57 protein-coding genes and 2 tRNA genes are annotated in these 47,233 nt (G+C 61.4%); 18 read left to right on the top strand and 41 right to left on the bottom strand.

All coding sequences use genetic code 11. The annotated features are described in order from the left end of the window. Window positions 1-2: 2 nt before the first annotated feature. Window positions 3-78 (bottom strand) — tRNA-Arg (locus tag H7225_RS16065). A 132-nt stretch (window positions 79-210) separates the two neighbouring features. On the opposite strand from H7225_RS16065, the gene H7225_RS16060 reads away from it, so the two are divergent. After that, complete coding sequence (locus H7225_RS16060) at window positions 211-768, top strand: c-type cytochrome (RefSeq protein WP_290663629.1); 558 nt, start codon at window positions 211-213, stop codon at window positions 766-768. Between the two features lie 46 nt (window positions 769-814). On the opposite strand, the gene H7225_RS16055 is transcribed toward H7225_RS16060, so the two are convergent. From H7225_RS16055 to purU, 4 genes are read right to left on the bottom strand one after another with little or no spacing between them, the layout of a single operon-like run. Beyond that, window positions 815-1,360 (bottom strand): DUF2946 family protein, encoded by a 546-nt coding sequence (locus H7225_RS16055; RefSeq protein WP_290663627.1) that lies wholly within the window; start codon window positions 1,358-1,360, stop codon window positions 815-817. Between the two features lie 19 nt (window positions 1,361-1,379). Next, window positions 1,380-2,384 (bottom strand): alpha/beta fold hydrolase, encoded by a 1,005-nt coding sequence (locus H7225_RS16050; RefSeq protein WP_290663625.1) that lies wholly within the window; start codon window positions 2,382-2,384, stop codon window positions 1,380-1,382. A 15-nt stretch (window positions 2,385-2,399) separates the two neighbouring features. After that, the gene (locus H7225_RS16045) at window positions 2,400-2,858 is read right to left on the bottom strand and encodes a nuclear transport factor 2 family protein (RefSeq protein ID WP_290663623.1); all 459 of its coding nucleotides are present in this window, start codon (window positions 2,856-2,858) and stop codon (window positions 2,400-2,402) included. A 47-nt stretch (window positions 2,859-2,905) separates the two neighbouring features. Beyond that, a complete protein-coding gene (purU, locus tag H7225_RS16040) occupies window positions 2,906-3,790 on the bottom strand; it encodes a formyltetrahydrofolate deformylase (protein WP_290663621.1) in 885 nt (294 codons plus the stop codon). A gap of 84 nt (window positions 3,791-3,874) precedes the next feature. On the opposite strand from purU, the gene H7225_RS16035 reads away from it, so the two are divergent. Next, window positions 3,875-4,522: a sigma-70 family RNA polymerase sigma factor gene (locus H7225_RS16035; protein ID WP_290663619.1), complete on the top strand. Its 648-nt coding sequence runs from the start codon at window positions 3,875-3,877 to the stop codon at window positions 4,520-4,522. Window position 4,523: 1 nt separating this feature from the next. After that, window positions 4,524-5,231: an anti-sigma factor gene (locus tag H7225_RS16030; protein WP_290663617.1), complete on the top strand. Its 708-nt coding sequence runs from the start codon at window positions 4,524-4,526 to the stop codon at window positions 5,229-5,231. A gap of 52 nt (window positions 5,232-5,283) precedes the next feature. Here H7225_RS16030 and H7225_RS16025 read toward each other — a convergent pair whose 3' ends face one another. The 11 genes from H7225_RS16025 to secY all read right to left on the bottom strand — a co-directional run bounded on the left by H7225_RS16025 (window position 5,284) and on the right by secY (window position 12,083). Then, window positions 5,284-5,502 carry a zinc-finger domain-containing protein gene (locus tag H7225_RS16025; RefSeq protein WP_290663615.1) on the bottom strand — a complete coding sequence of 73 codons (219 nt, stop codon included), beginning with the start codon at window positions 5,500-5,502 and terminating at the stop codon, window positions 5,284-5,286. A gap of 13 nt (window positions 5,503-5,515) precedes the next feature. Continuing rightward, on the bottom strand, window positions 5,516-6,439 hold the full coding sequence (locus tag H7225_RS16020) for a branched-chain amino acid transaminase (RefSeq protein ID WP_290663613.1): 924 nt from the start codon (window positions 6,437-6,439) through the stop codon (window positions 5,516-5,518). 229 nt (window positions 6,440-6,668) lie between these two features. Further along, window positions 6,669-6,745, bottom strand: a tRNA-Met gene (locus H7225_RS16015). A gap of 228 nt (window positions 6,746-6,973) precedes the next feature. After that, entirely contained in the window at window positions 6,974-7,372 is a 399-nt protein-coding gene (gene rplQ / locus H7225_RS16010; protein ID WP_290663611.1) for a 50S ribosomal protein L17, read from the bottom strand. Window positions 7,373-7,478: 106 nt separating this feature from the next. Next, window positions 7,479-8,465 (bottom strand): DNA-directed RNA polymerase subunit alpha, encoded by a 987-nt coding sequence (gene rpoA, locus H7225_RS16005; RefSeq protein ID WP_230180436.1) that lies wholly within the window; start codon window positions 8,463-8,465, stop codon window positions 7,479-7,481. Window positions 8,466-8,607: 142 nt separating this feature from the next. Then, a complete protein-coding gene (gene rpsD, locus H7225_RS16000; protein WP_290663608.1) occupies window positions 8,608-9,231 on the bottom strand; it encodes a 30S ribosomal protein S4 in 624 nt (207 codons plus the stop codon). 338 nt (window positions 9,232-9,569) lie between these two features. Then, window positions 9,570-9,974: a 30S ribosomal protein S11 gene (gene rpsK / locus H7225_RS15995; protein WP_290663606.1), complete on the bottom strand. Its 405-nt coding sequence runs from the start codon at window positions 9,972-9,974 to the stop codon at window positions 9,570-9,572. A gap of 42 nt (window positions 9,975-10,016) precedes the next feature. Beyond that, window positions 10,017-10,379, bottom strand: a complete 363-nt coding sequence (rpsM, locus tag H7225_RS15990; RefSeq protein ID WP_290663604.1) for a 30S ribosomal protein S13 — start codon at window positions 10,377-10,379, stop codon at window positions 10,017-10,019. A gap of 39 nt (window positions 10,380-10,418) precedes the next feature. Next, window positions 10,419-10,532 carry a 50S ribosomal protein L36 gene (gene rpmJ, locus H7225_RS15985; protein ID WP_058086633.1) on the bottom strand — a complete coding sequence of 38 codons (114 nt, stop codon included), beginning with the start codon at window positions 10,530-10,532 and terminating at the stop codon, window positions 10,419-10,421. Between the two features lie 67 nt (window positions 10,533-10,599). Then, window positions 10,600-10,818, bottom strand: a complete 219-nt coding sequence (gene infA, locus H7225_RS15980; protein ID WP_011830996.1) for a translation initiation factor IF-1 — start codon at window positions 10,816-10,818, stop codon at window positions 10,600-10,602. A 35-nt stretch (window positions 10,819-10,853) separates the two neighbouring features. After that, complete coding sequence (gene secY / locus H7225_RS15975) at window positions 10,854-12,083, bottom strand: preprotein translocase subunit SecY (protein WP_290663636.1); 1,230 nt, start codon at window positions 12,081-12,083, stop codon at window positions 10,854-10,856. On the opposite strand from secY, the gene H7225_RS15970 reads away from it, so the two are divergent. Continuing rightward, window positions 12,000-12,170 carry a hypothetical protein gene (locus H7225_RS15970; protein ID WP_290663638.1) on the top strand — a complete coding sequence of 57 codons (171 nt, stop codon included), beginning with the start codon at window positions 12,000-12,002 and terminating at the stop codon, window positions 12,168-12,170. The two genes, secY and H7225_RS15970, sit on opposite strands and share 84 nt — an antisense overlap. Window positions 12,171-12,187: 17 nt before the next feature. On the opposite strand, the gene rplO is transcribed toward H7225_RS15970, so the two are convergent. The 14 genes from rplO to rsmI form a co-directional block, all read right to left on the bottom strand. Continuing rightward, on the bottom strand, window positions 12,188-12,622 hold the full coding sequence (gene rplO / locus H7225_RS15965; RefSeq protein ID WP_290663597.1) for a 50S ribosomal protein L15: 435 nt from the start codon (window positions 12,620-12,622) through the stop codon (window positions 12,188-12,190). Then, entirely contained in the window at window positions 12,622-12,804 is a 183-nt protein-coding gene (gene rpmD / locus H7225_RS15960; protein ID WP_230180430.1) for a 50S ribosomal protein L30, read from the bottom strand. Before rpmD ends, rplO begins: the two co-directional genes overlap by 1 nt. 16 nt (window positions 12,805-12,820) lie before the next feature. After that, window positions 12,821-13,339 (bottom strand): 30S ribosomal protein S5, encoded by a 519-nt coding sequence (gene rpsE / locus H7225_RS15955; protein WP_290663594.1) that lies wholly within the window; start codon window positions 13,337-13,339, stop codon window positions 12,821-12,823. 29 nt (window positions 13,340-13,368) lie between these two features. Beyond that, entirely contained in the window at window positions 13,369-13,737 is a 369-nt protein-coding gene (gene rplR / locus H7225_RS15950; RefSeq protein ID WP_290663592.1) for a 50S ribosomal protein L18, read from the bottom strand. A gap of 14 nt (window positions 13,738-13,751) precedes the next feature. Further along, window positions 13,752-14,285: a 50S ribosomal protein L6 gene (rplF, locus tag H7225_RS15945; RefSeq protein ID WP_290663591.1), complete on the bottom strand. Its 534-nt coding sequence runs from the start codon at window positions 14,283-14,285 to the stop codon at window positions 13,752-13,754. Between the two features lie 17 nt (window positions 14,286-14,302). Beyond that, complete coding sequence (gene rpsH, locus H7225_RS15940; RefSeq protein ID WP_230180426.1) at window positions 14,303-14,698, bottom strand: 30S ribosomal protein S8; 396 nt, start codon at window positions 14,696-14,698, stop codon at window positions 14,303-14,305. A 29-nt stretch (window positions 14,699-14,727) separates the two neighbouring features. After that, window positions 14,728-15,033 carry a 30S ribosomal protein S14 gene (gene rpsN, locus H7225_RS15935; RefSeq protein ID WP_290663588.1) on the bottom strand — a complete coding sequence of 102 codons (306 nt, stop codon included), beginning with the start codon at window positions 15,031-15,033 and terminating at the stop codon, window positions 14,728-14,730. A 10-nt stretch (window positions 15,034-15,043) separates the two neighbouring features. Further along, on the bottom strand, window positions 15,044-15,595 hold the full coding sequence (gene rplE / locus H7225_RS15930) for a 50S ribosomal protein L5 (protein ID WP_290663586.1): 552 nt from the start codon (window positions 15,593-15,595) through the stop codon (window positions 15,044-15,046). 8 nt (window positions 15,596-15,603) lie between these two features. After that, entirely contained in the window at window positions 15,604-15,921 is a 318-nt protein-coding gene (gene rplX / locus H7225_RS15925; protein ID WP_290663584.1) for a 50S ribosomal protein L24, read from the bottom strand. 33 nt (window positions 15,922-15,954) lie between these two features. Then, complete coding sequence (rplN, locus tag H7225_RS15920) at window positions 15,955-16,323, bottom strand: 50S ribosomal protein L14 (protein WP_125241506.1); 369 nt, start codon at window positions 16,321-16,323, stop codon at window positions 15,955-15,957. Window positions 16,324-16,551: 228 nt separating this feature from the next. Beyond that, window positions 16,552-18,012, bottom strand: a complete 1,461-nt coding sequence (gene tldD, locus H7225_RS15915) for a metalloprotease TldD (RefSeq protein WP_290663581.1) — start codon at window positions 18,010-18,012, stop codon at window positions 16,552-16,554. 48 nt (window positions 18,013-18,060) lie between these two features. After that, entirely contained in the window at window positions 18,061-18,996 is a 936-nt protein-coding gene (locus tag H7225_RS15910) for a lipase secretion chaperone (protein ID WP_290663579.1), read from the bottom strand. A gap of 176 nt (window positions 18,997-19,172) precedes the next feature. Next, window positions 19,173-20,114, bottom strand: coding sequence for a triacylglycerol lipase (locus H7225_RS15905; RefSeq protein WP_290663577.1), 942 nt, complete (start codon window positions 20,112-20,114; stop codon window positions 19,173-19,175). A gap of 179 nt (window positions 20,115-20,293) precedes the next feature. Then, a complete protein-coding gene (gene rsmI, locus H7225_RS15900) occupies window positions 20,294-21,211 on the bottom strand; it encodes a 16S rRNA (cytidine(1402)-2'-O)-methyltransferase (RefSeq protein ID WP_290663576.1) in 918 nt (305 codons plus the stop codon). On the opposite strand from rsmI, the gene H7225_RS15895 reads away from it, so the two are divergent. From H7225_RS15895 to H7225_RS15885, 3 genes are read left to right on the top strand one after another with little or no spacing between them, the layout of a single operon-like run. Further along, the gene (locus tag H7225_RS15895) at window positions 21,195-21,575 is read left to right on the top strand and encodes a YraN family protein (RefSeq protein ID WP_290663574.1); all 381 of its coding nucleotides are present in this window, start codon (window positions 21,195-21,197) and stop codon (window positions 21,573-21,575) included. The genes rsmI and H7225_RS15895 overlap by 17 nt on opposite strands. An 18-nt stretch (window positions 21,576-21,593) precedes the next feature. Beyond that, window positions 21,594-22,160 carry an SIS domain-containing protein gene (locus H7225_RS15890; RefSeq protein ID WP_290663572.1) on the top strand — a complete coding sequence of 189 codons (567 nt, stop codon included), beginning with the start codon at window positions 21,594-21,596 and terminating at the stop codon, window positions 22,158-22,160. Beyond that, window positions 22,157-22,813, top strand: a complete 657-nt coding sequence (locus H7225_RS15885; RefSeq protein WP_366481646.1) for a BON domain-containing protein — start codon at window positions 22,157-22,159, stop codon at window positions 22,811-22,813. The genes H7225_RS15890 and H7225_RS15885 overlap by 4 nt, the downstream gene beginning before the upstream one ends. 13 nt (window positions 22,814-22,826) lie before the next feature. On the opposite strand, the gene H7225_RS15880 is transcribed toward H7225_RS15885, so the two are convergent. Genes H7225_RS15880 through H7225_RS15865 form a run of 4 tightly spaced genes read right to left on the bottom strand, consistent with a single transcriptional unit; the run spans window position 22,827 to window position 26,594 of the window. Continuing rightward, window positions 22,827-23,726 (bottom strand): NAD(P)-dependent oxidoreductase, encoded by a 900-nt coding sequence (locus tag H7225_RS15880; RefSeq protein ID WP_290663632.1) that lies wholly within the window; start codon window positions 23,724-23,726, stop codon window positions 22,827-22,829. Beyond that, entirely contained in the window at window positions 23,723-24,859 is a 1,137-nt protein-coding gene (locus H7225_RS15875; RefSeq protein WP_290663570.1) for a PilT/PilU family type 4a pilus ATPase, read from the bottom strand. Before H7225_RS15875 ends, H7225_RS15880 begins: the two co-directional genes overlap by 4 nt. 45 nt (window positions 24,860-24,904) lie before the next feature. Continuing rightward, window positions 24,905-25,549, bottom strand: a complete 645-nt coding sequence (locus H7225_RS15870; RefSeq protein ID WP_290663568.1) for a Crp/Fnr family transcriptional regulator — start codon at window positions 25,547-25,549, stop codon at window positions 24,905-24,907. A 1-nt stretch (window position 25,550) separates the two neighbouring features. Then, the gene (locus H7225_RS15865) at window positions 25,551-26,594 is read right to left on the bottom strand and encodes a type IV pilus twitching motility protein PilT (protein WP_290663565.1); all 1,044 of its coding nucleotides are present in this window, start codon (window positions 26,592-26,594) and stop codon (window positions 25,551-25,553) included. Between the two features lie 36 nt (window positions 26,595-26,630). On the opposite strand from H7225_RS15865, the gene H7225_RS15860 reads away from it, so the two are divergent. Genes H7225_RS15860 through proC form a run of 4 tightly spaced genes read left to right on the top strand, consistent with a single transcriptional unit; the run spans window position 26,631 to window position 30,654 of the window. Further along, window positions 26,631-27,317 carry a YggS family pyridoxal phosphate-dependent enzyme gene (locus tag H7225_RS15860; protein ID WP_290663563.1) on the top strand — a complete coding sequence of 229 codons (687 nt, stop codon included), beginning with the start codon at window positions 26,631-26,633 and terminating at the stop codon, window positions 27,315-27,317. A gap of 35 nt (window positions 27,318-27,352) precedes the next feature. Beyond that, a complete protein-coding gene (locus H7225_RS15855) occupies window positions 27,353-28,018 on the top strand; it encodes a response regulator transcription factor (RefSeq protein WP_290663561.1) in 666 nt (221 codons plus the stop codon). Continuing rightward, window positions 28,015-29,823 carry an ATP-binding protein gene (locus tag H7225_RS15850; protein ID WP_290663559.1) on the top strand — a complete coding sequence of 603 codons (1,809 nt, stop codon included), beginning with the start codon at window positions 28,015-28,017 and terminating at the stop codon, window positions 29,821-29,823. The genes H7225_RS15855 and H7225_RS15850 overlap by 4 nt, the downstream gene beginning before the upstream one ends. A 9-nt stretch (window positions 29,824-29,832) precedes the next feature. Next, window positions 29,833-30,654, top strand: a complete 822-nt coding sequence (gene proC, locus H7225_RS15845; RefSeq protein ID WP_290663557.1) for a pyrroline-5-carboxylate reductase — start codon at window positions 29,833-29,835, stop codon at window positions 30,652-30,654. A gap of 175 nt (window positions 30,655-30,829) precedes the next feature. Here proC and ubiA read toward each other — a convergent pair whose 3' ends face one another. Beyond that, a complete protein-coding gene (gene ubiA / locus H7225_RS15840; protein ID WP_290663555.1) occupies window positions 30,830-31,747 on the bottom strand; it encodes a 4-hydroxybenzoate octaprenyltransferase in 918 nt (305 codons plus the stop codon). A 57-nt stretch (window positions 31,748-31,804) separates the two neighbouring features. On the opposite strand from ubiA, the gene H7225_RS15835 reads away from it, so the two are divergent. After that, window positions 31,805-32,533, top strand: a complete 729-nt coding sequence (locus tag H7225_RS15835) for a SapC family protein (RefSeq protein WP_290663554.1) — start codon at window positions 31,805-31,807, stop codon at window positions 32,531-32,533. Here the strand turns inward: H7225_RS15835 and H7225_RS15830 are convergent. From H7225_RS15830 to H7225_RS15820, 3 genes are read right to left on the bottom strand one after another with little or no spacing between them, the layout of a single operon-like run. Beyond that, on the bottom strand, window positions 32,522-34,021 hold the full coding sequence (locus H7225_RS15830; protein ID WP_290663552.1) for an efflux transporter outer membrane subunit: 1,500 nt from the start codon (window positions 34,019-34,021) through the stop codon (window positions 32,522-32,524). The two genes, H7225_RS15835 and H7225_RS15830, sit on opposite strands and share 12 nt — an antisense overlap. Next, on the bottom strand, window positions 34,014-37,160 hold the full coding sequence (locus H7225_RS15825) for an efflux RND transporter permease subunit (protein ID WP_290663550.1): 3,147 nt from the start codon (window positions 37,158-37,160) through the stop codon (window positions 34,014-34,016). The genes H7225_RS15830 and H7225_RS15825 overlap by 8 nt, the downstream gene beginning before the upstream one ends. Before the next feature lie 11 nt (window positions 37,161-37,171). Next, window positions 37,172-38,395, bottom strand: coding sequence for an efflux RND transporter periplasmic adaptor subunit (locus H7225_RS15820; RefSeq protein WP_290663548.1), 1,224 nt, complete (start codon window positions 38,393-38,395; stop codon window positions 37,172-37,174). Window positions 38,396-38,551: 156 nt separating this feature from the next. On the opposite strand from H7225_RS15820, the gene H7225_RS15815 reads away from it, so the two are divergent. Beyond that, on the top strand, window positions 38,552-39,253 hold the full coding sequence (locus tag H7225_RS15815; RefSeq protein ID WP_290663546.1) for a TetR family transcriptional regulator: 702 nt from the start codon (window positions 38,552-38,554) through the stop codon (window positions 39,251-39,253). Here the strand turns inward: H7225_RS15815 and H7225_RS15810 are convergent. Genes H7225_RS15810 through H7225_RS15800 form a run of 3 tightly spaced genes read right to left on the bottom strand, consistent with a single transcriptional unit; the run spans window position 39,139 to window position 41,393 of the window. Next, the gene (locus H7225_RS15810) at window positions 39,139-39,813 is read right to left on the bottom strand and encodes a histidine phosphatase family protein (RefSeq protein WP_290663544.1); all 675 of its coding nucleotides are present in this window, start codon (window positions 39,811-39,813) and stop codon (window positions 39,139-39,141) included. The two genes, H7225_RS15815 and H7225_RS15810, sit on opposite strands and share 115 nt — an antisense overlap. 27 nt (window positions 39,814-39,840) lie before the next feature. After that, a complete protein-coding gene (locus H7225_RS15805) occupies window positions 39,841-40,158 on the bottom strand; it encodes a DUF1840 domain-containing protein (protein ID WP_290663542.1) in 318 nt (105 codons plus the stop codon). Then, window positions 40,155-41,393, bottom strand: a complete 1,239-nt coding sequence (locus tag H7225_RS15800; RefSeq protein WP_290663540.1) for a glycosyltransferase — start codon at window positions 41,391-41,393, stop codon at window positions 40,155-40,157. Before H7225_RS15800 ends, H7225_RS15805 begins: the two co-directional genes overlap by 4 nt. A 740-nt stretch (window positions 41,394-42,133) precedes the next feature. On the opposite strand from H7225_RS15800, the gene epsF reads away from it, so the two are divergent. The 5 genes from epsF to H7225_RS15775 are packed head-to-tail and all read left to right on the top strand — an operon-like array spanning window position 42,134 to window position 47,184. Further along, entirely contained in the window at window positions 42,134-43,552 is a 1,419-nt protein-coding gene (epsF, locus tag H7225_RS15795) for a chain length determinant protein EpsF (RefSeq protein ID WP_290663538.1), read from the top strand. A gap of 12 nt (window positions 43,553-43,564) precedes the next feature. Then, window positions 43,565-44,425, top strand: coding sequence for a polysaccharide biosynthesis tyrosine autokinase (locus H7225_RS15790; RefSeq protein WP_290663536.1), 861 nt, complete (start codon window positions 43,565-43,567; stop codon window positions 44,423-44,425). A gap of 12 nt (window positions 44,426-44,437) precedes the next feature. Beyond that, on the top strand, window positions 44,438-45,571 hold the full coding sequence (gene gmd / locus H7225_RS15785; protein WP_290663630.1) for a GDP-mannose 4,6-dehydratase: 1,134 nt from the start codon (window positions 44,438-44,440) through the stop codon (window positions 45,569-45,571). Between the two features lie 4 nt (window positions 45,572-45,575). Continuing rightward, a complete protein-coding gene (gene xrtB / locus H7225_RS15780; protein ID WP_290663534.1) occupies window positions 45,576-46,475 on the top strand; it encodes an exosortase B in 900 nt (299 codons plus the stop codon). Between the two features lie 4 nt (window positions 46,476-46,479). Further along, window positions 46,480-47,184: an exosortase C-terminal domain/associated protein EpsI gene (locus tag H7225_RS15775; protein ID WP_290663532.1), complete on the top strand. Its 705-nt coding sequence runs from the start codon at window positions 46,480-46,482 to the stop codon at window positions 47,182-47,184. Window positions 47,185-47,233: the final 49 nt, after the last annotated feature.

The following is a 47,233-nucleotide window of genomic DNA, read 5'->3' as shown; positions in this document are numbered from 1 at the left end:
CATGGTGCGCCCGGCTGGGATCGAACCAGCAACCCCTGCCTTCGGAGGGCAGTACTCTATCCATTGAGCTACGGGCGCAGCGCAGGGCCGGATTCTAACAGTGGGCCAGCGACAAGCCCCCCTATAATCCGGCCTTTGTGGCAGGATTTTCTGCCATGCCCAGCAGCCGCAAGGCCTGCGCCCACGATAACCAGTGCCCCTGAGGATCCCATGAGCCAAGCGCCCAATTCTCACGACGATGATCACGAAGGCCCGATCAAAACGCCCAAACAACTGGCCGTGGCCGTGGGGCTGGCATTCATCGTTCCCATCATTGTCATCATCATGTTGGTCATGTATGTGGTGTCCAGCAACACCGGCTCTTCGGGCAGCGATGCCTTGTCAGAGCAGGCCACAGCCCACCGCATCAGGCCGGTCGCCTCGGTAGAAGTCAAAGTGGTCTCGGCCAACGCCGGCCCCCGCTCCGGTGAAGAAGTGTTCAAGGCCCAGTGCGCCACCTGCCATGCCTCCGGCGCCTTGGGCGCCCCCAAGCTGGGCGATGCCGCGGCCTGGGGCCCACGCATCGGCGCAGGCCTGGAAGCCTTGATTCACTCCGCACTTAAGGGCAAGAACGCCATGCCACCGCAAGCTGGTGGCGAATTCAGCGACCTGGAAGTGGGGCGCGCCACCGCTTACATGGCCAATGCTGGTGGCGCCAAATTCACCGAGCCTGCAGCCCCCGCTGCGGCGGCATCGGCTGCCTCGGCACCCGCCAGCGACGCCAAATAAAACCACGTTTGGCGTGGATCAAAGCCGGCTCAAGAAGCCGGCTTTTTCATGCCTGAATGGCAGGGCTCGGCTGAGGGCTCAAACAGTACGCGAACCGCTGGGGCAACTCCGCAAACAGGATGTCCTGCGGATCCCACACCCCCGCCTCCACGGCACTGGCCGCAGCGTCCATGTCCATGGAGCGCACCACGCCCAGGCCCAGGTCGGTCTCCAGGAACAAGCGCCCCAACTCGTCCAGCCAAGCCCCGAGTACCTTGCTCACGGCCTGGCGGGTGTGCGTGTCAACCTTGAACGACTCGCCTTCGCGCTGCACGCCCAGCACCCAAGGCGCGGCCTCCAACGCCAGGTACACCCGCTGTGGGCCATTCTGAAAAAACCACGCGCCCCGCTCATCGGGTTCGTAATTGCGGTTGATGAAGTCGATCAACTTGTCGTGCGTGATGCGGCTGCCTTTGACCTGAGGGAAAGGCCCGGCGGCCTGGACCTGGTCATCCCGCATGTACCAATCACCCCGGGCATCCAGGGCCAACCACCCATAACAGTTCGGCACATTGGGCCACTTCTTCAAAGCAGACTTGACGATGTCATCCATGGAATCCCTTGTTGGTCGGTCAAAGATACTGCGCCAGCCAGGGCCCCACGGCCTCCGGCAAGGTGGTCACGTGGCCAGGCATGGGGCCCGACGGAAAGCCCACATGGCCGCCCTCATCAGGCTGCCACAAGGTCACCCAGCCTCCCACGTCGCCAAGACCAGGCAAACTGCCGCCGGGGATGAACGGATCATTGCGCGCATTGACCACCAAGGCCGGCATGCCAGTGATCAGGTTCAAGCGCGGCTGGGCCGAACAACGCGCCCAATAGTCGCGCGTCCCCGTGAACCCATGCAGGGGCGCGGTGAACACATTGTCGAACTCAAACAGATCCCGAGACGCGCGCAGTGCCTGCTCATCGAACAAACCTGGAAACTGCGCCAGCTTGGCCAAGGCCTTGGGCTTCATCGATTTCAGGAACATGCGGGTGTAGACCTGCCGGTTGAAGCCACGCCCGATGGCCTCGCCCGCTGCGGCCAGGTCCATCGGAGACGACACCGTGGCCACGGCCTTGGCCACCTTGGCCGCCCCCGTGCCTGACTCCTGGGCCCAGCGCAGCAAGGCATTGCCCCCCATCGAGATGCCCACGACCGCCATCGGACCACCATGCTCGGCCAGCAGGCGGCGCAAGATCCAGTCGATCTCCATGAAATCGCCCGAATGGTAGGAGCGCGGCCCCAGGTTCAACTCGCCGGAGCAACCCCTGAAATGCGGCACCGCGTACGACCAACCTTGCGCCCGGGCCCAGTGGGCAAACGCCAGCGCGTAGTGGCTGCGCGATGAGCCCTCCAGCCCATGGAACAGCACCAGCAAAGGCGTGAGCGCGGCGCCGACCTTGGGCGCCAGCAGCAAATCCACATCAACGAAATCCCCATCGGGCGTGTCCCAACGCTGCCGCTGGTACGGCACGTTGGCGGGGGCCGGACTGGTGTGCGGCCGAGAAAACAGCGCAGGCCAGATGGTCTGCGCATTGCCACCCCAACCGCCCCGCCCTGCCAGCCAACGTGGCGCTCTGTACGACTGCATGGTCATAGCCCAATGTCAATGCAAAGTGGCGGCCGGCTCGGCCAGCTCCTGAAGCTCATGAGCTTGGCCGGGGCTAGCATGGTGCAAAACCATGCGCCACCCCAAGGCCGTGCGCAAGTACACATTCGTGGCCAGCACAAACGCTGTCTGCAAGCCCTCCGGTGTCAGGGCCTGCACCTTCTCCAGCACATGGTGCACCTCGCAATGGTCGCTTTCAAGGCGCCGCACCTGCTGCAAACTCACCTGCACCGGACCATTCGCAAAGATGGCCTCAAAAGTGCCACGGATGGCCACCTCGCCCACCACCCTGACCCCGCCCGGGTGCACGCAAGCAATCCCTTCGTCATCAGACCAGACCGACATCAACCGCTCCAAGTCCCCTTGCTGCAAGGCCTCGTAGAAGGTGGCCTCAGTGTCATCCGCCGACGCCATGAGCGCGGCCTGAGAAGCTTTGCGGGCACGGGGATCACTCATGGTTGTCCATCAAGCGTCAAGCGGGTTTGAACACAACGATCCCGGGCTCATCGGAACACCACGGTCTTGTGACCGTTCATCAACACGCGGTGCTCGACATGCCACTTCACCGCACGCGCCAGCACCACGCATTCCACATCTCGCCCGACGGCGGTGAAGTCTTCCGGGCTCAAGGTGTGATCCACACGCTCCACATCCTGTTCGATGATTGGCCCCTCGTCCAGATCTGCTGTCACATAGTGCGCCGTCGCGCCAATCAGCTTCACACCACGATCGTGCGCCTGATAGTAAGGCTTGGCCCCCTTGAAGCTGGGCAAAAAACTGTGGTGGATGTTGATGGCCCGCCCTTTGAGGAAGGCACAGAACTCCGGACTCAGAATTTGCATGTAGCGTGCCAGCACCACCAGGTCGACGCCCTCCTGGTCAACCAGCGCCTCTACCTGCTGCTCCTGGGCCCGTTTCTCATCAGGGCCAGCACCTGTGGGCAGTGCTAAATGGTGAAACGCGACGCCATAGCTGGCCGCCAGCTCGGCATAGTCGGGGTGGTTGGACACGATGGCCGGGATCTCCACCGGCAACTGGCCTGACTGCCACCTGAACAGCAAATCGTTCAGGCAGTGTCCGTGTTTGCTGACCATGATCAGCACGCGCGGCTTGCGCGACTGCACTCGAATCGTGGCCGTCATGGCGAATTGCTCGCGCACGTGACCAAACAAATTGGCCAAAGTGGCCTCGTCCGCCAGGTGCTCGGGCGCCTCGAAATGCACGCGCATGAAGAACAAGCCAGTGCTGTCCTCGTTTTGCACATCGCCAAACTGCTGCGAGTCGATGATGTTGCACCCGGCTTGGTAAAGCAGGCCCGAGACGGCATGGACAATGCCTTTCGTGTCGCGGCACGACAGGGTCAGGACGAATTCGCGCTTGATCTTCATGATGGCCGGGATTGTAGGGGTCCGCTCGCAGGTCTTGGTGAAAGCTTCTTAGAATGCACCATCCGAACAAGAGGCACAGCCCCCATGGCGACTCAGCCCACCGACCGCCCAAGCACCCCGAGCGAAGGCCCCAACCAACGCCAGAAAATCTGGGCAGACCTCCTGTCACGGATCGCCCTGGGCGATCGTGTGGCTTTTGACACACTTTATCGCCAATCCAGCCCGCATCTCCTGGCCGTGATTCTGCGTATACAGAGTCATCGAGCCCAAGCCGAGGACATTTTGCAAGAGGTTTACATCAACATTTGGCGGTCAGCGCAAAGCTTCAACCCCGCCCTCAGCCAGGCCAGCACCTGGTTGGGCAGCGTGGCCCGCAACCGGGCCATTGACAGCCTGCGCCGGCGCCAAAGCGAGCCCCACACCATCAGCAGCAGCCGGGTGGGCCCGGATGACGAGGAGTCCGACATGATCAATGCCGCGCCCTCTGACATCCCCGGACCACAAGCCCTGCTGGAGCAGGCTGCCGAGGCACGCCAGATCCAGCACTGCCTGAAGAGCCTCAGCGGCGAGCAAAAGCACAGCCTGTCACTGGCTTTTTACCAAGGCCTGTCCCATGCGGAAGTAGCAGAACACCTGGGCCAGCCTCTGGGCACGGTCAAAAGCTGGGTGCGCCGTGGACTGCAGTCCCTGAAATCCTGCCTGGAGCGGGCCACCACACTGGCCCGGAGTTGAGATGGACTACAGCCGCCCCGAACGCGCCGATCGCTTGGCCTCAGAGTACGTGCTGGGCACCTTGCAGGGCCCTGCCCGCCGGCGCTTTGAAACACTGCTACCGGCCCACCCTCAATTGCGCCGCGCCGTGGCCGAATGGCAAGAACGCCTGGTGCCCATGAGCGAGGTCCTGCCAGAAGTCGCGCCCTCGCCCAAAGTTTGGGCTGCGGTACAGGCACGCCTGTTTTCAGCGCCCGCCGGCTCGTTCAATCATGGCAACGTGCAAGCTTGGTGGCAAAAACTGGCCCTGTGGCAAGGCCTGACCGCTTTCGCCACGGTGTCCGCCATCACCCTGGGCCTCTGGCTCGAACAGCCCCAGCCAGCGCAACCGCCCATCGTGGTCGTGATGAACGCCCAAGGCGATGCTGCTGGTGGGTTTCAAGCCGCTTCATTCGTGGCCAGCGTGGGTGGCGACGGCCGCAGCCTGGTCCTCAAGCCACTGGGCGCCGTGCCCATCAGCATGAACAAGGCGCTGGAACTGTGGGCTGTGCCCGGCCAGGGAGCGCCTCGCTCATTGGGCCTGGTGTCGGCTCGAGGTGCCACCACCGTGCTGCGCCAGCGCTTGCTGGACCGCACGGCCGCCTTCGCAGTCAGCATAGAACCCGCTGGTGGCTCGCGCACAGGCGCACCAACCGGGCCGATCATCTCCGTGGGACAACTGCAACTGTGATCACGCACCAGGGCCGGCCAGAGATCACCTCCGCGGTGATCTCTGTGATCAATCAGTGGCCGTGACCGACCTTCTCGCCCGCTTTGAGCTTGTAGGCCGTACCACAGTAGGGGCACAGGCCACCGTCAGGCGCCGTGACCACGTCAATGTAGACGCGCGGGTGATTGCTCCACAAAGGCATCTTTGGGTTGGGGCAAAACACCACCCCGGGGCCTTGCAGATCCTGTGTGGTCACTTCGACCAGGGCTTTGGCTTGTCCAGTCGTGCTCATGGCGTGCTGCTCCTCAGACCGTGGTCAGCCATTCGGCGTACTTGGGATTGCGGCCGTTGACGATGTCAAAAAACGCGCTCTGGATTTTCTCGGTGATCGGGCCACGCGAGCCCTGCCCCAACTCGATGCGGTCCAGTTCGCGAATGGGCGTCACTTCAGCGGCGGTGCCGGTGAAGAAGGCCTCGTCACAGATGTAGATCTCATCGCGGGTGATCCGCTTCTCGCGGATCTCCAGGCCCAGATCCCGGCAAATCGCGAAGATGGTGTTGCGCGTGATGCCATTGAGGGCCCCAGCCGACAAATCGGGCGTGTACAACATGCCATTTTTGACGATGAAGATGTTCTCCCCCGCGCCTTCGCTGACAAAGCCCTGCGTGTCCAGCAGCAGCGCCTCGTCGTAGCCTTCCTCGGTCACTTCCAGGTTGGCCAGGATCGAGTTGGTGTAGTTACTCACCGCCTTGGCCTGCGTCATGGTGATGTTGACGTGGTGGCGCGTGAAGCTCGACGTCTTGACGCGTATGCCGCGCTTGAGGCCGTCTTCACCCAGGTAGGCGCCCCAGGGCCAGGCGGCCACCATCAAGTGCACCTTGGCACCCTTGGGGTTGACGCCCATCTTCTCGGAACCCAACCACACCAGGGGGCGCAGATAGCAGCTTTCCAGCTTGTTCTCGCGGACCACGTCCAATTGGGCCTTGACCACCTCGTCGAAGGTGAACGGAATCTTCATGCGCAGGATTTTGGCGCTGTTGAACAAGCGCTCGGTGTGCTCCTGGATGCGGAAGATCGCAGGCCCCTGGGTCGTGTTGTAGGCGCGCACGCCCTCGAACACACCACAACCATAGTGCAAGGTGTGGGTCAACACATGGATCTTGGCATCGCGCCATTCCACCATCTGGCCATCCATCCAGATTTTGCCGTCGCGATCGTCCATCGACATGGGAAGTCCTTTCGGGGAATTGTCTAAATCGTTCGTTTGCACCCGGCCTTATCGCGCCAAAGGTGCCGCCGGAAAACCTTCGATTGTAATCGTGTGGCATTTGATTTTGACTGGGGGCAAGCCCGCCTGAGGGCACTTAGGGCACTTAGGGCCCTGCAGATACAGGCCTTGCGTCAATCCCAAGCCACAATGACAAAAGCCGACCCTAGGATCGGCTTTTGCTTTATTTTGGTTGCGGGGGCAGGATTTGAACCTACGACCTTTGGGTTATGAGCCCAACGAGCTACCAGACTGCTCCACCCCGCGACAGAGAACTAGACTATAGCATGCTTTTTATGCTTGTCACGCTTCTTTTGCAAATCGCGCACCATCAGCGTGAAAACACGCACCGCCAGCAGGCAGGCTGCACGATCCTGACCACCATTACAGCAATAAAGCATTGCAGCAATGCACCAGGGCCTCATGCATCAAAGCAAAGGGCCAGCAATGCTGACCCTTTTTTTCAAACGCTGAATGAACCAGCGTTGGACTTACTTAAGCGTTGGTTTGATCGTCAGCAACCGTGTCGGTAGCTTCTGTGCGCTCAACCAGTTCAACATAAGCCATGGGGGCGTTGTCGCCCACGCGGAAGCCCATCTTCAGGATCCGCGTATAGCCACCAGGACGGGCCAAGAAACGGGGACCCAACACGTTGAACAACTTGACCACATTGTCACGGTCACGCAGGCGGTCAAACGCCAAACGTTTGTTCGCCAGGGTGGGGTTCTTGGCCAAAGTGATCAAAGGCTCGACCACACGGCGCAATTCCTTGGCCTTGGGGACGGTGGTCTTGATGGCTTCGTGCAGAATGAGCGAGTTCGCCATGTTGCGAAGCATCGCCAGGCGGTGCGACGAAGTACGATTGAGTTTGCGGAGTCCGTGTCCGTGACGCATGGTGCTGTCCTTTCTTACTTTATAAAACCGACGGCCGGTTCAAGGTACCGCCGGGTGCACCGGGCGGCGGTTTGTTGAAACAAACTCACCACCCACTTTCAAAAAATCAACGCTTGTCGAGACCTTGAGGTGGCCAGCTTTCCAGGCGCGAGCCCAAAGCCAAACCACGCGAAGCCAGCACTTCCTTGATTTCGTTGAGCGACTTGCGCCCCAGATTTGGGGTCTTGAGCAACTCGGTCTCGGTGCGCTGGATCAGGTCGCCGATGTAATAAATATTTTCGGCCTTCAGGCAGTTGGCCGAACGCACGGTCAGCTCAAGCTCGTCGACAGGACGCAGCAGGATCGGATCGAAGTTCTGCGCCGACTTGGCAGGCGCGTCGAAGGCGGCGATTTCACTGCCTTCCAATTGCGCGAACACCGCAAGCTGCTCAACCAGGATCTTGGCCGAAGCACGGATCGCTTCCTCAGGCGAAATCGCGCCGTTGGTTTCGATTTCCATGACCAGCTTGTCCAGGTCGGTGCGTTGCTCGACACGGGCGCTTTCAACCGTGTAGCTCACGCGGCGAACCGGGGAGAACGATGCGTCCAATACGATGCGGCCGATGGCCTTGGTGCTTTCGTCGCCATACCGGCGGATGTTGCCAGGCACGTAGCCACGACCTTTCTCCACCTTGATCTGCATGTCCAACTTGCCGCCGTGCGACAAGTGAGCGATCACGTGGTTAGGATTGACGATTTCAACGTCATGAGGCGTCTGGATGTCGGCGGCAGTGACAGGGCCTTCGCCATCTTTGCGCAGCACCAGGGTCACTTCGTCGCGGTTGTGCAAACGGAAGACCACACCCTTGAGGTTCAACATGATGTGAACGACATCCTCTTGAACGCCGTCAACGGTTGAGTACTCGTGCAGCACGCCCGCGATGGTCACTTCCGTCGGAGCAAAACCCACCATCGACGACAACAGGACGCGGCGCAAGGCGTTGCCCAGGGTGTGGCCGTAGCCACGCTCGAACGGCTCGAGGGTCACTTTGGCGCGGTGGCCGCCCAAGGGCTCCACCTGAATGGCTTTGGGTTTCAGCAAATTGGTTTGCATGAGCTCTTCCTGTCAATACCCTCGGCTCGTTACACCGATAAGGCTGCTGGACCAACCGGAGCAACATGCTCCGGTCTTGAAAACAAAACGCACAAAGCCGCGCTGCACGACCCAAGGCCGTGAAGCGCAGCTGATGTGTGAATCAACGCGAATACAGTTCAACAATCAACGATTCGTTGATGTCGGCGCCGAATTCATCGCGGTCCGGGGTTTTCTTGAAAACACCTTCCAGCTTGGTGTTATCCACTTGCACCCAAGCCGGCATGCCGATGGACTCGGCCAGCTTCAGTGCCTCCAAAACGCGAATTTGCTTCTTGGCTTTTTCGCGCACACCCACCACATCGCCAGTCTTGACGCTGTACGAAGGAATGTTCACCACTTGACCATTCACGGTCACACCCTTGTGCGACGTCAGCTGACGAGCTTCGGCGCGGGTGGAAGCAAAGCCCATGCGATAAACGACGTTGTCCAGGCGTGATTCCAGCAGGAACAACAGGTTTGAGCCTGTGTTGCCCTTGCGGCGATCGGCTTCGGCAAAATAGCGGCGGAACTGACGCTCCAGCACGCCGTACATGCGCTTAACTTTTTGCTTTTCGCGCAGTTGCAGACCGAAGTCAGAGGTGCGCGAACCAGACGTGCGGCCGTGCTGGCCGGGTTTGGTGTCGAATTTAGACTTGTCGCTGATGGGGCGACGAGCGCTCTTCAAAAACAGGTCGGTGCCTTCACGGCGGGCCAGTTTGGCCTTGGGTCCGAGGTAACGTGCCACGTGCTTTTCCTTGGGGTCTGTCTGACGTCAGATTGGGGACTGAAAGTCCATCAATGTCCAACGCGAGTCTGGCGGATATTGTTCGAATCGCTCAGACGGTGGGCTTCGATAACCTGCATGTGAGCGCCACCGTGTCATGGGCCTTGATGACCCGCCAACACAAAGCGCACCAAGTCAGGTGCAAAGAACTCGCAAGTATAACAGTTGCAAAAAAAATACTCAACATGCTGCGCGCAGAATCGTTGAGCATTTACTGCAACACTGAATGAGGTGAACGCCTCAAACAATTAAGCCTAGCCCGCGCCCTGAACAGGACACGAACGAGGCCCAATGTCATATCAGATGCGACGACGCTTCTGAGGACGGCAACCGTTGTGCGGCACTGGCGTCACGTCAGAGATCATGTTGATCCGGATGCCGAGAGCGGCCAAAGCGCGAACCGAGGATTCGCGACCAGGACCGGGGCCCTTGATCTCGACGTCCAGGTTCTTGATGCCTTGTTCTTGAGCAGCGCGGCCAGCCACTTCAGCAGCCACCTGGGCAGCGAATGGAGTGGACTTGCGTGAGCCCTTGAAACCCTGACCACCACTGGACGCCCAAGCCAGGGAATTACCTTGGCGGTCGGTGATCGTGATAATCGTGTTGTTGAACGACGCATGCACGTGAGCGATGCCATCCGCAATGTTCTTGCGGATCTTCTTGCTCACACGACGTGCTGCCGTGTTGGCAGGTGCTTTAGCCATGGTTATCTTCTCTCATCTTAATGAACAGCGACACCCAGACGATCACTTCTTACCAGCGATCGACTTGCGCGGGCCCTTGCGGGTACGCGCATTGGTGCGGGTGCGTTGACCGCGCATGGGCAAGCCACGACGGTGACGGAAGCCGCGGTAGCAGCCCAAGTCCATCAAACGCTTGATATTGATCGAGATTTCGCGACGCAGGTCACCTTCAATGGTGATCTTTGCCACTTCGTCCCGGATTTTTTCCAAATCGCCGTCCGTCAGGTCTTTGATCTTCTTGTTGTACGGAATGCCGCTCACTGTGCAGATTTTCTGCGCAGTGGTGCGACCGATGCCGTAAATAGAAGTCAAACCGATTTCGGTGTGCTTATGCGGCGGAATGTTGATGCCAGCAATACGTGCCATAACTGTCCTCTGAAGGCGTGTGTCGTCGCTAAACCAGGATCAACCCTGGCGTTGCTTGTGGCGGGGATCCGTGCAAATCACACGAACCACACCCTTGCGACGGATGATTTTGCAATTGCGGCACATCACTTTGACGGAAGCCGAAACTTTCATGATCTTCTCCTGGACCGTTGAAACTCAACGGAAATTCGCCCACGTTTCCGGGGTAACAAAACTCAACTCACTTCGCCCGGAATACGATGCGAGCACGACTCAAATCATAGGGTGTGAGCTCAACGGTCACTTTATCTCCCGGCAGGATGCGGATGTAGTGCATGCGCATTTTGCCGGAAATATGACCGAGAACCACGTGCCCGTTCTCAAGCTTCACGCGAAAAGTGGCATTCGGGAGATTCTCCAGAATTTCACCTTGCATCTGGATGACGTCGTCTTTCGACATGTTTTCCTAAGTTGCATTGACCTGCGTCACCGCGATCAGCTCGATTTAAAGTTTGCCTTTTTCAGCAGCGATTCATACTGCTGAGACATCAGATAAGACTGAACCTGGGCCCAGAAGTCCATCGTGACAACCACGATGATCAAGAGCGAGGTCCCACCGAAATAGAAGGGGACGTTGTACTTGAGCACGAGGAACTCGGGCAACAGGCACACGGCCGTGATGTAAACAGCGCCCACCAGGGTCAGACGGGCGAGGATCTTGTCGATGTATCGCGCCGTTTGATCACCCGGGCGAATACCGGGAATGAAAGCACCACTCTTCTTCAGGTTGTCTGCTGTTTCACGGCTGTTGAACACCAGTGCCGTGTAGAAGAAGCAGAAGAAGACGATGGCAACAGAATACAAAATCACATAGATCGGTTGACCAGGCGACAACATGCCCGCCAAATCTTTCAACCAACGCATGCTCTCACCAGTGGCAAACCAACCCACTGCTGTCGTGGGCAGCAAGATGATCGACGACGCGAAGATCGGGGGAATCACACCCGCCATGTTGACCTTCAGCGGCAGGTGGGACGATTGCCCACCGTATACGCGATTGCCCACCTGGCGCTTGGCGTAATTCACCAAAATCTTGCGCTGACCACGCTCAACGAAGACCACGAAATAAGTCACCAGAACGATCAGCAGCACGATGAAGATCGCAGCAGGGATGCTCATCGCACCGTTGCCAACCAAGCCGAACAAACCAGCGATGGCACCTGGCAAGCCAGCCGCGATACCACCAAAAATCAAGATCGAGATACCGTTGCCCAAACCGCGCTCGGTGATTTGTTCACCCAGCCACATTAAGAACATCGTGCCCGCCGTCAGGCTCATCATCGTGGTGAAACGGAAACCCATGCCTGGACTGATGACCAAGCCGGCGGTTCCTTCCAAAGCCACGGCAATGCCGAAGGACTGGAACAGGGCCAAACCCAAAGTGGCGTAGCGTGTGTACTGCGTCGTCTTGCGCCGACCAGCCTCGCCTTCCTTTTTCAGGGCCTCGAGGGTGGGTACCACGTAACCCATCATCTGCATGATGATGGACGCCGAAATGTACGGCATGATGCCCAGCGCAAAGACGGTGAAGCGCGACAACGCACCGCCCGAAAACATGTTGAACAGACTCAAGATGCCGCCTTGCTGGCCCTTGAACAACTGTTGCAACTGGGCAGGATCGATACCAGGCACGGGGATGTGCGCCCCGATGCGGTAAACGACCAGCGCCAGCAGCAGGAAAATCAGACGCCGTTGAAGGTCGCCGAATTTTCCGCTTTGAGCCAGTTGATTGGGAGAAGTCGCCACGCTTAAGTCCGTTCAGTCAAACATCACTCAGCGATCGCGCCGCCAGCAGCCTCGATGGCCACCTTTGCAGCTGCAGTCGCGCCGATGCCCTTGAGAGACACCTTCTTGGTGAGTTCGCCAGTCTTGATGACCTTCACGACCTTGGCAATTTGCGGCACCAGACCGGCTTGCTTCAGGGTGAGGATATCGACTTCGGCGACGCTCAACACTTCCAGATCAGTCAAAGTGATCTCGGCGTTGTACTTCAGCAGATGCGACTTAAAGCCGCGCTTGGGCAAGCGACGTTGCAAAGGCATTTGACCGCCTTCGAAACCGACTTTGTGGTAGCCACCCGAACGCGATTTCTGACCTTTGTGACCGCGACCTGCGGTCTTGCCCAGACCCGAACCGATCCCGCGGCCGACACGGCGCTTAGAATGCTTCGAACCCGAGGCGGGCTTGATGGTATTGAGTTCCATTAGATCACCTGAATCAGATAACTGACCTTGTTGATCATGCCGCGAACGGCAGCGGTGTCTTCAAGGACAGCGGTGCTGTTCAAACGGCGCAGACCCAAGCCGCGCACGGTGTCTCGGTGGTCCTGACGGGTACCGATGACGCTGCGAACCAGCTTGACTGTGACTGTTTTCTTTTCGCTCATGACGGTTCTCCGACGATCAGTTGAAGATGGCTTCAACCGACAGGCCACGCTTTGCAGCGACATTGGCCGGGGTGGTCGACTTGTTCAAGGCGTCAAACGTGGCGCGAACCATGTTGTAGGGGTTGCTCGAACCGAAGCTTTTGGCCACGATGTCGGTCACGCCCATCATCTCGAACACCGCACGCATTGGGCCACCAGCAATGATGCCGGTACCAGCAGGTGCGGGGGCCAACATGACGCGAGCCGCGCCGTGTTCGCCGAACACCGTGTGGTAGACCGAACCATTTTTCAGGTTGACCTTGACCATGTTGCGACGAGCCTGCTCCATCGCCTTGGACACGGCCAGAGGCACTTCACGCGCCTTGCCCTTGCCCATGCCGACCTTGCCATCGCCATCACCGACCACGGTCAACGCGGCGAAACCCATGATCCGACCGCCCTTGACCACTTTGGTCACGCGGTTTACCTGGATCATCTTTTCTTTTAAACCGTCGTCACGACCTTCGTCAGCGACCTTGGGTTGAAACTTAGCCATTTGAATTCCTTCCGGTTGCCAGACGCGGCTTAGAACTGAAGACCGGCTTCGCGAGCCGCTTCAGCCAATGCCTTGACACGGCCGTGATAGGCGAAGCCCGCACGGTCGAAAGCCACCTTCTCGACGCCAGCAGCTTTCGCCCGTTCGGCGATGCGCTTGCCAATCAGCGTAGCGGCGTCCACATTGCCACCCTTGCCAGCCGCGCCCAGTTGAGTGCGAATTTCTTTTTCGGCGGTTGAGGCCGAGGCGATGACAGTGTTGCCATCGCCAGAAATTACGCTGGCGTAGATATGCAGGTTGGTGCGGAACACCGAGAGACGGGCCGCGCCCTGGAGCGCGATGCGTGCACGGGTTTGACGCGAGCGGCGCAGGCGCTGTTCTTTCTTGTTGGTAGACATGATGAATCAGCTCCTTACTTCTTCTTGGTCTCTTTCAAGACCACGCGCTCGTCGGCATAACGAATGCCCTTGCCTTTGTAGGGCTCGGGAGGACGGAAAGCACGCACTTCTGCGGCGATCTGGCCGACGACCTGACGATCCACACCCTTGATCAGCACTTCGGTCTGAGACGGAGTCTCGACCTTTATGCCATCGGGCATGTCCTTGACGACTGGGTGAGAGAACCCGATTTGCAGGTTCAGCTTCTGGCCTTGGGCTTGGGCACGGAAGCCCACGCCAACCAGGGTCAGCTTTTTCTCGAAGCCCTTGCTCACGCCGTTGACCATGTTGTTCAACAAGGCGCGGATCGTGCCCGACATGGCATCAGCTTCAGTGCTGTTGTCAGCCGGGGACACTTTCAACACACCAGCGTCGTTTTGAACGGCGACCAGGCGGTGCTGAGGGCGACTCAAGGTGCCCAGGGCGCCCTTGATGGTGATTTGTTCTGCAGAGATCTGCACGTCCACACCCTGAGGGACGGCGATCGGCATTTTTCCTACGCGGGACATTGCGATGCTCCTAAGGGTTAGGCGACGTAGCAGAGCACTTCGCCACCGATACCGGCAGCACGTGCTTTGCGATCGGTCATCACACCCTTGGGCGTCGTCACGATGGCAACACCCAGGCCGTTTTGGACCTGAGGGATGTCGTGGCGACCCTTGTAGATGCGAAGGCCGGGACGGCTGACTCGCTCGATTCGCTCGATGACCGGGCGACCGGCGTAATACTTCAGCGAAATTTCAAGCGCAGGCTTCGTAGCCTCGCCTGCAACGACGTAAGAGTCGATGTAACCTTCGTCCTTCAGGACCTGGGCGATCGCGACTTTTAACTTTGATGACGGCATCGTGACGCTGGTTTTTTGGACCATTTGTGCGTTGCGGATGCGAGTCAGCATGTCGGCGATGGGATCACTCATGCTCATGGAATAACTCCTGTTCGTGCCCTAGCCGATTACCAGCTTGCCTTGGTGACACCGGGGATGTCGCCAGCGAAAGCCAATTCACGGATCTTGGAACGACCCAAGCCAAATTGGCGGAACGTACCGCGCGGACGACCTGTCAGACCGCAACGATTGCGCAGACGGGTCGGGTTTGCATTGCGAGGCAACTTTTGCAGCTCAAGACGAGCGGCGTAACGCTCTTCGTCCGACTTCTTGGCATCATTGATGATGCCCTTCAGTTCAGCGTACTTCTTTGCGTATTGAGCCACCAGCTTTTCGCGCTTTTCTTCGCGTTGGATCAGAGACAGTTTTGCCACGTTCTCTACCTCAGTTCTTGAAAGGGAACTTGAATGCCGCCAACAGGGCCTTGGCCTCGTCGTCGGTATTCGCGCTGGTGGTGATGCTGATGTTCAGACCACGGATCGCGTCGATTTTGTCGTACTCGATTTCCGGGAAAATGATCTGTTCTTTCACACCGACGTTGTAGTTGCCACGACCATCGAATGAACGACCCGAGATACCGCGGAAGTCACGAACGCGGGGCAGCGAAACGGTGACGAAACGGTCCAGGAATTCGTACATGCGGACACCACGCAGGGTGACCATGCAGCCGATGGGCATGTTTTCGCGGATCTTGAAGCCGGCGATGGCCTTGCGCGACATGGTAACCACAGGCTTTTGGCCGGCGATCTTGGTCAGGTCGCTCACAGCGTGCTCCATGACCTTCTTGTCGGACACCGCTTCCGAGACACCCATGTTCAGGGTAATCTTGGTCAGGCGGGGCACTTGCATCACGGACTTGTAGCCGAACTTTTCAACGAGCGCCGGAACGACAGTCTCGCGGTAAAAGCTCTGCAGGCGTGCAGTTTGTTGAGTCATCTTGAACCTCAAGCCTTGATTTCTTCGCCGCTGGACTTGAAGACGCGAACTTTCTTGCCGTCAGCCAGGAGCTTGATGCCAACACGATCAGCTTTGCCGGTGACGGCATTGAAGATGGCGATATTGGACTGGTGAATGGGCATCGTCTTGTCAACGATGCCGCCGGTGGTGCCCTTCATGGGGTTGGGGCGAACATGCTTTTTAACCATGTTCACGCCGTCGACCACCAGATGGTCTTCATCCACGCGGACCGAAACGGTACCGCGCTTACCTTTGTCGCGACCTGTCAACACGATGACCTGGTCGCCTGTACGAATCTTGTTCATGGGCTGTGTGTCCTTTGCAGCTACGCCAGAGGATCAGAGGACTTCAGGAGCCAGCGACACGATCTTCATGAAGCGCTCGGTACGCAATTCACGCGTCACGGGGCCGAAGATGCGGGTGCCGATGGGCTCCAGCTTGGCGTTCAACAGCACAGCTGCATTGCCATCGAACTTGATGAGCGAACCGTCTTGACGACGAACACCCTTGGCGGTGCGAACGACCACAGCGCTGTAGACTTCGCCTTTTTTGACGCGACCACGAGGAGCAGCTTCTTTGATGCTGACCTTGATGATGTCGCCAATACCGGCGTAACGACGCTTGGAGCCACCGAGCACCTTGATGCACATGACGCTCTTGGCACCTGTGTTGTCAGCGACGTCAAGTCGCGATTGCATTTGAATCATGGTGTACTTACCCCAACTTGGCCTTTCGGCTGCACGAAAAACTCGCGCAACAACGAACGGTCAGTCTTGGGCCCGTAGAACGGGCGGATCTGAAATAAAATCTGAGCCCTTGATCACCCGCCGCAGCAACCGACTTGAGTTTTCATCAAGCAGATCGAGGGACTTGGGCTGGAACTCAAATCTTGTTTCAGCGAAGAGTTCGATTATGCACTACTTTTGGAAAGAGTGTCAAGCAGTTCCGCCAACAGTTAATCCATCGATGCGCAAAGTGGGTTGACCGACACCAACAGGCACGCTTTGCCCCTCTTTGCCGCAGGTGCCCACGCCGCTGTCCAACTCGAGATCGTTGCCAATCATGCTGATGCGGGTGAGCGCGTCAGGACCATTGCCGATCAGGGTCGCGCCTTTGACCGGGTACTGGATTTTGCCGTTTTCGACCCAGTAGGCTTCACTCGCCGAGAAGACGAACTTGCCGCTGGTGATGTCGACCTGACCACCGCCGAAGTTGACGGCGTAGAGGCCACGCTTGATGGAGGAGACGATTTCTTGCGGATCTTTGTCGCCAGCCAGCATGTAGGTGTTGGTCATGCGGGGCATGGGGACGTGGGCGTAGCTTTCGCGGCGTCCATTGCCCGTGGGTTTGGTCTTCATGAGGCGAGCGTTTGTGGCGTCCTGGATGTAGCCACGCAGGATGCCATCTTCGATGAGCACAGTGCGCTGGGTGGCGCAGCCTTCGTCGTCGACATTCAGCGAGCCGCGTCGATCGGGGATGGTGCCATCGTCCAGCACGGTGACGCCCTTGGCGGCCACGCGTTGACCGATGCGACCGGAGAACACGCTGGAGCCCTTGCGGTTGAAGTCGCCTTCCAGTCCATGGCCGACGGCTTCGTGCAACAGAATGCCGGGCCAGCCATTGCCCAGCACGACGGTCATCTCGCCAGCGGGGGCGGGACGGGCCTCCAGGTTGACGGAAGCCGCGTGAACGGCTTGGTCAACGTAGCGCTGCAGCATGTCGTCGGTGAAATAGGCCAGGCCAAAGCGGCCGCCCCCACCGGAGGAGCCCACTTCGCGGCGACCGTTTTGCTCGGCGATCACGGTGAGCGACAAACGCACCAGTGGGCGCACGTCGGCGGCCAGGGTGCCATCGGCGCGGGCGACCATGACGACGTCGTATTCACAACCCAAACCCGCCATGACCTGTACCACGCGGGGGTCTTTGGCACGGGCACGCTTTTCGATGTTCTCAAGCAAAGCGACCTTGGCGGCGCTGTCGAGCGAGGCGATCGGGTCGAAGGCAGGATACAGGCGACGGCCACCGGCCACGGTGTGGGCCCCGACCTTGACGCGGCGACTCTGGCCGGCCGAGGCGATGGTGCGCACGGTGCGGGCAGCGTCCAGCAAGGCGGCTTCGGAGATGTCGTCGGAGTAGGCAAACGCGGTTTTTTCGCCGGACACGGCGCGAACGCCCACGCCCTGGTCGATGCCGAAGCTGCCGGATTTGACGATGCCCTCTTCCAGGCTCCAGCCCTCGGAGCGGGTGTACTGGAAGTACAGGTCCGCGTCGTCAACGCGGTGCTCCGTGATGAGCTTGAGGGCCTTGAGGAGGGTGGATTCGTCCAGACCGTAAGGCGCGAGCAGGAGTTCGCGGGCGGTGTGGAGTCGTTCGATGGTGGCGTCAACAGCAATCATGGGGTCATTGTAGGAGTCTTGCCCGAAGACGGGTGATCGCAGGGGCAATCACAGATGTAAAAGGGCCTGCACGCGAAGTTGTTCGTCGGCCGGGAAGCTGGACTTGATGTAAGCGCTCATCTCGCCCTTGCGCTGGGCATCGGACAGGTTGGTGGACTTTTGCAGGCGATCCCACTCGGCCTTGGCCGCGTTGAGGCGGCGCTCCCAGTCGGCCCAGTCGGCGTCGGCCTTGTCCAGGCGGTCGGCGGCGGCTTCACCATAACGGGCCACGCGCTCGGCGCGGACGGCGGCAGGGTCTTTGCCCGGGGCCATCTGGGGCACGGGCTCGCCGGGGTCGGGTGGGGGCGGCAGACCGGATTCGAGCTGGGCGTAGTACTCCTGGAAGTGCTGCTCGTCTTCCTTGAAGAAGGCTTCGGCCCAGGGCTGACCGAGGATCTGGCGGCGCACGGAGCGTTGCTCTTCAAACACGGGCATCCAGGTGCTGCGGTCGGCCTGGATGAATTTGTTGCGCCAAGCGTAGGTGCGAACTTGCCAGTATTTGCCCCAGATGACCATGATCTGGGCGGCCATGGCATCGCCGTTGGCACGCTTGGCCTCGTCCTGGATGAGGCCTCGGATTTCTTCGATGGTGACTTCGCCCAAGCCCAGGACGTAGTATTCAAAGCGACTGCGCAGCTGCGGGCAGGGCTTCAGGTTTTGGTCGCTCACGCACCAACTGCCCGCTGGCTCGGTGCCGGCGAAGGAGCCTTCCTTGAACAGGCGCACGCGCACTTGGTCGGGCGAGCGCACCTGGGCGGCGGCGGCCGCACTGCTGGCTGCCGTGTCCTTGGCGCCCCCAATGAAGCCCCAGCCCTTGGTTTCAGGGCTGCCGCCCTGCGGCCCAGACCCCGAGACCTCGGTGGACGAGCGCTGCCAAAGCACGACGCTGCCCACCCCAATGACAACGGCCAACAGCCCCGTCGTCCACATTCCACGCACTTGCATCACACACGTCCTGTCAAAGCCAAGGGGATTTCCCGGCTGCCCGCATTATTCGGGCAAGTCGCGCACACCGTACCAGGGAAACCTATGACGCCAAACGACAACAAGGGCCAACCTCTTGTGGAGGCGACCCTTGTCAAGCTCGAGGGCTGAAATACTCAACCCGGAGTATCAACCCATCACAGGAAAGCCCACTTCAGGCGGTTGGCGTGTTGCTTGTAGAACGCTGCAGGTTCAGGCGCGCCCTGGCCGATGCCGCCCAGGACTTGGTTGATTTCGTCCAGGTGATTCCAGGGGTAGTTGTCTTTGATGACCTTGCCCCAGTGGCTGGAGCACCGCGAGACCAGGCCGTCGTTGGCCTCGCCCTTGAAGTAGTCACCGGTGTAGGCCAACAAAGCGTCAGAGATGTCGCTTGAGTTGGTCTTGAGCGATGTGCCGGAGAAAGAATAGAAAAGGATGTTGTTGCCAGCAACCTTGGCACTGCTGGGGCCTTGACCGCAGGTGGTGGTGGGCGCGCCAGCGGGGTACTTGGCGTTGAAGGCCACCGAGCCGGGCGTGCTCAGGGCGTTCAGGGCGACCAGCAGGTTGGCATCGCTGGTGGTCTTGTTGCCCGTCAGCCAGGAGATCAGCTGCAAGCCAGCCGTGGCCGTTTGGTCAAAGGCGCCACCGGGGGTGGTGCCAGCCAGGATTTCATCGGCGACTTTGCTGCCGAAGTGGGTACCAGCGACTGTGGACACGCTGGCCACCATGGTCGGCACGGTGCCAGCAGCGTAACGAACGGTGGGGCCGCCATGGCTGTGACCGATCAGGTTGAACTTGGTGACGCCGTCTTTGGCGGCCCATTGCTTCATCTGCTGGATCAGCTCTTCACCGCGGAATTCCGTGGTTTGCGAAGGGTTGACCGAGGCGATGTAAACGGTGGCGCCGTCGTCGCGCAGGGCATCAGGGATGGTGTAAAAGTACTGGATGCCCACGATGTTGTCGAAGCCGATGAAGCCGTGGACCAGCACCAATGGGTACTTGGTCTTGGAGGCGGTGCCAGCGTGGGCGGCAGGGACCATGGCAGCACCCGCCAGGGCAACGGCAGCGCACACGGCGCGCATGGTGAATCCGAATTTCATTGCAAATCTCCTAGGGAAGTCACTCGCACCGTTTTGCGGTGCAGTCAGGTTTTGACGCAAATCGTTATATGAACGATGGAGCGAGTATTCCGTTAAATAATTGGCAAGGCGCTCGGGTTAGCCCTTGAGCCCGGGGTTTGTCCGACCCCGCAAAACCAGTGCTCAGGGAAGAAATGCTGTCAGGACTGCTCGTCGGCCTGGCGCCAACTCAGGGCTTTCTCGTAGAGCGCCTTGCGGGGCAGGCGGGTGACATCGGCCACCAGGCCAGCCGCCTGCTTGATGGGCAGATGCGACGACAGGGCCTGGAGCAAGGCCAGCACTTCGTCAGAGAACTCGTCAGAGGCGGCGACTGCACCGGCGGCATGGACCACGACGACGAACTCGCCCCGGTCGCGGTGCGGCTGGGCTTTGATCCACTCGGGCAGTTGGGGCACGCTCAGGGTGGCGATTTCTTCGAATTGCTTGGTCAACTCGCGGCACAGCGTGACTTGGCGGTGGGCGGCGTGCGTCTGCAGATCACGGGCCAGGTCGTCGATGCGGTGGGGCGCTTCGAACAGGACCAGGCTGCCGGGCCAGGCCAAGGCTTCGTCCAGGGCGGTGGCGCGCGCGGCGCCTTTGGAGGGCAGGAAGCCCATGAAATGAAAGCCTGTGCTGGCGGTGTCACCCGCCACGCTGAGCGCCGTGGTGACGCTGCTCACCCCTGGGATGGGCACAGCGCGCAGGCCCGCAGCCTGGACCCGCGCCACCAATTGCGCGCCGGGGTCGGACACAGCGGGTGTGCCAGCATCGCTGACATAGGCCACGCGCAGGCCTTGCTGCAGGGCGTCGATGACCTGATGCGCCGCGCTGGCCTCGTTGTGCTGGTGCACGGCCATCATCTTCTTGTCCAGGCCAAAATGTCGCAGCAGCCCCCCAGTGACGCGGGTGTCTTCGCAAGCCACGATGTCAGCCAGGACCAACACCTGGATGGCGCGCAAGGTGATGTCGGCGAGGTTGCCGATGGGGGTGGCGACCAAGTAGAGCGCCCCTTTGGGATACTGCTGACCGGCGGCTGCGTGAGAAGCGGCCTGGAGCAGCACATTGGCATCGAAGGTCACAACGAAATCCCGAGGAGATGAGGCGGAGGGCCGCGCCCTGGCCTATTTGCAGGCGCAGGGTCTGGAGCTGGTTGAACGCAATTATCGGGTCGCGCGCGGCCCGTCGGCTCGCGGCGCGGAGGTGGACCTGATCATGCGCGATCGCGACAGCACTTTGGTGTTCGTGGAAGTGCGGCAACGCAGCAGTGCCGACCATGGTGGCGCGGCGGCCAGCATCGGACGCGGCAAGCAGCAGCGCTGCATTCACGGCGCACGGCACTACCTGATGCAGTTGAACCCCTGGCCACCTTGCCGCTTCGATGTGGTGGTGATTGATGGCGATGCCCTGGAATGGATCGTGGCGGCCTTTGATACCTCGGCATAGCCCTTATCATCGACCTTCATGTCGGACACACCATTTCAGCAACCTTTCTCGCAGCAGCCCTTCCTTGAGACCGCCGATGTGCTTTACCAATCGGCGGATCGTTTGGCGCTGCACCTGCACTACGCCGCCCAGGCCATCACGCACACGCTGACGGCGGGCGGCAAGGTGCTGTGCGCGGGCGTGGCCGAGGCCGAATGGCTGGCGCAACAGACCGCCTCGCTGCTGGTGAAGGGCGTGAATCGCGAACGCCCGCCGCTGGCGGCCCTGGCCGTGCCAGGCAAGGACGACAACCTGGTCGCGCAGGTTCGCGCACTGGGCCACCCGGGCGACATCTGGCTGGCGTTCTCGCTGGAGCGCAACGAGCCCGCGCTGGTGGCGGCCACCGAGGCGGCGCGCGCGCAAGATTTGACTTTGGTGCTCTTCACCGGTGAGGCCGCTTCGGTGCTGGGCCCACTGCTGAGGGACACCGACGTCTGGGTGCCTTTGCCCGGACACCAGGCGGCCCGGCTTTTTGCCGTGGCCTGGCTGGCCTTGCACAGCCTGTGCGAGGCCGTGGACACCCATTTGCTAGGAGACGTGGCTTGAAGAAAATCAACACATTGAATATTGGGCGCATTGGCCGATGGACGGCCCTGGCCCTGGCCTTGAACCTGACGGCTGGTTGCGCACCACTGGTGCTGGGCTCGGCCATCGGCGGTGCCTTCATGGCCTCGGACCGCCGCACTTCCGGCACGCAGCTTGAAGACCAGGGCATCGAGATCAAGGCCTCATCGCGCGTCCGCGAAACGGTGGGCGAGAGCGGCCACGTCAACGCGACGTCCTACAACCGACTGGTTTTGCTGACGGGTGAAGTGGCGTCCGAGGCGGATCGCACCGCCGTCGAACAGGCCGTGGCGCGGGTGGAGAACGTGCAATCCGTGGTCAATGAACTGGCCGTGATGGGCACCAGCTCGCTGGGCTCACGCTCCAGTGACGTGCTGATCAAGGGCAAGCTCAAGGCGAGCTTCGTGGACGCACGCGACTTGTTCACCAACGCCTTCAAGATCGTGGTCGAGCGGGGCGATGTCTACATGATGGGCCTGGTGACCGAGCGTGAAGCCACCCGGGCGGCCGAATTGGCCTCCGGCGTGAGCGGCGTGACCAAGGTGGTCAAGGTGTTCCAGCTGATCACCGAGGATGAGCTGGCGCGCAAGCTGCCACCACCCCGGCCTGCCGATCCGGCGGCATCCAACCCCTGACCTGAACGACAGGTCAGCGCAAACGGCGGATCAGACTGGAGGTGTCCCAGCGGCCGCCGCCCATGCCCTGCACGTCGGCGTAGAACTGGTCGATCAGGGCCGTGGCAGGCAAACGGGCACCCAAGTGCTTGGCCTCGTCCAGGCAAAGGCCCAGGTCTTTGCGCATCAGATCGACCGCAAAACCGAAGTCGAACACGTCGTTGACCATGGTGGGGCCACGGTTCTGCATTTGCCAGCTGCCGGCCGCGCCTTGGGTGATGACGCCGAGCACGGCTTGCATGTCCAGGCCCGCCGTCTGGCCGAACGCCAGGGCTTCCGACAGCCCTTGCAACACCCCTGCCACGCAGATCTGGTTGACCATTTTGGCCAGTTGTCCCGAGCCGCTGGCGCCAAGGTGGGTGACCGCGCGGGCATAGGCCTGCAGCACGGGCTGAACGCGGCCGAACGCGTCGGCATCGCCACCGCACATGATGGTCAGCACGCCATTGATGGCGCCCAGGTTGCCGCCCGAGACGGGGGCATCGATGAAATGCAGGCCCTGGTCTTGCGCAACTTGCGCCAGTTCGCGGGCCACTTCGGCCGAGGTGGTGGTGTGGTCCACCAACACACTGCCATCGGGCATGGCCCCGAAGGCGCCCTCAGGGCCCACGGTGACGCTGCGCAAATCGTCGTCATTGCCCACGCAGGTGAACACGATCTGCGCCTCGCGCACCGCTTCGCGCGGTGACACCGCCCAGGCGCCGCCGTGCTCGGCCACCCAGGCCAGGGCCTTGGCCTGCGTGCGGTTGTAGACGGTGACTTGGTGCCCGGCCTTGAGCAGGTGCGCCGCCATCGGCGCGCCCATGGTGCCCAGGCCCAGGAAGGCCACTTTGTGCGGCGCCACGGCCTCGTAGATTTTGCTCACGGTCATCAGACGATCTTGAAGTGCTCGGTGCCGGACGACAGGTCGGTGCTGCGCGCACGCTGGCTGTTGAGCTTGATTTGCAAGCGCAGGTCATTGACCGAATCGGCGTTGCGCAGGGCATCCTCAAAGGTGATGTCGTTGTTCTCAAACAGGTCGAACAGCGCCTGGTCGAAGGTTTGCATGCCCAGTTCGCGCGACTTCTTCATGATCTCCTTGATCTCGCCGACCTCGCCCTTGAAGATCAGGTCGCCGATCAATGGCGTGTTGAGCAGGATCTCAACCGCTGCAGCGCGGCCCTTGCCTTCCTGGCGGGGCAACAAGCGTTGCGAGACCAGCGCTTTCAGGTTGAGGGACAGGTCCATCAGCAGTTGCGTGCGGCGCTCTTCGGGGAAGAAGTTGATGATGCGGTCCAGCGCCTGGTTGGCGCTGTTGGCGTGCAGGGTGGCCATGCACAGGTGCCCGGTTTCGGCAAAGGCCACGGCGTGCTCCATGGTCTCGCGGTCGCGGATTTCGCCCATCAGGATCACGTCGGGGGCCTGGCGCAGGGTGTTCTTGAGCGCCATTTCCCAGCCGTCGGTGTCGATGCCGACCTCGCGCTGGGTGACGATGCAGTTCTTGTGCGGGTGCACGAATTCCACCGGGTCTTCAATCGTGATGATGTGGCCGTAGGTGTTCTCGTTGCGGTGGTCCACCATCGCTGCCAGCGAGGTCGATTTGCCCGAGCCCGTGCCACCCACCAGGATGACCAGGCCGCGCTTGTTCAGGGCCACTTCTTTCAGGATCTGCGGCAAGCCCATCGCGTCGATCGTGGGCAGTTGCTGGGGAATGGTCCGCAGCACCATGCCAACGTAACTCTGCTGCACGAACACATTGACCCGAAAGCGCCCCACCCCGCCTGGCGAGATGGCGAAATTGCACTCCTTGGTGCGCTCGAATTCGGCGGCCTGCTTGTCGTTCATGATGGAACGGGCCAAGGCCATGGTGTGCTGCGCCGTCAGGGGCTGGGGCGACACCTTGGTGACCTTGCCATCGACCTTGATGGCGGGCGGGAATTCGGCCGTGAGGAACAAGTCAGAGCCCCCACGCGCGATCATCAGCCTGAGCAGATCGTTGATGAATTTGGAGGCCTGATCGCGTTCCATGGCGTGAATCCCGTTGAATGTTTTGGACTGTGGGTGGACTGTAGATCAACCGGCAGTCAGCAGGGCGCCCAAGCGGGCACTGAGCTGACGCATGCGCAACGACAGGCGGCGGGCCACGCCGGCCATCAACGCAAAGCCCAGGCGAGGCTCTTCGATGGCGAACTCGTCGAGCGCGCTGCGCGTGATGACGGCCAGGGAGCAGCGGCTGAGGGTTTGGCAGGACGCGAAACGCGCCCCGGCATCGAGCAAGGACATTTCACCCAAGACATCTCCTTCGCGCAGTTCGGCCAGGCGGGCTCGCTCGCCGGTGGGTTGCACGCGGTCAACCGCCACCAGGCCTTCGAGTATCACCAGGGCATAGTCGCCCTTTTCGTCCTGAGCAATCAACTCACGGCCGGCCGGAACCGTGACGAATTCGAGATGAGTGCGCAGTTTTTCGCACTCGGCCTCGCCCATCAGGCTGGTGAAGGTGTCGTCGGACCAGGCCTTGAGCAGCAAGGCCACGCCAGCCTGCGGGTCCAGCGCATGGGCCCCGACGGCCAGGGCGCGCGAGGTCCAGGCGGAAGCCGCCCGGGAGATTTCAGGGCGCTCCATGAACTGGGTGGAGAAGAAACCTTCGTCGTCGGCTTCGCGCTCTACGAGGGTGTCGCCAGGGCTCGTGCTTTTGAATCGATCCAGCAAACGTCTCATGTCAGCCCGGAAAATTCTCGGGCGACTTGGCCCTGGAGCGGGCTTCAGCGGGCGAGATGAGGTTGCGGCGCACGAGGTCAGTCAGGTTCTGATCCAGGGTCTGCATGCCGGCGTTGTTGCCGGTCTGGATGGCCGAGTACATCTGGGCGATCTTGTTCTCGCGGATCAGGTTGCGGATGGCGGCGTTGGCCACCATGATTTCGTGGGCGGCCACGCGGCCGGAGCCGTCTTTGAGCTTGCACAGCGATTGCGAGATCACCGCCACCAACGATTCAGACAACATGGCGCGGACCATGTCTTTTTCAGCCGCCGGGAAGACGTCAACCACGCGGTCGATGGTTTTGGCGGCGCTGGAGGTGTGCAGGGTGCCGAACACCAAGTGGCCGGTTTCAGCGGCGGTCAGGGCCAGGCGGATGGTTTCCAGGTCGCGCATTTCGCCCACGAGGATGCAGTCCGGATCTTCACGAAGCGCGGAGCGCAGCGCGTTCGAGAAGCTCATGGTGTGCGGCCCGACTTCGCGCTGGTTGATCAGGCACTTTTTGGATTCGTGCACGAATTCGATCGGGTCTTCGACCGTCAGGATGTGGCCGTATTCGGATTCGTTCAGGTGGTTGACCATGCCGGCCAGCGTGGTTGATTTGCCCGAACCGGTGGGGCCGGTGACCAGCACCAGGCCGCGTGGCTTGAGCGACAAGTCGGCAAAAATCTTGGGCGCGTTGAGCTGCTCCAGGGATAGGATCTTGGATGGGATGGTCCGGAACACGGCGCCGGCGCCCCGGTTCTGGTTGAAGGCGTTGACCCGAAAACGCGCCAGGCCCTGGATCTCGAACGAGAAATCGCACTCCAGCGTTTCTTCGTACATCTTGCGCTGGGCATCGTTCATGATGTCGTACACCATCTCGTGGACTTGCTTGTGGTCCAGCGCATCGACGTTGATGCGCCGCACATCGCCGTGCACCCGGATCATGGGGGGCAAACCCGCCGACAAGTGCAAGTCAGACGCTTTGTTCTTGACCGAGAAGGCGAGAAGTTGGGTGATATCCATGGATGATTGGGGCCGGGATTTCTTTGACAGACCATTATGGCGACGATCACCAACAAGCTACAACTCGTGCAAAGCCGGATAAAGCAGGCTTGTTCAAAAGTGAACCGTCCGGCCGATGGTGTCACATTGCTGGCCGTCAGCAAGACCTTCTCCGCAGCCGATGTGCGCGAGGCCTACCAGGCCGGACAGCACCGCTTTGGTGAAAACTACGTGCAAGAGGCCGTGGACAAGATGGCCGAGCTGGCCGACCTGCGCGCTCAAATTGAATGGCACCTGATCGGCCCGCTGCAGAGCAACAAGACCCGCGTGGTGGCCGAAAACTTCGACTGGGTGCACACCGTGGACCGACTGAAGATTGCCCAGCGCTTGAGCGAACAGCGGCCCGCGCACCTGCCCCCGCTGCAGGTGTGCATCCAGGTCAACACTAGCGGCGAAGCCAGCAAGAGCGGTGTCGACCTGGCCGAGGCCCTGGCCCTGGCCCAGGCCGTGGCCCAACTGCCTCACCTTCACTTGAGGGGGGTGATGGCCCTGCCAGCGCCCAGCAACGATGCATCCACCCAACACCAGGCGCTGAAAAAAATACGTGGGGTGTTTGATGATCTGCGTAATCACGGGTTAACACTGGATACTTTGTCGATGGGCATGAGCGCCGACCTCGAAATGGCCGTGGAACAAGGGTCAACCATGGTACGAATTGGGGCCGCTATCTTTGGACAAAGATGACGCCCCAGATAAGATCACGCCTTGAAGAAGGCGCCATGGATCACCAATCTCCGCATTACCTGTTAGTTGATGATCACAGCCTCATCCGTGAAGGGATGATGCACGCCATTCGCGGCCTGCAACCGCTGGCGCGCTTCTCTCAGGCCAACACCTGCCGCAGCGCGCTGTCGCACCTGGCCAACTCGGCCGCCGATCCGATCGACGCCGTGCTGCTGGACCTGGGCCTGCCCGACAGCAGTGGGGTAGACACCCTCAAGCACGTGCGCCAGGTGGCCACCACCCAGCGCATCGGCATCATCACCGGCAGCACCGACGCGCAGCTGGCGCTGGAGTGCATCCACCATGGCGCCTCGTGCTTCATCCCCAAGCTGGGTGAGCTGGATGGTTTCATGACGGCGCTGCAGGCCCTGGTCGAAGGGCGGCTGCACTTCCCCGCCGACCTGTTGTCCAGCCCGGCGGCCACCCTGCCCGATGCGCCAGACATGCTGCCCAGCATCAAGCTCACGCCACGTCAGAAAGACGTGCTGACCTGGATCACACGTGGTTGCTCCAACCCGGTGATCGCCACGGCCCTGGGCATCAGCCCCGAGACCGTCAAACTGCACGTGAGCGCGATCTTCCGGGCCTACAAGGTGCACAGCCGCACGCAGCTGGTGCTTCTGTGCTCACGCCAGGCACCTGTTGAGGAGCAGCTACCGTGAGTTGGTGGCGCGGCTCCATCCAGGGGCTCGCGCCCATCGAATCCCGCATTGACCTGCAATTGCTTCAAGACAGCTGGCGCATCACGCCCGGCTCGGTCTTGCCGCAGATCCCCGCCTTGCTGTTGCTGGTCTGGATGGTGAAGGACTCGCCCCTGTCGCGTTGGCATTGGGGCGCCCCCGCCGTCGGCCTGTTGATCGTTTGGGCCACCGTGGGCCTGATGGCCCGTCAGTTTCAACGCTTTGGCATCGCCGCCTCAGGCTACCGCACCTGGCGCGCCGCCCTGGTGGGCTGGCATCTGCTGCAAAGCGTGTTCTGGGGTTTGATGGGGGTGGCCTTGCTGAGCGTGGCCACCCCCAGCTGGAAGATGAGCCTGGTGGCGGCCGTGGTGGTGTATGGCTACACGCTGATGCTGGTGCTGGTGCACGACTGGATCGTCGGCTTTGTCGGCAGCTTCCCCCTGCTGTTGCTGGTCTGCGCACGCCTGCTGGCGGACCAAGAGGACAGTTCCGTCTACCTGGCCGCGGTGCTGATGCTGTCCATGATCACCTGCATGTTCATCTCCTCGGGCATCAGCCGGCGCTTGCGTGAAGGTGCCCTGCTGCGCCACGAAAACGCCGCGCTGGTGCTGCAGTTGCGCCACGAGATCAACCAGGTCACGCTGGCCAAGGCGCTGGCCGAAGGCGCCGACCGGCAAAAGAGCGATTTCTTCGCCGCCGCCAGCCACGACCTGCGCCAACCCCTGCACGTGATGATGCTGCTGACCAACGCCCTCACCCCCTGGGTGCCCAAGGCCGAAGGGCAGGATCTGCTGTCCAAGATCAGCACCTCGTTGCGCTCGCTGAGCACCTTGTTCGAGCGCATGTTCGACGTGGCCAGCATCGATGCCGAGCGGGTCGAGCACCAACCCCAGGCCCTGGCCTTGTCGACCCTGTACCGGCGCCTGGACCACGAGTTCGCGGTGCTGTGCCAACACAAAGGCCTGAGCTGGCAGGTGGACGCCACCGACGCGTGGGTGCAGGCCGATCCGCACCTCACCGAGCGCATCCTGCGCAACCTGCTCAACAACGCCGTGCGCTACACCCAGCAGGGGCAGGTGCGCTTGCGTGCCCGGGTGCGTGGGCGTTGGGTGCTTTGCCAGGTGTGGGACAGCGGCGTGGGCGTGGCCCCCGAGCACCGCGAACGCATTTTTGACGACTATTTTCAAGCGCACACCACGGCGCGCCGGTCAGGCGAAGGCCTCGGGCTGGGGCTGGCAGTGGTGCGGCGCTTGGCCCGGCTGGGGCGCGTGCAGGTGACGGTGCGGTCCAAGTTGGGACGTGGCTCCTGTTTTTCCTTGCGGCTGCCGCTGCGCGAAGCCATCGCCGCGCCAACGCCAAACTCGACGGGCACCAGTCAAGACGAACCCAAAGACGCCCAGCGACGCGGCGTGGTGGTGGTGATCGACGACGAGCCCCAGGTGCTGGACAGCATGGCACTGGTCCTGCGCCAGAACGGCTGGCAAGCCGCCACCGGACACACGCCCGACCTCGCGGTGGAAGCCGTGGCCGCGCTTCAGACCTCTGGCGAGATGCCCCTGGGCGACCTGCCCGTGGCCGTGATCAGCGACTACCGCCTGGGCCTGAGCATCACTGGACTGCAGGCCATTGCCCAGTTGCGCTACGAGTTTGGCGAAGACCTACCCGCCTTCCTGCTGACCGCCGACGCGACCGCCGATCTGGGCTCGCAGGCAGCCAATGTGGGCGTCACGCTGCTGCGCAAACCACTGAACCCCAGCGAGCTGATCCGCATCCTGGATGCGGCATGATCACACCTCATGAGCACTTCATCATTTGACATCGCATTCATCGGCGGCGGCAACATGGCCACCGCCATCATCGGAGGCCTGTTGCGGCAAGGCCGCGCGGCCAGCAGCATCCTGGTCATCGACCCCAGCGAGGACCAGCGGCTGCGCCTTCAGCAAACATTGGGCGTGAGCGCCCTGCCTTCGCCTGACGTGGCCCTGTCCAACGTGTCCACGGTGGTGTGGGCGGTGAAGCCGCAACAGTTCAAGGACGCGGCCGCCGCCTGCGGTGCGCACACGGCCCAAGCCTTGCACTACAGCGTGATGGCGGGCCTGCGCACTGGCGACATGGCGCGCCTGCTGGGCACTCCGCGCGTGGTGCGCGCCATGCCCAACACCCCGGCCTTGGTCGGGCAAGGCATGACCGGGTTGTTTGCCCGGCCAGAAGTCAGCGACCTTGAAAAGCAGGCCGTGCAGGACATGGTGGCGACCACGGGCCAGTGGCTGTGGGTGAAACAGGAAAGCGACCTGGACGCGGTGACGGCGCTGTCGGGCTCGGGCCCGGCCTATGTGTTTTATTTCATCGAGGCCATGGTGCAGGCGGCGGCGGACATGGGTTTGGACGACGAGCAGGGTCGCGCCTTGGCACTGGCCACTTTTGCGGGCGCCACGACTTTGGCGTCGCAGTCATCCGACGCGCCTTCGGTATTGCGCGAGCGGGTCACGTCCAAGGGCGGGACCACCTACGCGGCGCTGAGCAGCCTGGAGGCGAGTGGCGTCAAGGAGGCGTTCATCGCGGCCATGCGTGCTGCCCAGCAGCGGGCGGGTGAGTTGGGGGATGAGTTCGGGCGCTAGGGTTGGGCGGACTCACCAGGTTGTGAGCGTTTGATCGGTTCAGCGCGGGGCGCGGGCTGGGTCAGCATCCGTCGGGGCTTCAGCTTGGCGCCCCGCTGGTGGCGCAGCACGGCTCTTCATGGTGCCACGCCACCGACTCATCCCCGCCTCGCGCTCCCAGCCAAAGCCCACCCACTCAACCCGCCAACACACCGTCCAGCAGCAATCCGACGAACACCGTCAAACCCAGCCAGTGGTTCAGGCGAAAAGCCTTGAAGCAGCCCTCGCGCTCGCGGTGGCGGATCAACCAGCCATGCAACAAGGCCTGCAGCCCCGCCGCCGCCAAGCCCGCGAAATACCAGACGCCGCGCCCAGCCTCATGGCCCACCACGGCCCAGCAAACGATGCACAGCGCATAAAAACCCATCACCCCGATGACATCGAAGCGGCCCAGCGTGATGGCCGAGGTGCGGATGCCGATCTTGAGGTCATCGTTGCGATCAACCATGGCGTACTCGGTGTCGTAGGCGAGAACCCAGCCCAGGTTGCCCACCACCCACCACCAGGCCTGCGCCGGGATGTGATTGCCCACCGCCGCGTAGGCCATGGGGATGCCAAAGCTGAAGGCCACGCCCAGCACGGCCTGGGGCATGGACACGAAACGCTTGGTGAAGGGGTAGATCGCCGTGACGGCCAGCGCCGCGAAAGACATCGCGATGGTCAGCGCGTTGGTGGTCAGCACCAGGGCGAACGAGACCAGGGCCAGCACCGCACCCACGGCCAAAGCTTCTTTCACCGACAGTTGCCCGCTGGTCACGGGCCGCTGGGCGGTGCGTTGCACGTGGCGGTCGAAATCCTGGTCGGCCACGTCGTTGACGGCACAGCCTGCGCTGCGCATCAGGATGGTGCCCAGGGTGAACACCAGCAGCAGGTGCCACCCCGGAAAACCACCTGCGGCCAGCCACAGCGCCGCCAGCGTTGGCCACAAGAGCAGCAACCAGCCCTGCGGACGACTCCAACGGATCAGGTCCAGGTAAAGCGACAGTCGCGATCTGGGCAGGGGCAGGCTAGGGATGTTCACGGGTGGGGGATTGTCGCGACACTGGGCCGTCATTGAAACTGAACATAATCCATCATTGGATGATTTTTACCCCACCCAAAGGGACGTGCTGTGAAAACTTTGTTGATGTACGACAAGCTTGTGCCGGTCAACCGCGAACAACACCGCCAGTTGCGCGTCAAGGCCAGCGACAAGAAGCTGAACTTTGCGCGCGAAACCAATTCCGTGTTGCTGGCCGCGACCGAGCTGCCGCTGGCCGCGTTGGATTTTCCCTGTGTGTTCGTGGCCACAGGCGACCAGCACACCCTGGTGTCCGTGGTGGGCCTGCGTGACAAGGAAAACCTGCTGGTCGATGACCACGGCGCCTGGGACACGCACTGCTACGTGCCTGCCTTCATCCGCCGCTACCCCTTTGTGCTGGCCGAGCAACCCGGCAGCACGCAACTGACGGTGTGCGTGGACGAGGCCTTTGACGGCCTGAATGCCACCGACGGCGAGGCCCTGTTCGATGCCGACGGCCAGGACACGGCCTACCTGCAGCAACTGCAGAAGTTCTTGCTGGACTTTCACAACGACATGCAGCGCACCACAGCGTTTGCCAAGCGCCTGGTCGAGCTCGACCTGCTTGTGGACCGCAACATCGACTTCAAGCTAGCCGAGCAGCACATCACGCTGAACGGTTTCAAGGTGGTTGACGAAGACAAGCTGCACAAGCTGCCTCCGGACACCGTGCAGGAGTTGTTCAACAACGGCGCCCTGGGCTGGATCCACGCGCACTTGCTGTCATTGAACAACGTCAACAAGCTGGGCGCACGCCTGATCCGAAAGTTAACGAACTGAGGTTGGCTCGGGTGGCGTCCAGCCGCCCCCCAGCGCCTTGTACAGCGTGATGTGCGCCTGCTGGCGCGCCAGTTGCGCCGAGATCAAGGCCTGCTGCGAGGCGAACAGGCTGCGCTGTGCGTCCAGCAAATCCAGCTGGCTGGCCACGCCACTGCTGTAGCGCAAGGTGGCCAGGCGCAAGCGGGCCGCCTCGGCATCGGTCTGGTTTTGCTGGGCCTGGGCCTGGTCGGCAAAACTGCTGCGCGCTACCAGGGCATCGGCCACTTCACGGAAGGCGCTTTGCAGCGCTTTTTCGTACTGGGCCACGGCGATGTCACGCTTCACCTTGGAGCTTTCAACCAAGGCGATGTTTCGGCCAGTGTCAAAGATGGGCAGCACCACGCCAGGCGAGAAGCTCCAGGCACCGCGGCCATCGCTGAACAGGCCCGACAGTGAATCGCTGACCACCCCTGCGCTGGCCGTCAGGCTGATTCGCGGGAACAGGTTGGCACGGGCTGCGCCAATGTTGGCGTTGGCCGAGATGAGCTGTTGCTCGGCTTGCGCGATGTCGGGCCGCTTGAGCAAGGCCTCGGACGGCAGGCCCACGGGCAGCTCGCTCAAACCCGGCCACAAGGCGTCGCGCACCAGGGCGGACACGGCTTGCGGGTCTTCCATGGCGCTGGCGCTGGGCAGCACAGGGGCGGGTGGCAGCAGGTCGGTTGGCGCGGTCTCACCCAACAGCAGGTCGAGGGCGTTGGTGTCTTGGGCCAGCTGACGCTGCGCCTGCGCACGGCTGATGCGCGCCGCTTCCAGCACCGATTGCGTCGAACGCAAATCCAGCTCGTTGAGCACCCCGTTGTCGAACTTGAGCTGCTGCAGCTTCAGGGAGCCTTGGCGCGCCTGCAAGGTTTGCTCGGCCAAGGCGAGTTGCCAACGGTCGGCCCAGATGGCGTAATAGGTGCTGGCCACCGAAGCCACCAGGCTGATGTGCGCAGATTTGCGGGCTTCTTCCGTGGCGAACAGTTGCGCACTGGCCGCGGCGCTGAGCGCGCGCAAGCGGCCGAACAGGTCCAACTCGAAGGCGGTGATGGTGACGCCGCCCTGGGCCACCGTGGTGACCGGGTAAGGCGCGAGGGTCGAAGGCTGGCGCGTGCCCGTGATCGAGGCGTTCAGCGTGGGCAACTGGTCAGCACGCGTCACTTGGTACTGGGCCCGCACCTGCTCGATGTTGAGCACGGCCACGCGCAGGTCGCGGTTGTTGTCCAGCGACTTTCGGATCAGGCCTTGCAAGCGGGCATCCGGAAAGTAGGTGCTCCAAGGCAGCTCGGTCGCATGGGCCGCCGCGGCATCAGCCGCCAATGCCGAAGACGCCGCCAAGCCGGGCACCTGGGGCCAGTCGGTGGCCACGGGGGCATCGGGGCGCTTGTAGTCGGGTGTCAGCGAGCAGGCGCCCAGGGCCAGCATGGCCGCCACGGCCAGGGTGGATTTGACAGCAGTGAATTTAATCATGAGCGACGACCTCTGCCTCAGAGGCGTTGGGGGCCTTGGGGTGTTTGGGGCCCTTGTTGAGCCACGTCATCACCACCACGAAAAACACCGGCACGAAAAATACCGCCAGCACCGTGGCCGCGATCATGCCACTCATCACGCCGGTGCCGATGGCGCGCTGCGCGGCCGAACCGGCGCCGTTGGCCAGCACCAGGGGCAGCACGCCCAGGATGAAGGCCAGCGAAGTCATGATGATGGGGCGGAAACGCAGGTGACAGGCTTGCAAGGTGGCCTCGATCAGGCCCACACCCTGGTCGTGAAGCTCTTTGGCGAACTCGATGATCAGGATCGCGTTCTTGGCCGACAGGCCCATGATGGTGATCAAGCCGACCTTGAAGTACACGTCGTTGGGCAGGTCGCGGAACGACGCGCCCAACAAGGAGCCCAGCAAGCCCAGTGGCACCACCAGCAGCACGGCCAGCGGGATGGTCCAGCTTTCATACAAGGCCGCCAGGCACAGGAACACCGCCAGCAGCGAGAAGCCCAGCAGCAGGGTCGCTTGCGAGCCTGACAGCTTTTCTTCACGAGACAGGCCGGTCCACTCGATGCCGATGCCTTCGGGCAATTGCTTGGCCAAGGTTTCAATCTCTTCCATGGCCTGGCCGGTGCTGAAGCCCTTGCCCGCATCGCCCGAGATGCGCATGGCGGGGTAGCCGTTGTAGCGCAGCGCCTGCATCTGGCCGGTGATCCAGCGCGTGGTCGCGAACGACGACAGGGGCACGTTCTGGCCTTGCGAGTTGGTCACACTGAGCTGCAGGATCTGGTCGGCCTGCATGCGGTCCTTGGCCTCGGCCTGCACCACCACACGTTGCAGACGACCCTGGTTGGGGAAGTCGTTGATGTAGCTGGAACCCAAGGCCGTTGACAAGGTGGCGCTGATCGCGTCGAAGCCGATGCCCAGGGCATTGGCCTTGTCGCGGTCGATGTCGACCTGCAACTGGGGCGCGTCTTCCAGGCCATCGGGGCGAGCCCCAGTGACCTTGGCGTTCTGCGCCAGCATGCCCAACATCTGGTTGCGCGCGGCCAGCAAGGCGGCGGGGCCCAGGCCCGCGCGGTCTTGCAGGCGCAGCGAGAAGCCCGTGGCATTGCCCAGTTCGCGGATCGGCGGCGGATTGAGCGGGAAGATGAAGGCATCGCGGATGCCCATCAGCGCGCCGAAGCCCTTGCCCGCCAGGTCTTGCGCCGATTGCCCAGCGCCCTTGCGCTCGTCCCAATCCTTCAGGGTCACGAAAGCCAAGGCGGCGTTCTGGCCCGAGCCCGAGAAGCTGAAGCCCACCACACCGACCACCGACTGCACTTCCGGCTGCTTGAGGAAGTAGCTCTCAACCTGGGCAATCACGGTCTCGGTGCGGTTGGAGGTGGCCCCCGGCGGCAACTGCACGTTGACAATCAGGTTGCCCTGATCTTCGCTGGGCAGGAAGGACGTGGGCATGCGCACATACAACCAACCCACCACGCCGACGAGCACCGCGTACACGATCAGCATCCGGCCACCCCGCTTGACCAGCTTGGCGATCGAGCTTTCGTAGCCGTGCGTCGTCTCGGTGAAGCGGCGGTTGAACCAGCCGAAGAAACCGCGCTTTTCATGGTGCCCCTCAGGGATGGGCTTGAGCAAGGTAGCGCACAAGGCCGGCGTCAGCGACAAGGCCAGGAAGGCCGAGAACAGCATCGACGAGACCATCGACAGCGAGAACTGGCGGTAGGTGTTGCCAACCGAGCCGCTGAAGAAAGCCATGGGGATAAAGACCGCCACCAGCACCACCGTGATACCGACGATGGCGCCACTGATCTGGCCCATGGCCTTGCGCGTGGCCTCCAGTGGCGACAGCCCCTCTTGCGCCATCAGGCGTTCGACGTTCTCGACGACTACGATGGCATCGTCCACCAGGATGCCGATGGCCAGCACCATGCCGAACATGGTCAGCACGTTGATCGAGAACCCTGCCACCGCCATGACACCGAAGGTGCCCAGCAGCGCCACCGGCACCACCAGGGTCGGGATCAGCGTGTAGCGGAAGTTCTGCAGGAAGATGTACATCACCACGAACACCAGCGCCACGGCCTCGACCAGCGTTTCAACCACCTGGCTGATGGAGATCTTGACGAAGGCCGAGGTGTCGTAAGGGATGGAGAAATCCACGCCCTTGGGGAAGTACTGCTTGAGCTCGTTCATGCGCTTGCGCACGGCTTCGGCCGTTTGCAAGGCATTGCCGGTGGGCGACAGTTGCAGGCCGATCCCGCTGGCGGGCTTGCCGTTCAGGCGGGCATAGGTGCCGTAGGTTTGCGCCCCCAGCTCGATGCGGGCCACGTCGCGCATGCGCACCGCGGAGCCATTGGTCTTGGCGCGCAGCACGATGTTGCCAAACTGCTCAACGTTGGCCAACTGGCCGCTGACCACCACGGTGGCGGCCACCGTCTGCTCCACGATGTTGGGCCGATCGCCAATGCCGCCGGCGGGCACCAAGGCGTTCTGCGCCCTGATGGCGGCGTTGACGTCGGCGGCGGTCAGGCCGAAGGACACCAGCTTGGCCGGGTCTAACCAGATGCGCATGGCACGCTCGGTGCCAAACAGTTGCGCCTGGCCGATGCCGGGCACGCGTTGCAGCTCAGGGATGACGTTGCGCGAAGCGTAGTCACCCAGGAAGACCGGGTCCAGCTCCGGGTTGGTCGACGACAGCATCACGAACATCAAAAAGTTGCTGCGCGATTTGTCGACTTTCACGCCCTGTTGCGTCACGGCCGCCGGCAAGCGCGGCGAAGCGCGCGCGAGGCGGTTCTGCAGCTCAACCTGGGCCAGATCGATGTTCGTGCCGGGCTCGAAAGTCACGGTGATGGAGCCCGTGCCATTGGCCTGGCTCACCGATTCCATGTAGGCCAGGCCGGGCGCGCCATTGAGCTCTTGCTCGATGACGCTGACCACGCTGTCGTCCAGCGTCTTGGCCGAGGCACCGGGATACGTGGCGCTGATCACGATGGACGGCGGCGCCACCGTGGGGTATTGGGCGATGGGCAACTGGGTGATGGCCACGCCACCAAACACCAGGATGAACAAGGCGATCACCCACGCGAAGATGGGCCGGTCGATGAAGAAGCGAGACATGTCAGGCTCCTTCAGCGCGAAGCGGCTGCATCAGGCGCGGCGGCGGAGGCCGTGGCCGCCGGTCCAGACGCAGACACCGACACTGCCGCGGGCTGCCAGGGCACGGCCTTGACCTTTGCCTTGGGGTTCATCATCTTCTGGAAGCCATCGACCATGACTTGCTCGCCCGACTTCAGCCCGCCCAGCACCACCCACTGGTTACCCTTGGCGCCACCCAACTTGACCGGGCGGGGTTTGACCATGCCATCGGCGCCCACCACCATCACCGTGTCGCCCTGTGTGGAGCGGGTCACGGCCTGCTGGGGCAGCAAGATACCGCCATCGACCTGGGCTTGCTCAAGCCGCACACGCACATACAGGCCGGGCATCAAGGCGCCTTCGGGGTTGGGCAGCTCGGCACGCAGTGCGACCTGGCCCGAGGTGCTGTCCACGCTCAAGTCGGAGAACAGCAACTTGCCTGGCAGCGGGTACTCGGTGCCATCGTCCAACAGCACGCGCACGCTGGCGGCTTGCCCACCGGCGCGCTTGAGCTTGCCTTGCGCCATGGCCTGCTTGAGCTTGAGCACCTCGGCCGCCGATTGCGTGAAGTTAACGTACAGCAGATTGGTTTGCTGGATCAGCGCCAGTTGCGTGGCATCGCCCTGCCCGACCAGTGCCCCTTCGGTGACCAGTGCCCGGCCAATGCGGCCCGAGATGGGCGCGGTGACCGTGGCGTAACCCAGGTTGATGCGCGCGGTTTGCACGGCGGCCTTCGCGGCGGCCACGTCGGCTTGCGCCTGGCTTTGCGCCACTTGCGCGTTCAAAAATTCTTGCGGGCTGATGGCCTTGGCGGCCTGCAGCGGTTGATAGCGCCCCACCAAGGCCGACGTTTGATCCAAGTTGGCTTGCGCCTTGGCCTGAGACGCCATGGCGCTGTCAAGCACCGCCTTGAAACTGCTGGGCTCGATCTGGAACAGCACTTGCCCCGCCTTCACGTCAGAGCCTTCTACGAAGTTGCGCTGCTGCACGATGCCGGCCACGCGGGCACGGACCTGGGCAATGCGCGAGGACTCCAGGCGACCGGGCAACTCGGTGATGATGGGCACGGTTTGCGCTTGCACCGTGACCACACCCACTTGGGCCGGCGGCATGCCACCAACAGGTGCAGCGGCGGGCGCCGCCGCCTTGGGCCCGCAAGCGGCCAGCAATGAGGCGGCCAAGGCCAGCACGGCCCACGCGCTTGCGCGCTGAATCATTCCCTTGTCATGGCTCGCCATGGATCACCTCTTCAAAAAAATACTTGCCTGGTCAATCAATTTGGTAACTATACATACATTCTTGTATGTATAAAGTGAAATCGATCACAATCAAACACATTGGTTTGACTGACTTGATGAAACCGGACACCGCCCATGCGCCGCACCAAAGAAGACGCCCTGCAGACGCGCGAACAACTCCTCGATGCCGCGGAGCTTGTCTTTTCAGACAAAGGTGTGTCGCGGACATCCCTGCAAGACATTGCCCAAGCCGCTGGCATGACCCGTGGCGCCATTTACTGGCACTTCAAGGACAAGGCCGCTCTTTTTAACGCGATGATGGACAGGAGCACCTCGCCCATCGAAGAGACCATCGGCAGAGTAGGACAAGAAGCCACCCACGACCCGCTGACCCAGGTCCGCGCGGCCATGATGGATGCCTTGACCCGCATCGCCACCGAACCCCGCACGCGCCGAGTGATCGGCATCGCGGTCAACAAAGTCGAGTACGTGGACGAACTGAGTGATGTGCGCGCCCGCCATGTGAGGGTGCACCTTAACTGCCAGGCTCACCTTGAAAAGGCCCTGAAGCGCGCACAGAAGCTGGGGCTTGTGGCCCCCCAACCCAGCGCCCGGGTGATGACCGTGGGCTTGCAGGCACTGGTGGGCGGCCTGATCAACACCTGGATGCTGGACGACACACTCTTTCACCTGACCCGCACCGGGGCGCAGGCCATCGACCTTTATTTGTCCGGGCTCAAGGCCGCGTCGCCATCGCTGGTCTCGTCCAAGCCTGCTTCGCCGTCCAGGTGCCGGGTGTCGGCCCAGCCCAGCAGGCTGAAACCTTCGGGGCTGTAAAGCAGGCGGTTGATGCTGACGTTGCCGATGGTCCAGGTGCGCGGGGCCTGCAAAGGGATGTGGTTGGCGGCGCGGTAAAAACAATCCAGCACGCCACCATGGGCCACCAAGGCCACGGCCTGCCCGGGGTGCGAGCGGGCCAGTCGCTCGGCGGTGTCGATGCAGCGTTGGTAAAAAACCTGCAAGGTCTCGCCCGCTTCAGGGCCGTAGGTGGGATCGCGCTCGCGCCAGCGCCGGCCTTCGTCGGGCCACTGCAAGGCGACCTGGTTCTGGGTCATGCCCTCCAGGCGGCCAAAGTTGCGCTCACGCAAGCCCTGGTCCAACTGCAGCTCAAGGCCGGTGGCCCGCGCCACGGCTTGGCCGGTGTCGCGCGCACGCTGCAGGTCGCTCGCATAGATGGCATCCAAGCCTTCATCGGACAAAGCCAGCGCCAGACGCTCGGCCTGCCAGCGGCCATGCTCGTTCAAGGGGATGTCGGTGTGGCCCTGGATGCGCGACTCCAGGTTCCACGCGGTTTCGCCATGGCGAATGACCAGCAGGCGGGTGATGTGATCGCTCATGCCACCCATGATGCCCGAGTTGGCTGCTCAAACACCCCAGACGATGGGCTGCTGGGCCGCCTGCGCGGCTTCAATCATCTGGATGAGGGGCCAGGCGCGGAGGCGCAGGTCCACCGCAGTGGCATCCGGCGGCTCATCGTCATCGTCCTTCTTCGCGGCCGCGGACTCGTCTAAAGGCTCGTCGCCAGGCAAAGACTTGAGCGCGGTCAGTGCGGCCGGCATCTCTTGCGGCGTCAGGATGCCTTTTGGGTCGGCCGATTTGCCGATGTGTTTCAACAAGGCCTGCGCGTGCGCAGACAGCATCAACAGATCACCGGTGGCTTGAGATTTGAATTTGAATGTCATGGACTACCTCCAACTTCATTGTGCGCCCCAATGACAAAACCCCTGACGGGCTCATTCCGACGCAAGCCGTAGATCTCCATGGCCTGGATGAAAGACTCTGCGCTGCGCTCGATCACAAAACGTTGCTTAAAACAGGCCAGCGCATCACGCTTCATCTGAGCCCAGACCGCCGGATCGGATTGCACCCAACGGTCCAGCAGGCGCTGGGTGCCGGGCAGGTCGTCGGAGTCCACCAGCCCGGCACCGGCTTGCTGTACCTCTCGCCAGATGTTGACCTGGTTGGAGATCAGCACCGGCACTGAACAAGCCAGCGCCTCGGCCACGGCAATGCCAAAGTTCTCTTGGTGCGAGGGCAGGATGAAGGCCTCGGCACTGTGAAACGCACCCCACTTGAGGTCGCCCGACACCATGCCGGTCCAGGTGATGTGGCGACCCAGCCCCAGCGAGCTGGCCAAGGCTTTCATCTCCACGCCATAGGCGTCATTGGCGGGACCGGCCATGACGATGTGCAAGTCTCTGGCCTGATCAACGGGCAAGCGCTTGAGCAAAGCCGCAAAGGCTTTCAGCAACAGGTCTGGCCCCTTCTTGACGTGGACACGGCCCAGGAACAGCAAGCAACGCTTGCCCTCCAAATGTGGAAATTGTTCAAGGAACACCCGGCGTTGAAACTCGGGATCACCCACGGGCGCACTGGTGCCGTAGTTCACCACGTACTCGTCGCACTTGTAGAGCCAGAAGGATTGACGGGCCAGGCGCCGCTCATCTTCGCAAGTGAACAACACGGCCGTGGCATCGCGCAACACCCGGTATTCGGCCCAGGGCCAGTACAACCATTTCTTCAAGTGCTTGAGCGGGTAGGTTCGTTTGAACCAGGGGTCCAGCATGCCGTGCGTGTAGACGAAGTACGGCGTGGGCGTGCTTTGCAGCGCACGCCAGACCGCAAAAGAGTGGTACTCCCAGATGCCGTTGACGATGACGACATCGTAGTTGCTGCGGTTCTGGCGCAACCAGGGCACCAACTTGGCCGAGTAGCGGTAACCGCCCTTTGAGGGCCCCATGGCGTGGCATTTGATCGGGCAGTTCTTTACCCAGGGGCTGCCCGGATCGTCAAGCGAGACCACCTCCACCGTGTGGCCCTGCTGTTGGTTGACCGCCGACAGTTGCTTGACACCTTCAATGGGCCCCCCGCCAACAGGATTGACCGATGAAATGCAATGGAGGATGCGAAATGACATGAAGCAAAGGCCTGTTGTTAGCGATGTGAAACGCGCTCAATGAAGCCGGCCTTGGCGTAGCTTTCCCGGGCACAGTCAGGGCAGACCTTGGCCACGGGTTGCGTGCCAGCGTGCTCGCAAAGGTAGCTTTCAAACTTCAGCCAATGTCCATCCTGCGCCCCAATGCGGTGGCACTGGGTACAGACGGGCAAGGGGCCTGCAAATGCGTTCGGAGGTCGAGCGTTGGCCCCAAGCGCCGCTCGCGCGTAGTGAAAGCCCACCACCACACACCCGAAAAAAATAAGTCGATGCAAGGCATTCCAGTAGACAACCCACCACCTTGCGTAGTGATGCCCAGCGCCCACATCAGCCGCAATCCACACCAGCGTGCACAGAAGGGCCGACATGCAACCACCCTTCACGCCAAAAAAAAGCACGCTCAACACAAGGGGGATGGCATACAGGGCGAATACCGACAGCTCGTAGCCAGTGAGGTAATCAACCCAACCACACAGCGCGATGGCGACAAAAACCACCACAAGCGCACCTCCGCGGAATGAGTGATCAGGAGCAAACGAGGTGGGTCTAATTGCCATGGAAGCCGAGCGTACGCATTGACTGTGACAACACGGTGATGCGGCAAACATCCTCAGTGACTAGTACTGGAAGAACTGTCACAAAAAATTTCTACACTGCGCTCGGACCACTCTGAATGACCAACATGCCGCATGCCATCTCTCTTGTGCTCATTGGAGCAAGCAATGACATTTGAGCAAATTTTTGCCATCCTGAAAGCCCGCTGGATCATCGCCTTGAGCGTCTTCCTGGTGGTGTTGGGTGCCGTCACGGCCAAGACCTTGCTCAAGGCCAAGGATTACACCGCTGAAGGCTCAGTGATCGTTGACATCAAGTCACCCGATCCGATTGCCGGCATGGTGCTGTCGGGCGCCGCTTCACCAAGCTATCTGATGACGCAAATCGATGTGATGACCAGTCAACGGGTGGCGTTGAAAGTGGTGTCAGATTTGAAGCTCTATGAAATCTCTTCTCTGCGTGAGAAGTGGATGCAATCAACCCAAGGCGTGGGGGACTTCAAAGGCTGGCTGGCGGATCTGTTTCGCCATTCACTGGAAGTGCATCCATCGCGCGGCTCCAACGTGATCAACGTGGCCTTCACCGGCGCTGACCCTCTGTTCGCGGCCACCATCACCAACGCTTTCATCAAGGCCTACCTTGATGTCAACCAGCAGCTGCGCACCGAGCCCGCCAAGCAATACACCCGCTTCTTCAACAACAACGGCAAGCACTTGCGCGAAGACTTTGAAATCGCGCAGGGCAAACTGTCGAAGTTCCAGCAAGACCAGGGGCTGGTGGTCACGGACGAACGCCTGGACGTTGAAATGGCCCGACTGAATGAGCTGTCCAGCCAACAAGTGCAGATGCAAGCGGCCGTGGCCGATTCAGGCAGCCGGCAAGCCGCCGTCAATGCGCAAGGTGATAAAACACAAGACGTGATGATGAACCCGCTTGTCAGCACGCTTAAAAGCAATCTGACTCAGCAAGAAAACCAGTTGCAACTGCTCACCACCAAGCTCGGCGATGAACACCCCCAAGTGAAAGAGTTGAGCAACAGCATTGCCGACATGCGCAAGAAGCTTGAGACTGAAGTGCAACGCGTCAGCAAAAGCTTTGGCATCAGCAACTCGGTCAACGTCTCCAGAGAAAGCCAGGTCCGCATTGCGCTGGAAGCACAACGCCAAAAAGTGCTGCAGATGAAAGCCGTGCGCGACCAGGCCGCCATGCTGCAGCGCGATGTCGACAACGCCCAACGTGTTTATGAAAACGTGGTGCTTCGCCAGAACACCACCAACCTGGAAAGCCAAGCCTTTCTGGACAATGTGGCCGCCCTTGAATACGCGACGGCACCCTCCGTTCCTTCAGGCCCACGGGTTGTCAACAACATTGGCCTGGGCGCGCTGGCGGGCACCGTGCTGGCCTTGATGGCCGCGCTTCTGATGGAGCGCAAGGACAGGCGTCTGCGCACGTTCAACGAGATTGAAACGCTCACGAATCTACCGGCCGTGGGATTGATCCCCGCCTTCAAGAGCCGAAAGAAGGCCACGGAGTTGCCTCGCCGACTGCACCTGCCCCACGCCGGCCTCAAGGCCTTGGGCCGATAAGGAGTGCACACCATGAATGCACCTGAACGCGACGTCAAAGTGGACGCCTCACTTGGCGACATCCTGCGCACCACCAAAGGGCTCACGGCCAACCAGGTCAAACAAGCCCTGGATTACCAACATGAGCACAAGGTCCGCTTTGGCGATGCCATTGTGGCCCTGGGCTTGGCGCGGCCGGAAGACATTGTCTGGGCCTTGTCACAGCAATTTCACTATCCCTACACCCCGACCAAAGAGCAAGCCCTCAACGAAGAGTTGGTGGTGGCCAACGACCCCTTCAGCGAAGAGGTTGAGGCCTTCCGTGATTTGCGATCACAACTTTTGATGTCGGTGATGAGTGGCCAGACCACCCGCAGCGCCCTGGCATTGGTCAGCCCCGACGTGGGTGATGGCAAGTCCTTCATCGCGGCCAACCTGGCGGTGGCGTTCAGCCAACTGCCTGGCCGCACCTTGTTGATCGACGCCGACTTGCGCGCTGCCCGCCTTCACAAGCTGTTCGGGGTAGAGGCCGGATCTGGGTTGACCAGCATCCTTGCGGGTCGCGCTGAAGCCAACGTCATCAAGCCTGTGGGCCACCTGCCCAATCTGTACTTGCTGCCCGCCGGCGTGGATGCGCCCAACCCTGTCGAACTGTTGCAACAATCGGCGTTTAGCCTCTTGCTGTGCGATCTGCAAGAGAAGTTTGACTACGTGCTGGTCGACACCCCCGCAGCCTCGCATGGGTCTGACGCGCGAATCATTGCCACGCACTGCGGATCAGCGCTGGTGATCGGGCGCAAGAACCGAAGCTCTGCACCCCATTTGCAAAAACTGGTGAAGCAGCTGACCAAGGGCTCGGTCAAGCTCGCTGGCGTTTTGATGAATGAGTTTTAACTGATGTACACCATGCCCCAAAAACGAGTTGCATTGATCACCGGAGTGACCGGCCAGGACGGCGCTTACCTCGCCGAATTCTTGTTGAAGAAAGGCTATGAGGTCCACGGCATCAAGCGCCGCTCCAGCCTGTTCAACACCGATCGGATCGATCACCTGTACCAGGATCCGCACGTTGACAACCGCAACTTCATCCTGCACTACGGTGACCTGACCGACAGCACCAGCCTGGTCCGCATCATGCAAAAGGTGCAGCCTGACGAGGTTTACAACCTGGCCGCTCAGAGCCACGTGGCCGTGAGCTTTGAAGAGCCCGAGTACACGGCCAATGCCGATGGCATCGGCGCCTTGCGCTTGCTGGAGGCGATTCGAATTTTGGGCTTGGAGAAGAAGACGCGCTTTTACCAGGCCTCGACCTCCGAGCTGTATGGCCTGGTGCAAGAAACTCCGCAGAAAGAAACCACGCCTTTCTACCCACGCAGCCCTTACGCCGTGGCCAAGCTGTATGCCTACTGGATCACGGTGAACTACCGCGAGGCCTATGGCATGTATGCCTGCAACGGCATCTTGTTCAACCACGAAAGCCCGGTGCGCGGCGAGACCTTCGTGACGCGCAAGATCACGCGGGCCATCAGCCGCATCGCGCTGGGGTTGCAAAGCTGCGTTTACCTGGGCAACATGAGCGCGCTGCGCGACTGGGGCCACGCCCGTGACTACGTCGAGATGCAATGGCTGATGTTGCAGCAAGAGGTGGCCGAGGACTTTGTCATCGCCACTGGCGTGCAGTACAGCGTGCGGCAGTTCGTGGAGCAATCGGCCGCTGAACTGGGCGTGCGCCTGGCCTTTGAAGGCCAAGGCGACCAAGAGGTGGGCTATGTGGTTGCGGTTGAACCGGTCAACGGCGAACAACTGGCTTGCTGCAAGGTGGGCGATGTGATCGTCAAGGTGGACCCACGCTACTACCGGCCCACCGAGGTTGAAACACTGCTGGGCGATCCAAGCAAAGCTCAGCAAAAACTGGGCTGGACACCGGTGACCACGTTTGAGCAACTGGTGCGCGAAATGGTGATCAGCGACTACACCTCGGCCAAGCGTGACAACCTCGTCAAGTCAGCGGGATACCAGGCTTATGACTACCACGAGTAATTCCATGGTCGCTGGCGCGGCAGAGCCATCGTCATCCAAACCCTGGTTGCCGCTGCCCACCGACATCGTGGTTTTAAGCATTGGCCTGCTGGCCATGTTTTCATTGACTTTGCAAGACCTGTTTCGAGACAACGAAGCTGGCTTGTGGGCCAAAGATGCCCACAGCCACGGCCCGATCATGCTGGCAGTGGCCATGTGGCTGCTGACCACCCGCTGGCGTGAGTTCAAAGGGACGACAGGCCCCGCCACCGGCAGCATGCTGGCATGGCCTGTGTTTGCCATCGGCAGCGCTTTTTATGTGCTGGGTCGCGCACTGGGCATCATCTACTTCGAGGTGTTCGCCTTCATCCCCATGATGGCTGGCATGGTGCTGCTGTCAGGGGGCACACCACTGCTCAGCAAGCTCAAATTTCCGCTATTTTTTCTGATCTTCATGGTGCCCATTCCGGGCTTTGTGCTTGACCCGTTCAGCCAATTCATCAAGCTGTACATCTCCACGGCCGTCACCAACATTCTTTGGTTCTTCGGGTACCCCATCTCGCACACAGGCGTGGTCATCAACATTGGCCCCTATCAACTGCTGGTGGCCGATGCCTGCGCTGGCATGCGCACTTTGTTCATGCTTGAAGCCATGGGCATCTTCTACCTGAATGTGGCACGGCATTCGTCGGCCATGCGCAATGTCACGCTGGGCTTGCTGATCGTGCCCATCTCGTTCACCTCAAACATGATGAGGGTGATCTTCCTGGCGCTGCTGACCTACCACTTTGGTGATGAAGTTGGTCAAGGCTTTTTGCACGGCTTCGCGGGCGCCGTCTTGTTCCTGGTGGGACTGGGACTGATCACTTCGCTGGATGCTTTGCTTCGCTGGATCTCGTCCCCCTTTGCAAAACCTCAGGAGTGATCAGATGTTGTTCAAACAGTCTCAGATCAGGACAAACCTGCTGGTCTTCGCCCTGATTTTAATGTTGGGATCGGTGGCCTTGGCTGAGATGGTCAAGCCCCGAAAGTACTGGGCTGATGTCATCGGCGAGCCCCACTACAGCACCCTGATTCCGCATCAGTTTGGCGACTGGCAAGCCATCCCCAATGGCGGCAAGGCCATGGTCAATCCAGTGCAGGAGGAAAACCTCATGCGCCTGTACAGCGAGACCTTTGCACGATCCTATGTGAATACACGAACCAAGCGCATCATCATGCTGTCGATCGCGTACGGACGAGACCAGTCCAACGACACCCAACTGCACACGCCTGAAGCCTGTTACCCATCGCAAGGGTTCAGGGTTGAAAGCCGGACCGAGCACACCGTGGCCTCCAAATTTGGCCCGCTTGAATCAGTTCGCTTGATGACCACCATGGGCACACGACGCACCGAACCGTTGACCTTCTTCGTTCGCGTCGGCGACGAGGTGGCCCGAGGCTCGCGGGACCGCAATCTGGCTCGCATCAAGATGGCCTTCAAGGGCTACCGTGTGGATGGCATGTTGTTTCGCGTGTCTGAGGTGACCAAACGGGATGGCGCCTACGAGTTGCAAGATCAATTCATCAGCGATCTGTTGAGTGCGCTGAGCCCAGAGGGGCGCCGACGCGTCATTGGAAGCGTTGGCACCTGACATGAGCCCTTTGATTCGGCGGGTCGTGGCCGCTTTGGGGGCCAATGCT

It is taken from the genome of Aquabacterium sp. (assembly GCF_014378415.1).
Taxonomy (GTDB): domain Bacteria; phylum Pseudomonadota; class Gammaproteobacteria; order Burkholderiales; family Burkholderiaceae_C; genus Aquabacterium.
The sequence above is the reverse complement of the archived record's forward strand: the minus strand, read 5'-3'. Positions and strand labels throughout refer to the sequence as shown.

What these genes read in the sequence shown, in the direction of transcription:
- H7225_RS16060 (WP_290663629.1), top strand. Translation starts at nt 211, where the DNA reads ATGAGCCAAGCGCCCAATTCTCACGACGATGATCACGAAGGCCCGATC.
- H7225_RS16055 (WP_290663627.1), bottom strand. Translation starts at nt 1,360, where the DNA reads ATGGATGACATCGTCAAGTCTGCTTTGAAGAAGTGGCCCAATGTGCCG.
- H7225_RS16050 (WP_290663625.1), bottom strand. Translation starts at nt 2,384, where the DNA reads ATGCAGTCGTACAGAGCGCCACGTTGGCTGGCAGGGCGGGGCGGTTGG.
- H7225_RS16045 (WP_290663623.1), bottom strand. Translation starts at nt 2,858, where the DNA reads ATGAGTGATCCCCGTGCCCGCAAAGCTTCTCAGGCCGCGCTCATGGCG.
- purU (WP_290663621.1), bottom strand. Translation starts at nt 3,790, where the DNA reads ATGAAGATCAAGCGCGAATTCGTCCTGACCCTGTCGTGCCGCGACACG.
- H7225_RS16035 (WP_290663619.1), top strand. Translation starts at nt 3,875, where the DNA reads ATGGCGACTCAGCCCACCGACCGCCCAAGCACCCCGAGCGAAGGCCCC.
- H7225_RS16030 (WP_290663617.1), top strand. Translation starts at nt 4,524, where the DNA reads ATGGACTACAGCCGCCCCGAACGCGCCGATCGCTTGGCCTCAGAGTAC.
- H7225_RS16025 (WP_290663615.1), bottom strand. Translation starts at nt 5,502, where the DNA reads ATGAGCACGACTGGACAAGCCAAAGCCCTGGTCGAAGTGACCACACAG.
- H7225_RS16020 (WP_290663613.1), bottom strand. Translation starts at nt 6,439, where the DNA reads ATGTCGATGGACGATCGCGACGGCAAAATCTGGATGGATGGCCAGATG.
- rplQ (WP_290663611.1), bottom strand. Translation starts at nt 7,372, where the DNA reads ATGCGTCACGGACACGGACTCCGCAAACTCAATCGTACTTCGTCGCAC.
- rpoA (WP_230180436.1), bottom strand. Translation starts at nt 8,465, where the DNA reads ATGCAAACCAATTTGCTGAAACCCAAAGCCATTCAGGTGGAGCCCTTG.
- rpsK (WP_290663606.1), bottom strand. Translation starts at nt 9,974, where the DNA reads ATGGCTAAAGCACCTGCCAACACGGCAGCACGTCGTGTGAGCAAGAAG.
- rpsM (WP_290663604.1), bottom strand. Translation starts at nt 10,379, where the DNA reads ATGGCACGTATTGCTGGCATCAACATTCCGCCGCATAAGCACACCGAA.
- rpmJ (WP_058086633.1), bottom strand. Translation starts at nt 10,532, where the DNA reads ATGAAAGTTTCGGCTTCCGTCAAAGTGATGTGCCGCAATTGCAAAATC.
- infA (WP_011830996.1), bottom strand. Translation starts at nt 10,818, where the DNA reads ATGTCGAAAGACGACGTCATCCAGATGCAAGGTGAAATTCTGGAGAAT.
- rplO (WP_290663597.1), bottom strand. Translation starts at nt 12,622, where the DNA reads ATGGAACTCAATACCATCAAGCCCGCCTCGGGTTCGAAGCATTCTAAG.
- rpmD (WP_230180430.1), bottom strand. Translation starts at nt 12,804, where the DNA reads ATGAGCGAAAAGAAAACAGTCACAGTCAAGCTGGTTCGCAGCGTCATC.
- rpsE (WP_290663594.1), bottom strand. Translation starts at nt 13,339, where the DNA reads ATGGCTAAGTTTCAACCCAAGGTCGCTGACGAAGGTCGTGACGACGGT.
- rplR (WP_290663592.1), bottom strand. Translation starts at nt 13,737, where the DNA reads ATGTCTACCAACAAGAAAGAACAGCGCCTGCGCCGCTCGCGTCAAACC.
- rplF (WP_290663591.1), bottom strand. Translation starts at nt 14,285, where the DNA reads ATGTCCCGCGTAGGAAAAATGCCGATCGCCGTCCCTCAGGGTGTGGAC.
- rpsH (WP_230180426.1), bottom strand. Translation starts at nt 14,698, where the DNA reads ATGAGCATGAGTGATCCCATCGCCGACATGCTGACTCGCATCCGCAAC.
- rplE (WP_290663586.1), bottom strand. Translation starts at nt 15,595, where the DNA reads ATGACTCAACAAACTGCACGCCTGCAGAGCTTTTACCGCGAGACTGTC.
- rplX (WP_290663584.1), bottom strand. Translation starts at nt 15,921, where the DNA reads ATGAACAAGATTCGTACAGGCGACCAGGTCATCGTGTTGACAGGTCGC.
- rplN (WP_125241506.1), bottom strand. Translation starts at nt 16,323, where the DNA reads ATGATTCAAATGCAATCGCGACTTGACGTCGCTGACAACACAGGTGCC.
- tldD (WP_290663581.1), bottom strand. Translation starts at nt 18,012, where the DNA reads ATGATTGCTGTTGACGCCACCATCGAACGACTCCACACCGCCCGCGAA.
- H7225_RS15910 (WP_290663579.1), bottom strand. Translation starts at nt 18,996, where the DNA reads ATGCAAGTGCGTGGAATGTGGACGACGGGGCTGTTGGCCGTTGTCATT.
- H7225_RS15905 (WP_290663577.1), bottom strand. Translation starts at nt 20,114, where the DNA reads ATGAAATTCGGATTCACCATGCGCGCCGTGTGCGCTGCCGTTGCCCTG.
- H7225_RS15890 (WP_290663572.1), top strand. Translation starts at nt 21,594, where the DNA reads ATGTCGGACACACCATTTCAGCAACCTTTCTCGCAGCAGCCCTTCCTT.
- H7225_RS15875 (WP_290663570.1), bottom strand. Translation starts at nt 24,859, where the DNA reads ATGGAACGCGATCAGGCCTCCAAATTCATCAACGATCTGCTCAGGCTG.
- H7225_RS15870 (WP_290663568.1), bottom strand. Translation starts at nt 25,549, where the DNA reads ATGAGACGTTTGCTGGATCGATTCAAAAGCACGAGCCCTGGCGACACC.
- H7225_RS15865 (WP_290663565.1), bottom strand. Translation starts at nt 26,594, where the DNA reads ATGGATATCACCCAACTTCTCGCCTTCTCGGTCAAGAACAAAGCGTCT.
- H7225_RS15860 (WP_290663563.1), top strand. Translation starts at nt 26,631, where the DNA reads ATGGCGACGATCACCAACAAGCTACAACTCGTGCAAAGCCGGATAAAG.
- H7225_RS15855 (WP_290663561.1), top strand. Translation starts at nt 27,353, where the DNA reads ATGGATCACCAATCTCCGCATTACCTGTTAGTTGATGATCACAGCCTC.
- proC (WP_290663557.1), top strand. Translation starts at nt 29,833, where the DNA reads ATGAGCACTTCATCATTTGACATCGCATTCATCGGCGGCGGCAACATG.
- ubiA (WP_290663555.1), bottom strand. Translation starts at nt 31,747, where the DNA reads ATGACGGCCCAGTGTCGCGACAATCCCCCACCCGTGAACATCCCTAGC.
- H7225_RS15830 (WP_290663552.1), bottom strand. Translation starts at nt 34,021, where the DNA reads ATGATTAAATTCACTGCTGTCAAATCCACCCTGGCCGTGGCGGCCATG.
- H7225_RS15825 (WP_290663550.1), bottom strand. Translation starts at nt 37,160, where the DNA reads ATGTCTCGCTTCTTCATCGACCGGCCCATCTTCGCGTGGGTGATCGCC.
- H7225_RS15820 (WP_290663548.1), bottom strand. Translation starts at nt 38,395, where the DNA reads ATGATTCAGCGCGCAAGCGCGTGGGCCGTGCTGGCCTTGGCCGCCTCA.
- H7225_RS15815 (WP_290663546.1), top strand. Translation starts at nt 38,552, where the DNA reads ATGCGCCGCACCAAAGAAGACGCCCTGCAGACGCGCGAACAACTCCTC.
- H7225_RS15810 (WP_290663544.1), bottom strand. Translation starts at nt 39,813, where the DNA reads ATGAGCGATCACATCACCCGCCTGCTGGTCATTCGCCATGGCGAAACC.
- H7225_RS15805 (WP_290663542.1), bottom strand. Translation starts at nt 40,158, where the DNA reads ATGACATTCAAATTCAAATCTCAAGCCACCGGTGATCTGTTGATGCTG.
- H7225_RS15800 (WP_290663540.1), bottom strand. Translation starts at nt 41,393, where the DNA reads ATGTCATTTCGCATCCTCCATTGCATTTCATCGGTCAATCCTGTTGGC.
- epsF (WP_290663538.1), top strand. Translation starts at nt 42,134, where the DNA reads ATGACATTTGAGCAAATTTTTGCCATCCTGAAAGCCCGCTGGATCATC.
- H7225_RS15790 (WP_290663536.1), top strand. Translation starts at nt 43,565, where the DNA reads ATGAATGCACCTGAACGCGACGTCAAAGTGGACGCCTCACTTGGCGAC.
- gmd (WP_290663630.1), top strand. Translation starts at nt 44,438, where the DNA reads ATGCCCCAAAAACGAGTTGCATTGATCACCGGAGTGACCGGCCAGGAC.
- xrtB (WP_290663534.1), top strand. Translation starts at nt 45,576, where the DNA reads ATGGTCGCTGGCGCGGCAGAGCCATCGTCATCCAAACCCTGGTTGCCG.
- H7225_RS15775 (WP_290663532.1), top strand. Translation starts at nt 46,480, where the DNA reads ATGTTGTTCAAACAGTCTCAGATCAGGACAAACCTGCTGGTCTTCGCC.